General features: G+C 68.1%; 56 protein-coding genes (1 of these 56 running past the window's edge). 34 read left to right on the top strand and 22 right to left on the bottom strand.

The features are described from left to right. A protein-coding gene (locus H074_RS38890; protein ID WP_007034934.1) for a tetratricopeptide repeat protein crosses the window boundary here: on the top strand, positions 1-500 show its 3' portion. 265 nt of this gene lie to the left of the window's left edge; only the last 500 of its 765 coding nucleotides appear in the window; its start codon lies beyond the left edge, outside the window; it ends in the stop codon at positions 498-500. A gap of 457 nt (positions 501-957) precedes the next feature. Here H074_RS38890 and H074_RS35535 read toward each other — a convergent pair whose 3' ends face one another. Together H074_RS35535 and H074_RS35530 are read right to left on the bottom strand one after the other, a co-directional pair. Further along, positions 958-2,025, bottom strand: a complete 1,068-nt coding sequence (locus H074_RS35535; RefSeq protein WP_007034933.1) for a DmpA family aminopeptidase — start codon at positions 2,023-2,025, stop codon at positions 958-960. Beyond that, positions 2,022-2,633: a TetR/AcrR family transcriptional regulator gene (locus H074_RS35530; RefSeq protein WP_007034932.1), complete on the bottom strand. Its 612-nt coding sequence runs from the start codon at positions 2,631-2,633 to the stop codon at positions 2,022-2,024. The genes H074_RS35535 and H074_RS35530 overlap by 4 nt, the downstream gene beginning before the upstream one ends. A 142-nt stretch (positions 2,634-2,775) precedes the next feature. Here H074_RS35530 and H074_RS35525 point away from each other — a divergent pair, with 142 nt between their 5' ends. Continuing rightward, complete coding sequence (locus H074_RS35525; RefSeq protein WP_007034931.1) at positions 2,776-4,152, top strand: APC family permease; 1,377 nt, start codon at positions 2,776-2,778, stop codon at positions 4,150-4,152. Here the strand turns inward: H074_RS35525 and H074_RS35520 are convergent, their stop codons facing one another. Next, on the bottom strand, positions 4,153-4,719 hold the full coding sequence (locus tag H074_RS35520; RefSeq protein ID WP_007034930.1) for a helix-turn-helix domain-containing protein: 567 nt from the start codon (positions 4,717-4,719) through the stop codon (positions 4,153-4,155). 68 nt (positions 4,720-4,787) lie between these two features. Between H074_RS35520 and H074_RS35515 the strand changes: the two genes are divergently transcribed. The 5 genes from H074_RS35515 (at position 4,788) to H074_RS35495 (ending at position 7,904) form a co-directional block, all read left to right on the top strand. After that, positions 4,788-5,501 (top strand): AzlC family ABC transporter permease, encoded by a 714-nt coding sequence (locus tag H074_RS35515; protein ID WP_007034929.1) that lies wholly within the window; start codon positions 4,788-4,790, stop codon positions 5,499-5,501. Then, positions 5,501-5,821 carry an AzlD domain-containing protein gene (locus H074_RS35510; RefSeq protein WP_007034928.1) on the top strand — a complete coding sequence of 107 codons (321 nt, stop codon included), beginning with the start codon at positions 5,501-5,503 and terminating at the stop codon, positions 5,819-5,821. The genes H074_RS35515 and H074_RS35510 overlap by 1 nt, the downstream gene beginning before the upstream one ends. 54 nt (positions 5,822-5,875) lie before the next feature. Beyond that, positions 5,876-6,505 (top strand): pyridoxal 5'-phosphate synthase glutaminase subunit PdxT, encoded by a 630-nt coding sequence (pdxT, locus tag H074_RS35505; protein ID WP_007034927.1) that lies wholly within the window; start codon positions 5,876-5,878, stop codon positions 6,503-6,505. 51 nt (positions 6,506-6,556) lie between these two features. Then, complete coding sequence (locus H074_RS35500; RefSeq protein WP_007034926.1) at positions 6,557-7,306, top strand: YebC/PmpR family DNA-binding transcriptional regulator; 750 nt, start codon at positions 6,557-6,559, stop codon at positions 7,304-7,306. A gap of 67 nt (positions 7,307-7,373) precedes the next feature. Next, positions 7,374-7,904: a DUF4262 domain-containing protein gene (locus tag H074_RS35495; protein WP_039924213.1), complete on the top strand. Its 531-nt coding sequence runs from the start codon at positions 7,374-7,376 to the stop codon at positions 7,902-7,904. Between the two features lie 555 nt (positions 7,905-8,459). On the opposite strand, the gene H074_RS35490 is transcribed toward H074_RS35495, so the two are convergent. Further along, on the bottom strand, positions 8,460-8,906 hold the full coding sequence (locus H074_RS35490) for a cupin domain-containing protein (protein ID WP_007034924.1): 447 nt from the start codon (positions 8,904-8,906) through the stop codon (positions 8,460-8,462). Between the two features lie 75 nt (positions 8,907-8,981). On the opposite strand from H074_RS35490, the gene ruvC reads away from it, so the two are divergent. The 9 genes from ruvC to H074_RS35445 all read left to right on the top strand — a co-directional run bounded on the left by ruvC (position 8,982) and on the right by H074_RS35445 (position 18,916). After that, complete coding sequence (gene ruvC / locus H074_RS35485; protein WP_039924248.1) at positions 8,982-9,581, top strand: crossover junction endodeoxyribonuclease RuvC; 600 nt, start codon at positions 8,982-8,984, stop codon at positions 9,579-9,581. Beyond that, on the top strand, positions 9,578-10,177 hold the full coding sequence (ruvA, locus tag H074_RS35480) for a Holliday junction branch migration protein RuvA (protein ID WP_007034922.1): 600 nt from the start codon (positions 9,578-9,580) through the stop codon (positions 10,175-10,177). The genes ruvC and ruvA overlap by 4 nt, the downstream gene beginning before the upstream one ends. A gap of 8 nt (positions 10,178-10,185) precedes the next feature. After that, positions 10,186-11,268: a Holliday junction branch migration DNA helicase RuvB gene (ruvB, locus tag H074_RS35475; RefSeq protein WP_007034921.1), complete on the top strand. Its 1,083-nt coding sequence runs from the start codon at positions 10,186-10,188 to the stop codon at positions 11,266-11,268. 145 nt (positions 11,269-11,413) lie between these two features. Next, complete coding sequence (gene yajC / locus H074_RS35470; RefSeq protein ID WP_007034920.1) at positions 11,414-11,824, top strand: preprotein translocase subunit YajC; 411 nt, start codon at positions 11,414-11,416, stop codon at positions 11,822-11,824. 232 nt (positions 11,825-12,056) lie between these two features. Then, a complete protein-coding gene (gene secD / locus H074_RS35465; RefSeq protein WP_007034919.1) occupies positions 12,057-13,760 on the top strand; it encodes a protein translocase subunit SecD in 1,704 nt (567 codons plus the stop codon). After that, complete coding sequence (gene secF, locus H074_RS35460) at positions 13,757-14,959, top strand: protein translocase subunit SecF (protein WP_007034918.1); 1,203 nt, start codon at positions 13,757-13,759, stop codon at positions 14,957-14,959. Before secD ends, secF begins: the two co-directional genes overlap by 4 nt. A 104-nt stretch (positions 14,960-15,063) precedes the next feature. Beyond that, positions 15,064-15,582 (top strand): adenine phosphoribosyltransferase, encoded by a 519-nt coding sequence (locus H074_RS35455; protein ID WP_007034917.1) that lies wholly within the window; start codon positions 15,064-15,066, stop codon positions 15,580-15,582. A gap of 78 nt (positions 15,583-15,660) precedes the next feature. Next, positions 15,661-17,991, top strand: a complete 2,331-nt coding sequence (locus H074_RS35450) for a RelA/SpoT family protein (RefSeq protein ID WP_007034916.1) — start codon at positions 15,661-15,663, stop codon at positions 17,989-17,991. Between the two features lie 145 nt (positions 17,992-18,136). Then, positions 18,137-18,916 (top strand): enoyl-CoA hydratase/isomerase family protein, encoded by a 780-nt coding sequence (locus tag H074_RS35445; protein WP_007034915.1) that lies wholly within the window; start codon positions 18,137-18,139, stop codon positions 18,914-18,916. Between the two features lie 668 nt (positions 18,917-19,584). On the opposite strand, the gene H074_RS35440 is transcribed toward H074_RS35445, so the two are convergent. Both H074_RS35440 and H074_RS35435 read right to left on the bottom strand, forming a co-directional pair. Beyond that, positions 19,585-20,370, bottom strand: coding sequence for an aminotransferase class IV family protein (locus H074_RS35440; RefSeq protein ID WP_007034914.1), 786 nt, complete (start codon positions 20,368-20,370; stop codon positions 19,585-19,587). A 1-nt stretch (position 20,371) separates the two neighbouring features. Next, positions 20,372-21,229, bottom strand: coding sequence for a peptidylprolyl isomerase (locus tag H074_RS35435; protein WP_007034913.1), 858 nt, complete (start codon positions 21,227-21,229; stop codon positions 20,372-20,374). Between the two features lie 157 nt (positions 21,230-21,386). Here H074_RS35435 and H074_RS35430 point away from each other — a divergent pair, with 157 nt between their 5' ends. Then, positions 21,387-21,995 carry an MBL fold metallo-hydrolase gene (locus H074_RS35430; RefSeq protein ID WP_007034912.1) on the top strand — a complete coding sequence of 203 codons (609 nt, stop codon included), beginning with the start codon at positions 21,387-21,389 and terminating at the stop codon, positions 21,993-21,995. Continuing rightward, positions 21,995-22,651 carry a hypothetical protein gene (locus tag H074_RS35425; protein WP_007034911.1) on the top strand — a complete coding sequence of 219 codons (657 nt, stop codon included), beginning with the start codon at positions 21,995-21,997 and terminating at the stop codon, positions 22,649-22,651. Before H074_RS35430 ends, H074_RS35425 begins: the two co-directional genes overlap by 1 nt. Positions 22,652-22,694: 43 nt before the next feature. Here H074_RS35425 and H074_RS35420 read toward each other — a convergent pair whose 3' ends face one another. Next, the gene (locus H074_RS35420; RefSeq protein ID WP_039924212.1) at positions 22,695-24,128 is read right to left on the bottom strand and encodes a YibE/F family protein; all 1,434 of its coding nucleotides are present in this window, start codon (positions 24,126-24,128) and stop codon (positions 22,695-22,697) included. Positions 24,129-24,169: 41 nt separating this feature from the next. Beyond that, a complete protein-coding gene (locus tag H074_RS35415; protein WP_039924210.1) occupies positions 24,170-25,147 on the bottom strand; it encodes a GlxA family transcriptional regulator in 978 nt (325 codons plus the stop codon). Positions 25,148-25,245: 98 nt separating this feature from the next. On the opposite strand from H074_RS35415, the gene H074_RS35410 reads away from it, so the two are divergent. Both H074_RS35410 and H074_RS35405 read left to right on the top strand, forming a co-directional pair. After that, the gene (locus tag H074_RS35410) at positions 25,246-25,956 is read left to right on the top strand and encodes a DJ-1/PfpI family protein (protein ID WP_007034908.1); all 711 of its coding nucleotides are present in this window, start codon (positions 25,246-25,248) and stop codon (positions 25,954-25,956) included. Positions 25,957-26,043: 87 nt separating this feature from the next. Next, positions 26,044-29,010, top strand: coding sequence for an AfsR/SARP family transcriptional regulator (locus tag H074_RS35405; RefSeq protein WP_007034907.1), 2,967 nt, complete (start codon positions 26,044-26,046; stop codon positions 29,008-29,010). 175 nt (positions 29,011-29,185) lie between these two features. Here H074_RS35405 and H074_RS35400 read toward each other — a convergent pair whose 3' ends face one another. Next, on the bottom strand, positions 29,186-30,304 hold the full coding sequence (locus H074_RS35400; RefSeq protein WP_007034906.1) for an erythromycin esterase family protein: 1,119 nt from the start codon (positions 30,302-30,304) through the stop codon (positions 29,186-29,188). A gap of 760 nt (positions 30,305-31,064) precedes the next feature. Here H074_RS35400 and H074_RS35395 point away from each other — a divergent pair. From H074_RS35395 to H074_RS35385, 3 genes are all read left to right on the top strand, one after another. After that, a complete protein-coding gene (locus H074_RS35395; RefSeq protein ID WP_007034905.1) occupies positions 31,065-31,922 on the top strand; it encodes a helix-turn-helix domain-containing protein in 858 nt (285 codons plus the stop codon). Positions 31,923-31,992: 70 nt separating this feature from the next. After that, a complete protein-coding gene (locus tag H074_RS35390; protein ID WP_235096959.1) occupies positions 31,993-33,501 on the top strand; it encodes a CYTH and CHAD domain-containing protein in 1,509 nt (502 codons plus the stop codon). A 120-nt stretch (positions 33,502-33,621) separates the two neighbouring features. Continuing rightward, entirely contained in the window at positions 33,622-33,942 is a 321-nt protein-coding gene (locus H074_RS35385; protein ID WP_235096958.1) for an STAS domain-containing protein, read from the top strand. Here H074_RS35385 and H074_RS35380 read toward each other — a convergent pair. The 4 genes from H074_RS35380 to H074_RS35365 form a co-directional block, all read right to left on the bottom strand. Further along, positions 33,939-35,402, bottom strand: coding sequence for a DNA polymerase ligase N-terminal domain-containing protein (locus H074_RS35380; RefSeq protein ID WP_007034902.1), 1,464 nt, complete (start codon positions 35,400-35,402; stop codon positions 33,939-33,941). The two genes, H074_RS35385 and H074_RS35380, sit on opposite strands and share 4 nt — an antisense overlap. A 112-nt stretch (positions 35,403-35,514) precedes the next feature. Further along, positions 35,515-37,548, bottom strand: a complete 2,034-nt coding sequence (locus tag H074_RS35375) for an ABC transporter ATP-binding protein (protein ID WP_007034901.1) — start codon at positions 37,546-37,548, stop codon at positions 35,515-35,517. After that, entirely contained in the window at positions 37,548-39,281 is a 1,734-nt protein-coding gene (locus H074_RS35370) for an ABC transporter ATP-binding protein (RefSeq protein WP_007034900.1), read from the bottom strand. The genes H074_RS35375 and H074_RS35370 overlap by 1 nt, the downstream gene beginning before the upstream one ends. A 30-nt stretch (positions 39,282-39,311) precedes the next feature. Then, the gene (locus tag H074_RS35365) at positions 39,312-39,959 is read right to left on the bottom strand and encodes a TetR/AcrR family transcriptional regulator (protein WP_007034899.1); all 648 of its coding nucleotides are present in this window, start codon (positions 39,957-39,959) and stop codon (positions 39,312-39,314) included. Between the two features lie 272 nt (positions 39,960-40,231). Between H074_RS35365 and H074_RS35360 the strand changes: the two genes are divergently transcribed. The 7 genes from H074_RS35360 to H074_RS35330 all read left to right on the top strand — a co-directional run bounded on the left by H074_RS35360 (position 40,232) and on the right by H074_RS35330 (position 45,730). Continuing rightward, positions 40,232-41,464, top strand: a complete 1,233-nt coding sequence (locus H074_RS35360; RefSeq protein WP_007034898.1) for a sensor histidine kinase — start codon at positions 40,232-40,234, stop codon at positions 41,462-41,464. Then, on the top strand, positions 41,461-41,895 hold the full coding sequence (locus H074_RS35355; RefSeq protein ID WP_005159022.1) for a roadblock/LC7 domain-containing protein: 435 nt from the start codon (positions 41,461-41,463) through the stop codon (positions 41,893-41,895). Before H074_RS35360 ends, H074_RS35355 begins: the two co-directional genes overlap by 4 nt. A gap of 19 nt (positions 41,896-41,914) precedes the next feature. Next, positions 41,915-42,298 carry a DUF742 domain-containing protein gene (locus H074_RS35350; RefSeq protein WP_007034897.1) on the top strand — a complete coding sequence of 128 codons (384 nt, stop codon included), beginning with the start codon at positions 41,915-41,917 and terminating at the stop codon, positions 42,296-42,298. Then, positions 42,273-42,929: a GTP-binding protein gene (locus H074_RS35345; protein WP_007034896.1), complete on the top strand. Its 657-nt coding sequence runs from the start codon at positions 42,273-42,275 to the stop codon at positions 42,927-42,929. The genes H074_RS35350 and H074_RS35345 overlap by 26 nt, the downstream gene beginning before the upstream one ends. A 25-nt stretch (positions 42,930-42,954) precedes the next feature. Further along, on the top strand, positions 42,955-44,181 hold the full coding sequence (locus H074_RS35340) for a styrene monooxygenase/indole monooxygenase family protein (RefSeq protein WP_007034895.1): 1,227 nt from the start codon (positions 42,955-42,957) through the stop codon (positions 44,179-44,181). Positions 44,182-44,299: 118 nt separating this feature from the next. After that, on the top strand, positions 44,300-45,154 hold the full coding sequence (ku, locus tag H074_RS35335) for a non-homologous end joining protein Ku (protein ID WP_007034894.1): 855 nt from the start codon (positions 44,300-44,302) through the stop codon (positions 45,152-45,154). A 363-nt stretch (positions 45,155-45,517) separates the two neighbouring features. Beyond that, positions 45,518-45,730 (top strand): hypothetical protein, encoded by a 213-nt coding sequence (locus tag H074_RS35330; RefSeq protein WP_007034893.1) that lies wholly within the window; start codon positions 45,518-45,520, stop codon positions 45,728-45,730. Between the two features lie 157 nt (positions 45,731-45,887). Here the strand turns inward: H074_RS35330 and H074_RS35325 are convergent, their stop codons facing one another. The 6 genes from H074_RS35325 to H074_RS35305 form a co-directional block, all read right to left on the bottom strand. Continuing rightward, positions 45,888-46,109 carry a DUF2795 domain-containing protein gene (locus H074_RS35325; RefSeq protein WP_007034892.1) on the bottom strand — a complete coding sequence of 74 codons (222 nt, stop codon included), beginning with the start codon at positions 46,107-46,109 and terminating at the stop codon, positions 45,888-45,890. Positions 46,110-46,257: 148 nt separating this feature from the next. Next, positions 46,258-46,413 carry a DUF6131 family protein gene (locus H074_RS41215; protein ID WP_007034891.1) on the bottom strand — a complete coding sequence of 52 codons (156 nt, stop codon included), beginning with the start codon at positions 46,411-46,413 and terminating at the stop codon, positions 46,258-46,260. A 215-nt stretch (positions 46,414-46,628) separates the two neighbouring features. Continuing rightward, on the bottom strand, positions 46,629-48,104 hold the full coding sequence (gene ahcY / locus H074_RS35320; protein ID WP_007034890.1) for an adenosylhomocysteinase: 1,476 nt from the start codon (positions 48,102-48,104) through the stop codon (positions 46,629-46,631). Between the two features lie 248 nt (positions 48,105-48,352). Next, complete coding sequence (locus H074_RS35315) at positions 48,353-49,405, bottom strand: DNA polymerase IV (RefSeq protein ID WP_007034889.1); 1,053 nt, start codon at positions 49,403-49,405, stop codon at positions 48,353-48,355. Between the two features lie 5 nt (positions 49,406-49,410). Then, positions 49,411-49,836, bottom strand: a complete 426-nt coding sequence (locus H074_RS35310) for a YciI family protein (RefSeq protein ID WP_007034888.1) — start codon at positions 49,834-49,836, stop codon at positions 49,411-49,413. 62 nt (positions 49,837-49,898) lie between these two features. Then, the gene (locus tag H074_RS35305; RefSeq protein ID WP_007034887.1) at positions 49,899-50,165 is read right to left on the bottom strand and encodes a DUF3040 domain-containing protein; all 267 of its coding nucleotides are present in this window, start codon (positions 50,163-50,165) and stop codon (positions 49,899-49,901) included. A 255-nt stretch (positions 50,166-50,420) separates the two neighbouring features. Here H074_RS35305 and H074_RS35300 point away from each other — a divergent pair, with 255 nt between their 5' ends. Next, positions 50,421-51,479, top strand: a complete 1,059-nt coding sequence (locus H074_RS35300; protein ID WP_007034886.1) for a cobalamin-independent methionine synthase II family protein — start codon at positions 50,421-50,423, stop codon at positions 51,477-51,479. A gap of 23 nt (positions 51,480-51,502) precedes the next feature. On the opposite strand, the gene H074_RS35295 is transcribed toward H074_RS35300, so the two are convergent. The 3 genes from H074_RS35295 to H074_RS42420 are packed head-to-tail and all read right to left on the bottom strand — an operon-like array spanning position 51,503 to position 53,086. After that, positions 51,503-52,129 carry a LysE family translocator gene (locus H074_RS35295; protein ID WP_007034885.1) on the bottom strand — a complete coding sequence of 209 codons (627 nt, stop codon included), beginning with the start codon at positions 52,127-52,129 and terminating at the stop codon, positions 51,503-51,505. A gap of 9 nt (positions 52,130-52,138) precedes the next feature. Further along, the gene (locus H074_RS35290; protein ID WP_007034884.1) at positions 52,139-52,693 is read right to left on the bottom strand and encodes a GNAT family N-acetyltransferase; all 555 of its coding nucleotides are present in this window, start codon (positions 52,691-52,693) and stop codon (positions 52,139-52,141) included. Between the two features lie 33 nt (positions 52,694-52,726). Next, positions 52,727-53,086, bottom strand: coding sequence for an epoxide hydrolase N-terminal domain-containing protein (locus H074_RS42420; protein ID WP_420805412.1), 360 nt, complete (start codon positions 53,084-53,086; stop codon positions 52,727-52,729). Between the two features lie 101 nt (positions 53,087-53,187). On the opposite strand from H074_RS42420, the gene H074_RS35285 reads away from it, so the two are divergent. The 3 genes from H074_RS35285 to gcl are packed head-to-tail and all read left to right on the top strand — an operon-like array spanning position 53,188 to position 56,597. Further along, positions 53,188-54,015 (top strand): hydroxypyruvate isomerase family protein, encoded by an 828-nt coding sequence (locus H074_RS35285; protein WP_007034883.1) that lies wholly within the window; start codon positions 53,188-53,190, stop codon positions 54,013-54,015. After that, positions 54,012-54,899, top strand: a complete 888-nt coding sequence (locus H074_RS35280) for an NAD(P)-dependent oxidoreductase (protein ID WP_007034882.1) — start codon at positions 54,012-54,014, stop codon at positions 54,897-54,899. Before H074_RS35285 ends, H074_RS35280 begins: the two co-directional genes overlap by 4 nt. A gap of 3 nt (positions 54,900-54,902) precedes the next feature. Next, entirely contained in the window at positions 54,903-56,597 is a 1,695-nt protein-coding gene (gcl, locus tag H074_RS35275) for a glyoxylate carboligase (protein WP_083920549.1), read from the top strand. Positions 56,598-56,654: the final 57 nt, after the last annotated feature.

Raw genomic sequence — 56,654 nt, 5'->3', positions numbered from 1 at the left:
GGGCGGCGGGTGAGGCGCTCATCGAGTCTTGCCGGATCAGCGAACGGATCGGCGACCCGGCGGGGCGGGCCAGGGCACTGACCGGCCTCTGCGTCCTCGCCCGGGGGACCGGGCGGCCTGAGACATCGCGTGCGACCGCGAGGCGGGCGTTGGCCATCTTCCGCGAGATCGGCGACGTCCTCGGCATGGCGCACGCCCATACCTCGTGTGCCGTCGCGAGCGCGGAGCTCGGCCTGCTCGACGAGGCCGAGGCGGAACTGGACGAGGCCGGGCGGCTATGCGCCGAGCTGAACGACCCGCACCGCACGGCGCTCGTCCTGCGCAGGCGGGGGCAACTGCACTTGCGGCGCGACGACCGGCGGAGCGCGATGTCGTGCCTGTGCCGCGCGCTGGAACTGCTGGACTCGCTCTCCGACGAGATCTGCGCCGGACGGGTCCGGTTCGACCTCGCGCGGATCGGCACGAGGCGGGCACCCGCGAAGGTGCTGATCGGCACCTAGGACCAATGCCACGTAGCTTAAGTTGATCTACCTTTTGGCCTGCGGTTTCTTGTCGGCGACAGACCGAGGGGGTCGTGAGTGATCAGGGTCGTTCTAACGACCCTGATCACTCACGACAGCCGACGCCACACCAGCACCGCCGGGCGGCACTCAGGCAACCCGGGCCCCTTGCCGTTCCGCCCCGGCCAGGACAACGGCGACATGGATCTTGCTTCAGCGGAGGTCAGTAGTTCGTTCTGCTGATCACGGCTTCGCGGATGGGGGACTTGTGGGATACCGTGCCGCTCGCCTACGAGATCCTTTGCTTCGATGCCGCCGCCAACGGTGACGAGGTGTTCCGGTGCCCGGTGCTGGGCGGATTATCGGAACCGACCGGCAAACTCGACAGCTGCGCATCCTGGAAGAGGTCGGTGTCCCACGGCCGTCGTGTGCCACGGTCAAACGCCCCTATCGGCACCTAGACCCCGCGCCAGCGCTCCGTCGGCAACGCGGGAACCCGGTGGCCGCGGTGGCCGGTCATCTCCTCGTTCGCGAACAGCGCGTTGAGCACCGCCTCTTCGGTCGCCTGCACCACGGCCTCGAAGAACGGATCGAGTCTGCCCCACGGGATGAACCGCAGGCTTTCGTACTCGGCCTCCTCCGTCCGCGGGAACCGGCTGGTGAGCGTTCCCGGGTTCGCCGTGCTGAACGCGAGGAAGAGGTCACCGGAGAAATGCGAGCCGGCGGTGCCGGTGCGGGCGAGGCCGAGCGGGACACGGCGGGCGAGCGACGTGCACTGACCGGGCAGCAGGGGAGCGTCGGTGCCGACGATCACGATCACCGACCCCGCGCCCGGCGGCGCCGCCCATTCCTCCTCCATCGGGTTGTCGGCGCCGAGTTCCACGCCGACGTGCTCGCCCGCGATGGTGAGTTCGCGGCGTGAGCCGAAGTTGGCCTGTACCAACGCTCCCACGGTGTACTCGTCGTCTCCATAGGACACGACGCGGGAGGCCGTACCGGTGCCGCCCTTGAAGCCGTAACAGGTCATTCCGGTGCCGCCACCGACGGAGCCTTCGCTGACCGGACCTGTTCGCGCGGCGTCGATCGCGGCGATGGCGTGTCCACTGTGGATGGTCGGCGCGGTGCTGTCGTTCAGGTAGCCGTCCCAGGTCTCGGCGACCACCGGCAGCAGCCATTCCGCGGCCACGTCGGGCCGTTCGCGCACCACCCAGTCGATCGTGCCGCGGTGGCACGCTCCGACGGCGTGCGTGGAGGTGATCAGCATCGGCAGGGTCAGCGACCCGGTCTCGGCCAGCCACGCGGTTCCGGTCATCTCTCCGTTGCCGTTGAGGGCGTACGTCCCGGCCGCGCACGGAACGGCGAATTCCTCGCGCCCGCGCGGCAGGACGGCGGTGACGCCGGTGCGCACCGATTCGCCCTCGACGAGGGTCGTGAAACCGATCTCGACGCCGGGGACGTCGGTGAGCGCGTTGTGCTCGCCGGTCCGGCCGGGCAGCGGGACACCCAGGTCGCGGGCGCGGGTCATGGACGGTCCTCCAAGGGGTTCGAGGTGGCTGTGCGGGCGTAGGAGAGCAACATCGCTTCGGCGGTCGCGGTTTCCAGCGTCGGCACGGCCAGGGTGAGGTGCAGGCCGTAGCCGTCTTCCAACGTGACGAGGTTCCGCGCGATCGACACCGCGTCCGCGGTCAGGATGAACTCGCCGGTGGCCGAGCCGGCCTCGAGGATCCCGGTGTAGATCCGGACCTGCCGCTCGTAGAGCGTGATGTGCCGGGCGGCGTACACGGGATCGCGGCGGGCGATCGTGCCGAGTTCGTAGAGCAGCACGCAGAGTTCGTCGCCGGAGCCGGTGGGCAGGCCGCTGCGGATCATCGCCAGCAGCCGCCCGGACGGGGTCGTCTTCGCGCTCGCCGCCTGTTCCCTCGCCGAACAGAACCGCGCCACCGCCTCGCGCTGCACCTCTTGGAGCAGGTCGGTGAGGGTGGGGAAGTAATACAGGACCGAACCCGACGACAGCCCCGCGCCCTCGGCGACGTCCCTCAGCCGCAGGTTCAGCACGCCGCGTTCGAGGACGGCCTGTCTGGCCACCTCGATCAGTTCGGCCCGTCGCTCCGGTGCCTTGCTCGGTCTCGCCATGCCCTCATTCTTCGAATCATGTTCGGAAAACGCAAGAGCTGAGCGCGATCGGCCCTTGACGGCACAACGTGGAGGGCCTTTGATGCGTGCTCAACAGTTTTTCGAAGGAGTTTCAAGGAACCCACCTTGTAGGAGGTCGGCCGTGTCCACTCCCGCCCTGCGCCGCGGTCTGCGCACCCTCGGCACGCTGCTCATCACGCTCTCCGCGATCAGTCCGGCCTCGTCGGTCTTCATCATCGCGCCGGGGGTGATCTCCGGCGCCGGGACAGGCGCCTTCTACAGCTTCGTGGCCGCCGCGGTCGTCGGCGTGTTCATGGCCTTCGTCTACGCCGAACTGGCGTCGGCGTTCCCGCTGGCGGGCGGCGAGTACGCGATCGTCACCCGCACGCTCGGCCGCTTGCCCGGGTTCGCCGTGCTGGGCCTGATGATCATCACGCAGGTGCTCATCGTCGCGGTGATCGCGCTCGGCGTCGGCACGTATCTCGGCGTACTGCTGCCCGGCGTGCCCGGCTCGGTGATCGCCGCCGCGACCTGCGTGGTCGCGGCCGTCGTCGGGGTGTTCGACATCAAGCTCAACGCCTGGGTCACCGGGATCTTCCTGGCGATCGAGATCCTCGCGCTGATCGTGGTCAGCGCGCTCGGGCTGCTGAACCCGGCGCGGTCGTTCACCGATCTGCTGGCCCATCCGGTCGCCTCGGACGGCGGCCCGGCCACGGTTGGCGCCATCGCGATCGCCACCTCGGTCGCGATCTTCGCCTACAACGGCTACGGCTCGGCGGTGTACTTCGGCGAGGAGACGCAGGACGCCTCCCGCGGGATCGCCCGCGCGATCCTGTTCGCGCTCGGCATCACGGTGCTCGCCGAGCTGATCCCGGTGACGGCGGTCCTGCTCGGCGCGCCCGATCCGAACGCGCTGTTCGCCTCGGAGAACATGCTGTCCTACTTCATCGGCTCGCGCGGTGGCGGAACGCTCGACACCGTGCTCGGGCTGGCGGTCGCGCTCGCGATCATCAACGCGGTGCTGGCGATCGTGCTGATCAGCTCGCGGATGCTGTTCAGCAGCGGCCGCGACCGCGCGTGGCCGTCGCCGGTCAACCGCGCGCTGGCCGCGGTGCACCCGAAGTTCGGGACGCCGTGGGTCGCCACCGTCGGCACCGGCCTGGTGGCCGCGCTGCTCTGCTTCGTCGACCCGAAACTGCTGCTGGTGGTGACGAGCACGTCGATCGTGGCGGTCTACGCGGCGCTCTGTCTCGGCGCGATCGTCGGAAGGCGCACGGGGGCGACCGCGCACGCCGAGTACCGGATGCCCTGGTTCCCGGTCGCGCCGGTGCTGGCGCTGGCCGTCCTGGTGTTCGTGGTCTACCAGAACGTGCTCGACCCGGCTGTCGGACGGCCGAGCCTGATCGTCACGGCCTGCGTCGTCCTCTTGTCGATCGCGTACTACGTCCTGGTGCTGCGGCGGAAGGGTGGCTGGAAACTCGCCGACGTCGCCGAAGAGAAGGCGGAGGAGCCTGCCTGATCAGGTGTACTCGGCGATCTCGACGCCGTACGTGCCCGGTTCGAGCGCCTCGAAGATGTGCGGCACGTCGCCGGGGTAGCAGATGTAGTCGCCGGGCAGCAGTTCGACCGGCTCGTCCAGCGGTCCGACCTTGGCGCGGCCCGCGCTGAGGACGATGTGCTCGACGACGCCGCTCATATGCGGATCGGACAGGCGTGGCTTCCCGGGCTCGGCGCGGATCAGGTACAGATCCCGCCGGGCGCCGGGCGGGCAAGAGCTGAGCAACGTGCACGCGTAGTCGGCGTGTTCGGCGAACACCGTCGGCCCGCTGCCCGAGCGGATGACCCGCACGCGGGGGCGTTCGGGTTCGACCACCCGCGAGAACGGGACGTCGAGCGCGACGCACAACGCCCAGATCGTCTCGACGCTCGGATTCCCGGTCCCGGACTCCAGCTGCGAGAGCGTGGATTTCGCGATGCCGGCGCGTTTGGCCACCTCGGTGAGGGACAGCCCGGTGCGGGCGCGTTCCCGGCGCAGGGACGTGGCTATGACGTCCAGAGGGGCGCCGCCGGACGCGTTCGGGGACATGCGTTCGCTCCATCGGTCGTTGCGTTCGCCTTGACGAACACGGCTGCGTTCGTTCATTGTATGATGCTATGCGTTCGATATGGCGAACAACCACTCGTGTCCTGGGGCGCGATCTTCTCCGGGACATCGGGCTGGTCTGCCTCGCCGACACCATTGTCGGCATCTCCTACGGCGCCATCGCGGTGGGCTCCGGCTTCCCGATCTGGGCGCCGATGCTGCTTTCGGTCCTGGTCTTCGCCGGTGCGTCGCAGTTCATGTTCGTCGGCATCATCGCCGCGGGCGGCAGTCCGGTCGCGGCCGTCGCGGCGGGCCTGCTCGCCAACGCGCGGCATCTGCCGTTCGGCTTCGCGATCGGCGACGTCCTGGGCAAGCGGTGGTCGTCGAGGGTCGTCGGCAGCCACCTGATGATCGACGAATCGGTCGCCTTCGCGCTGGCCCAGCGCGACGAAGAGCGGCGCCGGGCGGCGTACTGGGTGTGCGGGATCGGGCTGTTCGTCTGCTGGAACGTCGGCGTCCTCGCCGGCGCGTACGCCGGAACCGCGATCAGCGACACCGACGCCTTCGGTCTCGACGCAGCCTTCCCGGCGGTCCTGCTCGCGCTGGTCCTGCCGTCGCTGCGCGACCGCGCCGCCCGGCTGCCGGTGCTCGTCGGCGTGGCCGTCGCGCTGGCCACGACCCCGTTCCTGCCCGCCGGGCTGCCGGTGCTGCTCGCGCTGGCCGGCGTGCTGGCCGGGGTGGCGGCCAAGGAACCCGCCGAACGCGAACCCGAGGGAGCGCGCTGATGGACCCGCTGGAACTGATCATCGCCGGCGGCGTGCTGGCCGCCGGGACCTTCGCCTTCCGGTTCGCCGGACCGGTGCTGAAGGCACGGTTCACCGTGTCGCCCAAGGCCGAGAAACTGATGGCGCGTTCGGCCGTCGTCCTGCTGGCCGCGCTGGTCGCGGTCGCCGCGCTCACCGAGGGACACGAGTTCGCCGGATACGCCCGGCCCGCCGGCGTCCTGGTCGGCGGTGTGCTCGCCTGGCGCAAGGCGCCGTTCGCGCTGGTCGTCGTGGCGGCCGCCGCGACCGCCGCCCTCCTGCGGCTGGCCGGGGTCCCCTGACCTGGCCGGTCCCCGGGACGCCTAAGCTGAGGGGAAGGTCTTTCGGGAGGTCGGGTGGCGATCGCGACGGGGGCACGGCCGGTGATCGGCGTGCTCGCACTGCAGGGCGACGTGCGGGAGCACGCCGCGATGGTGGAACGCGCCGGTGCGCGTGCGCTGCCGGTCCGCCGCGCGAGCGAACTGTCCGAAGTGGACGGCCTGGTGCTGCCGGGCGGCGAGTCGACCACCATGTCGAGGCTGCTGGAGACCTTCGAGCTGCTGGAGCCGCTGCGTGAGCGCATCGCGGGCGGGATGCCCGCGTTCGGCTCCTGCGCCGGGATGATCCTGCTCGCCCGCCAGGCCCTCGACGGGCGGTCTGACCAGCGGCAACTCGGCGGACTCGACGTCGTCGTCCGGCGCAACGCGTTCGGGCGGCAGGTGGACTCCTTCGAAGCCGACCTCGACTTCACCGGCGTCGAAGGCGGCCCGGTGCACGCTGTGTTCATCCGCGCCCCGTGGGTCGAAAAGGCGGGCGACGGGGTCGAGGTACTCGCCAGTGTCCCCGAAATGCCGGGCTCGGACGACTCGGCCGCTAGGATCGTCGCGGTCCGGCAGGGGGCGGTACTCGCCACGTCGTTCCACCCCGAACTCACCGGGGACGAACGCGTGCACAGGCTGTTCGTCGACCTCGTGCGGCAGGCTTAAGCAAAACCGACACTGTGCTCAGCGGCGGGCACAGGAGTAGATGGAGGAGAGATGAGCGGCCACTCCAAGTGGGCCACCACGAAGCACAAGAAGGCCAACCTGGACGCGAAGCGCGGCAAGCTCTTCGCCCGGTTGATCAAGAACATCGAGGTGGCGGCCCGGACCGGCGGTGGTGACCCGGACGGCAACCCGACGCTCTACGACGCCATCCAGAAGGCCAAGAAGAACTCGGTCCCGCAGGACAACATCGAGCGCGCCCGCAAGCGCGGCGCCGGTGAAGAGGCCGGTGGCGCCGACTGGCAGACCATCACCTACGAAGGCTACGGCCCGAACGGTGTGGCCGTGCTGATCGAATGCCTCACCGACAACAAGAACCGCGCCGCCATGGAGGTACGGACCGCCCTCACCCGGAACAACGGCTCGCTCGCCGATCCGGGCTCGGTCGCCTACATGTTCAACCGCAAGGGCGTCGTGATCATGCCCAAGGGCGACGCCGGCGAGGACGACGTCCTCATGGCCGTGCTCGACGCGGGCGCCGAAGAGGTCAACGATCTCGATGAGAACTTCGAGATCGTCGCCGAGGCCACCGACCTCGTCCCGGTCCGGAAAGCCTTGCAGGAAGCCGGTTTCGAGTACGAGTCCGCGGATCTCACGTTCCTCCCGTCGGTCAGCGTCCCGCTGGATGTCGAAGGAGCGAAGAAGGTCTTCAAGCTCATCGACGCGCTCGAGGATTGCGACGACGTGCAGAACGTGTACGCGAACTTCGACGTCTCCGACGAGGTCATGGCGGAGGTCGGCTGATCGATTTTCCCGCCATGCCGCGGAAAATCGGTCCCGGGACTAGGTACGGGCGCTCGCGTGGGGCACAATGTCGCGCGTGACGACCTCCGAAGCCGACGCCCTCACCACCGAAGAAACCGAACTCATCCAGTGGATCGAGGCACAGGCGAAGGCGAGAGGGAACGCGGTCATCGCCGTCGAAGGCGACGAGGAGGAAGCGGCCTTCTGCTTCACCGCGTGCGCCTGGGCTCTGCACAACGTCGCGGAAGCGGTCGTGATCGGACTGCCCGGGCACATGGGGCCGGTCCTGCTCGACGCCTACGTCGACCGCGCGGCCGCCGGCGAGATCTTCGAGGTCGGCAAGCGCTACGACGACTTCTTCGAGGGCGCGCCGGTGGTCTTCGAACGGGTCGCGAAAGGACACTATCCCGAGTACTTCGGGAGCGCGTTCCTGATCTACCCGGACGGGGATTTCCCGGCGCTGCAAATGATCGTCGCCACGCCGGACGGGCACTTCCCCTGGCATCCGGACGCGCCCGAGGGCTTCGCGCGGTATCAGCCGGTGCTGACCGAATCCGGTGATCCGGAGAGCTGGACACCGGGCGTCGACGGCCCCTGAGCCGCAGCTGAGCGTGCAATGAAAGGTCCTTTCCTTGCGAAATTCGCAAGGAAAGGACCTTTCATTGCGTTCGGGGCAGCTCGGGAACGTCACCATCGGCCTCAGCGGAAAACTCGGCCTTTACGCCCGTCCAAGTACGTGAAGGACGCATCTGCCGAATTCTGGACTCCGGTTGACCGCTGGTCCGGTCCGTGAAGGCCTCCTTACCTACCCTCAAGGTCATGCCAGGAACTTAAGGCCGGTGGGGCGGTCGCGTTTCAGACCTGTTCGCCCAGGTCGGGCGGTCCGACTCCAGTGGATACCGCCCGTTCAGGCGCTGATGGTTCGCCGACGAGGGTTGATGGGGTCCGTGAAGGCCTCCTTGAGGGACTCAGAGTCCCTCAAGGAGGCCTTCACGGACTTGAGAACACGGGCAAATGATGCCTAATCGGACAATTCGACGCAGTGGACGGTCGGCGAAACCTCAGGCTCTGCCGCTCAAGTTCCTGGCATTGACCCTCAAGGTAGTGAAGGGGTCCTTCCCGTCTTCGGTGCAAGGAGGCGCCCGGCCGCCACTCACTCCAGCCAGGGCGCCAGATCCTCCGCCGCTTCCGGCCACTCCGCGGCCAAAGCCGCGGCGGACCGGAACTCCACGCAGTCGTCCGTGTAAGGCGGCACCACCACCGTCCCGAGCAGGCTCCAGTCACCGGTGCTCACCGACGCCTGCCAGACTCCGGCGGGCACGGCCACCTGTGGACGCTGACCGGCCGTGACGTCCGGCCCCAGCACCGGCCGCGAGATCCGCCCGTCCGGGAACAGCAGCAGCATGCGAACCGGCGCGCCGGCGTGGTGGGCGTAGATCTCCAGCCGGTCCAGCCGGTGCGGCGCCGAGGTTTCCGGCGGAACGAGCAGGTAGTAGATCGCGGAAGCGGTCTCGTCGCGCCAGCTCTGCGCCCAGCGGCCGCCTTCCACCGGCAGCGGTCGCAGACCGAGACGAACGGTGAAGTCTTCAGGGCTCGGCATGTCTCCATCCTGCCGTGGTCGGCTCCGGGTAGCCTCAGCCTCGAACGGATGTTCGCCGAAAGCGGAGGGAAACGCGTGCGGGTACTCGGGGTCGACCCCGGTCTGACCAGGTGCGGGCTCGGAGTGGTCGACGGCGGCACGGGCCGCACCGTCCGCGCGGTGGCCGTCGACGTCGTGCGGACTCCGCCGGACGCCGATCTTTCCGTGCGCCTGCTGGAGATCTCCGACGCCGTCGAGCGCTGGCTGGATCGCTACAAGCCCGAAGCCGTCGCCGTGGAACGGGTCTTCGCGCAGCACAACGTGCGCACCGCGATGGGTACCGCGCAGGCCGGCGGCGTCGTCGCGCTCGCCGCGGCCCGGCGCGGGCTGCCGGTCGTGTTCCACACCCCGAGTGAGGTCAAGGCCGCCGTCACGGGCTCCGGCCGCGCGGACAAGGCGCAGGTCACCGGTATGGTCATGCGACTGCTCGGCCTCGAGGTCAAACCGCATCCGGCGGACGCCGCGGACGCACTCGCGCTCGCCATCTGCCACCTGTGGCGCGAACCGATGCGGGTCCGGCTCGCCGAGGCCGAGGCCAGGGCGGCCGAGATCGCCAAGAACCACAAGGCCAGGCTCGCCGCCGCGGCACAGCGCGCCAAAGAACACGAAGCCAAAACGCAGGGAGCGGCTCGATGATCTCCTCGGTACGTGGTGAAATCCTCTCCATCGGTCTCGACCACGTCGTGATCGAGGTCGGGGGAGTGGGCTTCGCCGTGCAGGCCACCCCCGCCACCCTCGCGACGCTCCGCCGCGGCGAGGAGGCGATGCTGCACACCGCGCTCGTGGTCCGTGAGGATTCCTTGACGCTGTTCGGTTTCGCTGACGCCGACGCCCGCGAACTGTTCGGCCTGCTGCAGACGGTCTCCGGGATCGGCCCGCGGCTCGCCCTCGCGACACTCGCCGTCCTCGATCCCGACAAGCTGCGGTCCGCGCTGGTCGAAGGCAACATCACCGTGCTCACCCAGGTACCCGGCATCGGCCGCAAAGGCGCCGAGCGGCTCACGCTCGAACTGCGCGACAAGGTCACCGCGCTCGCAGGCCCGACCGACGGTTCGCCGGCGGTCGTCGCGCCCGGCGCGCTGCGGAGCGAAGTCGTCGAAGCGCTCGCGGGTCTCGGCTTCCCGGCCAAACAGGCCGAACAGGCTGTCGACAAGGTGCTCGGCGAGGGCGAAGGCCACACGACGTCCTCCGTGCTGCGCGCCGCGTTGGCCACCCTCGGGCGTAAGCGGTAACCGGCCACATGGACTATGAGGCCGTGACGGAATTCGAGAGCGGCGAGGACACTGAGACGCTCTCGGCGCTGCCGCAGACGGGCGAACGCGAGGTCGAGACCACGCTGCGTCCACGCAAGCTGGACGAGTTCGTCGGCCAGCCACGGGTGCGTGAACAGCTCGAACTCGTCTTGGAAAGCGCGCGGCGCCGGGGTGTCCCGCCGGACCACGTCCTGCTCTCCGGCCCGCCGGGACTGGGCAAGACGAGTATGGCGATGATCGTCGCCGCCGAACTCAACGCCGCCATCCGCATCACCTCCGGGCCGGCGCTGGAACGCGCGGGCGATCTGGCCGCGATGCTGTCCAATCTGGCGCCCGGCGACGTCCTGTTCATCGACGAGATCCACCGCATCGCCCGCCCTGCCGAGGAAATGCTGTATCTCGCGATGGAGGACTTCCGCGTCGACGTCGTCGTCGGCAAGGGCCCCGGCGCCACCAGCATCCCGCTGGAGATCGCGCCGTTCACGCTGGTCGGGGCCACGACGCGGTCCGGTTCGCTGACCGGCCCGCTGCGCGACCGGTTCGGTTTCACCGGCCAGATGGAGTTCTACAGCGACAGCGAACTGGAACTCGTCGCCCGTCGCGCCGCCACGATCCTCGACATCGACATCGACCGGGACGGCTGCGCGGAGATCGCCCGCCGTTCCCGCGGCACACCCCGGATCGCGAACCGGCTCCTGCGCCGGGTGCGCGACTACGCCGAGGTCCGGGCCGACGGCAAGGCCACGCGCAAGGTCGTGCGAGCGGCGCTGGAGGTCTACGACGTCGACGAACTCGGTCTCGACAGGCTCGACCGCGCGGTCCTGACCGCATTGGTCCGCTCCTTCGGCGGCGGCCCGGTCGGGGTGTCCACGCTGGCCGTCGCGGTGGGGGAAGAACCGACCACCGTCGAAGAGGTGTGTGAGCCTTACCTGGTTCGCGCCGGTATGCTCGCCCGCACTCCTCGCGGCCGGGTCGCCACAGCGGCCGCGTGGGAACACCTCGGCCTGCCGGTCCCGGCCGGTGCCACGCGCGGTGAACAGGGTGGCCCGAACCTGTTCGACCAGGACTGACCGGACCGTTCACGCGGTTCGAGGCCCGTGGTGACGACGGGTGGTGGTGGAGTTTCCGCTGGCACCTGGCACACTCGGGGAGAGCACACCCCGCCAAACCGGACAAAACAGCGCACCGCGCGGCGTCCGCTCGAAATGGAGAATCATGAACCAGTTATTGCTGCCGCTGCTCCTGATGCTCGTTGTGGCGATTCCGCTCGTCATGGGCACCCGTAAGCAGAAGAAGGCGGCGGCAGCGCAGCAGGAGCTGCTCTCGAGCCTGGCTCCCGGTGACCGGGTGATGACCACCTCCGGTCTGTACGCGACTGTCGCCGACGCCACCGCCGACACCACGATCGACCTCGAAATCGCTCCCGGCGTCGTGACCACCTGGCTGCGCCAGGCCGTCCGCGAGAAGGTCGAGCCGGTCGTCGAGACGGACGTAGACGACACCGACACCACTGACGCCACCGACGAGGTCGTCGAGGCGCCGGTCGTCGAGTCGAAGGACGACGAGCGCGTCGAAGAGAAGTCGGGCGCGCAGATCGCTCCTCCGCTGGAGCACGGCAAGAAGTAGCGGTTGTAAGGCCTTCCCCGACACCAGACTTTCGTAGGTGCGGGGCCAACGCCGGGCTCACGCAGCACCGAGTAGTGTCTCGGTGCTGCGTGCGTGTCCGTCGTCATAGTCGTGCCCGTTCACCGGGCATCGTCATCGAGGCACGTTCGCGGTACCGCCGGACTCCCGTCCGGTGAGTGAACAGCCAAGTCCATTGGGGAACACCCAGTCCGTCCGAGGAGACCGAAGCACAGTGGCCGCACCGGCCGGGCATCTCCGCCCGGGACGCTATCTCGCCTTCTTCGCCCTGATCGTGGTGGCGTTGTACGCCCTGGTGTTCTTCACCGGTAGCGGCAAGCCGACGCCGAAGCTCGGCATCGATCTGCAAGGCGGCACGAGGGTCACCCTGTCCGCCCGAAATCCCGACGGCGGCGACCCTCCGCGAGAGTCCCTCGAACAGGCCCGCTCGATCATCGAGCGCCGGGTCAACGGTATCGGTGTCGGCGGCACCGAGGTCGTCCTCGACGGCAGCAACGTCGTCATCACCGTCCCCGGTGAGCAGGGCGACCAGGCCAAGACCCTGGGCAAGACCGCGAAGCTCGGCTTCCGCAAGGTCGTGACGTCGCAGCCGGTGACCCCGGCTCCGCAGCCGTCTGCCCCGCCCGCGTCGGCGCCGCCTTCTTCGGCCCCGCCGTCTTCGTCGGGAGCCCCGGGCGCGAGCGCCCCGCCGAGCAGCCCGGCCAACGGTGGCGGTGGCGCCGCCGGTGCGCCGCGGCAGCAGCCCGGCGACTCCGACGAGCAGACCAAGAAGGAGATCGAGGAGGCCCGGAGCCTCCGGCAGAACCCCGATCTGCTTTCGACGGACCAGGCGAAGCAGGCCGCGGCCGCCGAGAAGGCCTTCGCGGCCCTCAACTGCGCGCCCAACGCGGCGGACCCGCTGGTCGGCAACGACCTCACCGACAAGCCGCTGGTCGCCTGCGGTGACAAGAACACCATGAAGTACCTGCTGGAGCCGGAGTTCCTGCCCGGAACGGAGATCTCCGACGCCTCCTCGGGCTACGACACCCAGAACTCCCAGTGGGTCGTCAACCTGAACTTCAAGAGCGAGGGTTCCCGGATCTGGGGCGACTTCACCTCGAAGAACGTCCAAAAGCAGGCGGCGTTCGTCCTCGACACGCAGGTCGTCTCCGCGCCGACCATCCAGTCCGCGATCCTCGGCGGCCAGACCCAGATCACCGGCCGGTTCAGCCAGGCCGAGGCGAAGGACCTGGCGGACGTGCTGAAGTACGGCTCGCTCCCGCTGTCGTTCGAGTCCTCGGACGCGACGACGGTGTCCGCGACGCTGGGTCTCGCGTCGCTGCAGGCGGGCCTCATCGCCGGCGGCGTGGGCCTGCTGATCGTCTTCATCTACTGCTTGTTCTATTACCGGCTTCTCGGTGTGCTGACGATCCTGTCGCTCGTCTTCGCGTTCTCGCTGGTCTACGCGGTCTTGGTGCTGTTGGGGCGGTGGATCGGGTACACCCTCGACCTCGCCGGCGTGGCGGGCTTGATCATCGCGATCGGTATCACCGCGGACTCCTTCGTCATTTACTTCGAACGATTGAAGGACGAGATCCGGGAGGGCAGGACGTTCCGATCCGCGGTACCGCGCGGCTGGTCCCGTGCTCAGCGCACGATCCTGGCGTCGGACGCGGTCAGCTTCCTCGCCGCGGCCATCCTGTACTGGCTGGCCGTCGGTGACGTGAAGGGCTTCGCGTTCACACTCGGCATGTCCACGGTCCTCGACCTGGTCGTGGTCTACCTCGTCACGCATCCGCTGGTCGCGATGGTGTCCCGGTCGAAGTCGAAGTTCCTGTCCAATCCCAAGAACCTCGGCCTCGGCGCCGTGCAGCAGGTGGGTACGGAGCGCAAGGCGGCCCGCCCGGCCCCCGGCCGCCCGAACGTCAAGGAGGCGTGACCGTGGTCGAAGAGCAGAACACCACTGCGGAGAAGCGCGAAAGCGTGTTCCACCGGCTCTACGTGGGCACCGGCGTGTTCGACGTGGTCGGCAAGCGCAAGCGCTGGTACGTCTTCTTCAGCGCGCTGGTGCTGGTGTGCATCGCCTCGATGGGGATCAAGGGCTTCAACTTCGGCATCGACTTCGAAGGCGGCACCCAGATCCAGATGCCCGCCAACGGCAAAAGCGGGGAGATCTCCGAGGAACGCGCGAAGGAGGTCTTCGCGGACGCGCTGGGCAGGCCCGCCGACGAGGCGCAGAAGGTCGGCACCGGTGCCGCGTCGACCATTCAGCTCCGGTCGGACACCCTCGATGCGGCCGAGGTCGCCAAGATCAAGCAGGCGCTGTTCCAGGAGCTGGGGCCGATCGGATCCAGCGGGCAGCCGAGTGTCCAGGCCATCAGTGACAGTGCGGTGAGCGCGTCGTGGGGCGGGGAGATCTCCCGGCAGGCACTGATCGCGCTCGGGGTCTTCCTCCTGGCGGTCACGCTCTTCCTGGCGTTGTACTTCGATCCCCGTATGGCGGCCGCGGCCCTGATCACCCTGTTGAACGACATCATCGTGACCGCGGGTGTGTACTCGCTGATCGGCTTCGAGGTCACTCCGGCCACGGTGATCGGTCTGCTGACGATCCTCGGTTTCTCGCTGTACGACACGGTGGTGGTGTTCGACAAGGTCCGCGAGAACACGCGCGGCCTGCTCGGGCTGACCCGCCGCACGTACGGGGAAGCGGCGAACCTCGCGTTGAACCAGACGCTGATGCGGTCGTTCAACACGTCGTTGATCGCGGCCCTGCCGATCCTCGGCCTGCTGGTGATCGGGTACATCCTCCTGGGTTCCGGCACGCTGCAGGAACTCGCGCTCGTGCAGCTCACCGGTACCGTCGTCGGCGTACTGTCCTCGGTCGCGCTGGCCACCCCGCTGCTGGTGGACTTCAAGATGCGCGACCCGAAGTACCGTCAGCAGGCCGATCGGGTCGCTTCGCGGCGCGCGAACCAGGCCCGCAAGGCCGCCGAGCGTGACGAAGACTTCGACCCGACCGACGAGGACGCGCTGGACGCCGAACTCCGCAAGGAGAAGGCGTACGCCGCCGCTGCGAGCGTCCCGGCCCGGAACCAGAAGGCACACAAGGGTCGCCCGTCGGGCAAACGCAAGAGGTAACCCTTCGCCGCGAGCGTGTTACGAACGGGACTTTCATCGCCGAATCTGCGATGAAAGTCCCGTTCATTACGTTCGCGAGTGCACGAACCGAGAGCAGGAAGTACATGGAGCTGGACAAGGCACTCGACCTGATCGCGGACGTGCCGGACTTCCCGGAACCCGGCGTGCTGTTCCGGGACCTGAGTCCGCTGTTCGCCGACGCGGCGGGCTTCAAGGCCGTCACCGACGGGCTGGCCGCCACCGTCGATCCCGAGGCCGACCTGCTGGCAGGTGTGGAAGCACGCGGATTCCTGCTGGCCGCCGCCGTCGGTTACTCGCGCGGCCTCGGCGTCGCGTTGATCCGCAAGCCCGGCAAGCTGCCCCGGGTCGCGGGCCGGGTCGGGTACACCCTGGAGTACGGCACGGCGACCGTCGAACTGCCCGAAGGTGTCGTCGAGCCCGGCCAGCGTGTCGCGATCCTCGACGACGTGCTCGCCACCGGCGGCACCGTCGCGGCCACCTGCAAACTGCTCGAAGACGCGAAGGCGCAGGTCACCGGCGTTTCGGTGGTCATGGAACTCGGTGCGCTCGGTGGTCGTTCCGTGCTTGAAGGGCGTCGTGTGGAGGCCCTCCGGGTGTGTTGAGCGGGCGTACCAAGGAAGCCGTGAGGGGGAGCGGTTACCCTTGACGTCCGAAGGCCGCACGAAGCGCAGGAGGTGCGGGTGAGCCAAGAGCTCGATGCCGCGGTGTCCTCGAAGGACGGCACCGAGCAGAACGGTGCGGCGCGACAGGGGGCAGCGCCGACGCCGTCCGCGACGCGCCGCGTCCGCGCCCGACTTGCCCGCCGGATCACCGCGCAGCGCGCCGCGCCGGTCAAGCAGGTTCTCGAACCGCTCGCGGTCATCCACCGCGAACTGCATCCGAACGCGGACCTCGCGCAGCTCCAGCGCGCGTATGACGTCGCCGAAGAGCTGCACCGGGAACAGCGGCGCAAGTCCGGCGACCCGTACATCACGCACCCGCTCGCGGTCGCGACCATCCTCGCCGAACTCGGCATGGACACCACGACGCTGGTCGCGGCGCTGCTGCACGACACCGTCGAAGACACCGGCTACTCGCTGGAGAGCTTGAAGGCGGACTTCGGCGAGAAGGTCGGCGAGCTCGTCGACGGCGTCACCAAGCTGGACAAGGTCAAGCTCGGCACGGCCGCCGAGGCCGAGACCATCCGCAAGATGGTCATCGCGATGGCGCGCGACCCGCGCGTGCTGGTCATCAAGCTGGCCGACCGGCTGCACAACATGCGGACGATGCGCTTCCTGCCGCCGGAGAAGCAGGCCCGCAAGGCACGCGAGACCCTGGAGGTCCTCGCCCCGCTGGCGCACCGGCTCGGCATGGCGACGGTCAAGTGGGAGCTGGAGGACCTGGCTTTCGCCATCCTGCAGCCGAAGAAGTACGACGAGATCGTCCGCCTCGTCGCCGATCGCGCACCCTCGCGGGACACCTACCTGCGGTCCGTGATCACCGAGCTGACCGGCAACCTCGAAGGCTCGCGGATCACCGCCAAGGTCGAGGGTAGGCCGAAACACTACTACTCGATCCACCAGAAGATGATCGTCCGAGGCCGCGACCTCGACGACATCCACGACCTGGTGGGCGTGCGGATCCTGGTCGAGGACGTCCGTGACTGCTACGCCGCGATGGGTGTCGTCCACGCGCTGTGGCAGCCGGTCCCCGGCCGGTTCAAGGACTACATCGCGCAGCCCCGCTTCGGCGTCTACCAGTCGTTGCACACCACGGTGATCGGGCCGGACGGCAAACCGCTGGAAGTCCAGATCCGTACCTACGAGATGCACCGCACCGCCGAATACGGCATCGCCGCGCACTGGCGGTACAAGGAGACCAAGGGCACCCACAACGGGAACGCCATGGACGTCGACGAGATGGCGTGGATGCGCCAGCTCCTCGACTGGCAGCGTGAAGCCGCGGACCCGGGCGACTTCCTCGAGTCGCTGCGCTATGAACTCGCCTCGCGCGAGATCTTCGTGTTCACGCCAAAGGGCGACGTGATCACGCTGCCGGTCGATTCGACGCCGGTCGACTTCGCCTACGCCGTGCACACCGAGGTCGGGCACCGCTGCATCGGGGCCCGGGTCAACGGCAGGCTCGTCGCGCTCGAGCGCAAGCTGGAGAACGGCGAGGTCATCGAGATCTTCACCTCGAAGGCCGAGACGGCGGGGCCGAGCCGCGATTGGCTGCAGTTCGCCGGTTCGCCCAAGGCCCGCGCGAAGATCCGGCAGTGGTTCGCCAAGGAACGCCGTGACGAGGCGATCGAAGGCGGCAAAGAGGCCATCACCAAGGAGGTCCGCAAGGTCGGCCTCCCGATCCAGCGGCTGGTCTCCGCCGAGTCGATGGGCGCGGTCGCCACCGAACTACGGCACCCCGACATCAGTTCGCTGTACGCGGCCGTCGGCGAGGGCCACACCAGCGCGAAGCACGTCGTGCAGCGACTGGTCGCGCTCATCGGCGGGGTCGACGAGGCGGAGGAGGAGCTCGCCGAGCGCGCGACACCGTCCACGGTCACCCGCCGCCGCGGCTCGAACGACGTCGGTGTCGTCGTGAAGGGCGCCAGCGACATCTGGGCCAAGCTCGCCCGTTGCTGCACGCCGGTGCCGGGAGACGAAATCCTCGGTTTCGTCACGCGCGGCGGCGGTGTCAGCGTGCACCGGACCGACTGCACCAACGCCGACGACCTGCGGGCCCAGCCGGAACGGCTCGTCGAGGTCGAATGGGCGCCGTCGGCGTCTTCGATATTCCTCGTCGCGATCCAGGTCGAGGCGCTGGACCGGCACCGTCTGCTCTCGGACGTCACCAAGGTGCTCGCGGACGAGAAGGTCAACATCCTGTCCGCGTCGGTCACGACCTCGCGCGACCGGGTCGCGGTCAGCCGGTTCTCGTTCGAGATGGGCGACCCGAAGCACCTCGGACACGTGCTGAAGGTGGTCCGAGGCGTCGAAGGCGTCTACGACGTCTACCGGGTGACTTCGGCTTCCTGACCGTGGTGGGCTCGTGAGTGGTAAGGACGGTTCTAACCGTCCTTACCACTCACGAGGCTCGCCGCCGGGCGGGTCGCGTACGCATCCGACCATCTTGCCCACATCCGGCTGGTTCCGGTGGAGGCGCGCACTTAGGGTGCGGAACATGACTGACGGGTTCGAATTCACTCGCGACGGCGAGGTCGCGCGGCTGATGTTCACCAGGCCGGAGAAGATGAACGCGATCACCTACGGGATGTGGTCGGCGATCCCGGACGTGGTGGCTCGGGTGGAGGCGGATCCGGCGATCAAGGTCCTCGTGCTGACCGGCGCGGGCGCGCACTTCTCGGCGGGCGCGGACATCAGCGAGTTCCGGGACCTGCGGTCCACCGCCGACGCGGCCGAGACCTACGACAAGGCCGTCGACGGGGCCGTGGCGGCGCTGACGGCGTCGCGGAAGCCGACGGTCGCGATGATCCAGGGCAACTGCATCGGCGGCGGCTGCCAGATCTCGGTCGCCTGTGACTTCCGCTTCGCCGCGGAGGGCTCGCGCTTCGGCATCACACCGGCGAAGCTCGGGATCGTCTACCACTTCGACTCGACACGGCAGCTGGTCTCACTGGTCGGCGCCGCGAACGCGAAGTACTTCTTGCTCTCGGGTGAACTCGTCGACGCGCGGCGGGCGCGGGAGATCGGGCTGCTCAACGACGTCTTCCCTGCCGGCGAGCTGGAGGCGTCGACGGCGAAGTTCGTCGAGACGCTGGCCTCGCGTTCGCAGGCGTCGGTGCGCGGGATGAACCGGATCATCGAGAAGATCGTGGCGGGACAACAGGAGTCCGACGCCGAAGTGGATGAGATCCGGCTCGGTGCCCTGCACGGCGAGGACTACGCCGAGGGAGTGGCCGCGTTTCTGGCCCGGCGGCCGCCGAAGTTCACCTACCGCTGAGGTCGACGTTCTTCCGTCGAGCCGGAAGGTCTCGGGTACAGCGCCGGGCGGGAGGACGGTTCGAGCTATTGCGGGGTGAGGCGAACGTGTTGTGACCGAGTCTCCTGTTGTGATGGCCTTCTTCGCTGGTTTCAAGGTGGACAGAGAGTCCTTCGCCGCGCTGTTCTGGACTGGCCGACGAGGCTGACCGTGCACCGAGTGTCCACACGGGACACTTCTTGGCGGCGAAATATCCGATTGATGCCCATGTGCACAGTTCCGTACCGGGGTCGTGAGTGGTAAGTCGCGTTAGAGCGGACCGGTATTTACCTACCTGCGCCCGACCACCTCAGGGGCGGCGATCCGCTCTCGGACTTGATCAAGACCGCGCCACCGGCCGAGCGGGGAGGATTCCGGACGTTCAACGTCCGGAATCCTCCCCCGTCGCACACCCCTTCATTCAGCCCGAGGACACCCAGGTGAGCCCAGGTTCCAGTGGGTGGGCAAATATCGGTCCGTTAGAACGCTCTTTACCACTCACTACCCCCGCGCGAAGCCACGCAAAGTGCGCGACTCGGGCGCTTTGATCGGGATCAGTGTCTCTTATGGACAGTCAAGAACGCGCCAGGCCGCTGTGGCGAACCCGCTCCCGCCGCCAACCTCACCACGCCACATTTGCCCTGCCCCCGCTAGATTTCGTCCCAGGGATTGCTTTCGTATGCCTCGGTGAGGATCCGGCCCGTCTCCGGAGCGAACGGCAACACGACGTCGTCGACCGACGCCACGGGCCGGCCGACCGACTCCGAGTTGGTCAGGAACGTGGCGTCGAAGCCCGGCAGATCGCCCGGACGGACCTCGCGGGTCCCCTGCGGTACCCCGGTGCGTTCCAAGCCGCGTCGAACCAATTGCTGGGTGATCCCGTCGAGCACCGGCGCCTGCGGCCAGACCACCGTGCCGCCGTCGAGGAACCCGACGTTCCAGATCGACGCCTCGCTGACCCGGCCCTGGTAGTCGACGAACAGCGCGTCGTCGTACCCCGCCATCTTCGCCTCACGTGTGTGGTGGAGCAGACCGAACGTACCGACGTGCTTGACCTCCGGAAGCACCCGTTCGTAGCGCACGGACCGCAGCCGCAGCGGCGTCATCTCGTGTTCTTGGGGTGGTCCGACCCGGACGAGGACATCCGGCGCCGCGGGCGCGCCGGGATCGGACCAGTCCATCGCACGGGAGAAGATCAGCACCCGCACGGACAGCGCGGCCTCACCCCGGACGGCCTGCCGTACGTACCCTCGTACCGCCTCGGTGTCGAGTTCGCTGCCGAACATGCGCCGCGTGCTCGTCGCGAGCCGGCGAAGGTGGACGTCCAGACCCCGGACCTTGCCGTCGCGGACCTGCATCGCGGTGAAGTGGCCATAGCCGAACGCGCCCGCCAGGTCTTCCGACCGGGCGGGCGCGCCGTTGACTTCCAGCTTCACGTCAGGCGTTGACCGTGACGCCGGTGAACTTGACCTCGGTGTTGGGCGGGCCGGTGCCGTCGCCGTTGCCGGCCTGCGCGTTCGCGCCCGCCTTGGCGACCTTGTCGAGCACCTTCAGGCCCTCATCGGAGATGCTGCCGAAGACCGAGTACTCCGCGGGCAGTTCGGCCTCGCCGTAGACCATGAAGAACTGGCTTCCGCCGGAGTTCGGCTGCTGCGTCTTCGCCATCGCGAGGATGCCGCGGCCGTACTTGATCTCCTTGAACGCCTCGTCCGGCATCGTGTAACCCGGGCCGCCCATGCCGCTGGCCTCCGGGTCACCGCACTGCAGCATCTGCAGGCCGGTGGTGCCGAGCCGGTGGCACTTGGTGTCGTTGAAGTAGCCCTGCTGGGAGAGGCTGACGAAGCTCTGCACGGCGCACGGTGCGAGCGCCCGGTCCAGCGTCAGCGGGATGTCACCCGCGGTGCTCTTCAGCACGACGTTCACCGTGCCGTTCGAAGAGACGTCCTTGCCTTCCGGCTTGTTCACCTTCTTCGAAGCCTGCTTGGTGGTGTCGTCCTTGTAGTCGCAGGCCACCGGGTTCGCCAGCGGCGCCGGCCGCTTCGGCATCGGAGCGCGCTCCGTGGGGATGGTGACCTCGGGGGTCGGGGGAGCCGAGCTCGGGGAAGCGTCGGAGGCGGCGTCGTCACCACTGTTACTGCTGACGATCCACCACACCGCGCCCGCCACGATGGCGACGACACCGACGACCGCCACCGAGCCGACGATCTTGCGCCGTTTGGCCTTTTCGGCCCGTCGCACGATCTGTCGCTCGAGCTTGCGCTTCGCGGCTTCGCGGCGCTGCTGGTTGGTCGGCACCCGCCCTCCCGGTTTCCACTCGATGTCACACGTCTGAGGTAGCGGAAGTCTATGGGCACAGCCTGTGAGGCCCCCGTACAGGGGCCGCTAGGCTTACTTGATCGTGATCAGGGCCCATCCTGTCACCTGTTCGGCGGAAGATCCGAGGAGGCGTTTCGTGCTGGTTGTCGGTTTCCCGGCAGGCCCCCTCGAAGCCAACTGCTACCTGCTCGCCTCAGAGGCGGACGGGGAGTGCGTGATCGTCGATCCCGGGGAGGACGTCGTCGAACCGCTCGAGGCCGCGCTCTCCGCGCACGGCCTGACGCCGGTCGCGATGCTCGCCACCCACGGCCACCCCGATCACGTCGCTTCGGCGGGCGAGGTCGGCGCGCACCACGGAATACCTCTCTATCTGCACGAGGCGGACGGGCCACTCCTCGGCCGGGACGCCGGTGAACGGAAGGACGGGATCGTGCCACTCGTCGATGGCCCGCTCAGGCTGGCCGGGCTGGAGATCACGGTGTCCGGCACACCGGGGCACACCGCCGGTTCGGTGATCTTCGGGCTGACCTCCGCCGAGGGCGGCCGGATCGTGCTCACCGGGGACAGCCTGTTCGCCGGTTCGATCGGCCGGTCCTCCGGGGACGGTGACGAACTCGTTCGGTCGCTCGGTGCCAAGGTGATGACGATGCCCGACGACACCGTCGTGCTGCCGGGCCACGGCCCGGCCACCACGATCGGACAGGAGCGGACGGGAAACCCGTTCCTGGCCGGGACGGGCGCGTGATGGCCGAGCCGACCGGGACCCCGGAGACCCCCGAACGCCTCCCGCTGTTCCACGACGATCCCCAGCTCCGTCGACGACGCGGCTGCTCCAGCATCGCCGGCGTGGTGATCTTCGCGGCCGCGTTCGGCGGGATCGCCGGACTGATCGGCGGTGAGGTCGCCGGGCTCGTGGTCGCCGGCGTGATCGCGCTGCCGCTGCTCTACATCATGTTCTACAACCTGCGCCGCCGAGTCTGGCTCGAAGGCGACACGCTCATCGTGCGGACCTGGGGCATACGGCGGATCGACCTGACCGCGGCCGAGCGCATCGACCTGGTGATCAGTGACGTGCGCGGCACGCGGACGGTGAGCCTGCTGGTCAACGCGGGCAAGCGCCGCAAGGTCGCGAAGGTCGATCTGGCCGTCTACTCCGGCGCGGGCGGACGGGAACTGGGCATCCTGCAACTGCGCAAGCTGGCGAACGCGCTGCTGAACAACACCGAGGCGAACGGCCTGGTGTTCTCGGAACTGCTGGTGGCGCAGCTGAAATCGGAGGCGCGCGGGGACGCGGCGGCGGAGCGGCCGCTCTACCGCCTGGCTTCGGCGGCGCCCAGCGGGAAGTACATCCAGCGGTTCACGATGGAAGCGGTCAGCAGGTTCGTGGCGACGTTGGAGTGAAGGCGGCGGAGATCGCCGGGTCTCGTGAATGGTAAGGACGGTTCTAACCGTCTTTACCACTCACGAGGCTTTGGGGCTCCCGCGAGGCGATCAGCGCGGCCAGCACGGTGGTGACCGGGACCGCCGCGACGATGCCGACGCTTCCGGCCAGTGTCCGCACGATCTCCTGCGCGATGTCCTCCGCGCCGAGGATCGAGCCGAGCCTCACCCCGGAGAGCGACGTGTACAGCAGCACCGGCAGCGCCGCCCCCGCGTACGCCATCACGAGCGTGTTGACCGCCGAGCCGACGTGGTCGCGTCCGATCCGCAGGCCCGCGCCGTACAGCTCACGCCAGCCGAGCGCCGGGTTCGCCCGCCGAAGTTCCCATACCGCGCTCGTCTGCGTCACCGTGACGTCGTCCAGCACACCGAGCGCGCCGATCACGACACCCGCCAGCAGCAGCCCCCGCGCGTCGATCCCGTGCCCCAGCGAGCCGATCAGCTGAGAGGTGCTGTCGTCCAGCCCGGTCAGCGACGCGGCGGCCGAGAAGATCGCAGACAGGACGCCGATCAGGACCAGGCTCATCAAGGTGCCCAGCACCGCCACCGAGGTTCTCGCGGACAGCCCGTGCGTCAGGTACAGGGCGACGAACATGATCGCGCCCGCGCCCGCGATCGCCACCAGCAGCGGACTTTCCCCCGCGAGGATCGAAGGCAGCACGAAGAACGCCAGCACCAGGAAGCTCAGCCCGAGCGCGATCAGCGCGGCGAGCCCCTGCCAGCGGCCCAGCACGATCACCGCGAGCGCGAACAACCCGGCGAGCAGCAGCAACGGTGTGCCGCGCTGGAAGTCGACGATCTGGAACGACGCGGGGTTCGCGGCGTCGCCGCCGTTGTAGGACAGCACCACCTTGTCGCCCGCGGCGAACCGCGGCGTGCTCGGCTCGATGGGAAGCGTCAGCTTCAGCGGCTTCCCGGCTCCGGGGCCGTCGGTCATCGCGAGCTCGCTGGTGAGACACGGTTTCGCGTCCGGCGGCGGCTCGCCGACCTGCACCTGTCCTTCGGCGAGACACGGTCCGGTGATCGTCCCGGTGACCGTCGCGCTCACCGGGGTTCCCTGGGGGAACACGCTTTTCGCCGGATCCTTGTTCCACGGGTAGAGCAGGATCATCCCGGCGACGGTCGCGACGGCGAGCGGGATCAGCAGCCACATCAGCAGCAGCCGGACGCGGCGCGACGCGGGCGACGCGGGTCCGTGGCCGTGCGAGTGCCCATGGCCGACCGGTGTGGGCTCGGGGTCGGGCTTCGGTTCGGGCGCGCGACGTCTGCCCGATTCGGCCTGTCGCGGCCGTTGAGCCGGGGGACGGGGGCGTCGCGCACCTTCGGGCGGCGGCGTCCGGCGCGGCGAACGGGACGTTCCGGGCGAACGATCGGACGGAATTTCCGTTACCCGGCGAATCGGGCCGGTGTCGTCGTCGGAGATGTCGCGGCGGTTCACCCGCACATCCTCCACAGTCCGCGCCGCGTGCCGCACACGGCCTAGCCGAACGCCTGCCGAAGGTGGACCCGGCGATAGGCCGAAGGTGGGGTGTCGAAGTGATCCAGGAAGGCCTGGCGAAGGGTCTCGGTCGAGCCGAACCCGCATCGCCTCGCGATCGAAGTCAGCGGAAGCTCCGTGCCGCACAACAGTTTCGCCGCGTTCTCGGTCCTCGCCGCACGCACGTACCTGCTGGGCGTGGTGCTCAGGTGCGCGTCGAACAGCCTGGTCAGCTGCCTGGTGCTGATTCCGGCGCGCTCCGCGAGGACGGTGGTGCCGAGATCACCGGCGAGGTGTTCGGCGACGTACGCGGTGATGTCGCGGACCAACCGGTTCTCCGGCGGCGGGCCGGACAGGAACATGCTCACCTGAGCCTGGTTGCCCGGCCGCTGCAGATAGGTCACCAGCATGCGGGCGACCTCCCTGGCGACGCTCGGGCCGTGGTCCTCCTCGACGAAGGCGAGGGTGAGGTCGATCCCGCTGGTGACACCCGCCGCCGTGTAGACGTTGCCGTCGCGCACGTACAACGGCACCGGGTCCACGTTAACCTGCGGATAGTTCGTCGCGAGCCGGTTGGCGAACCGCCAGTGGGTGGTGGCGCGCCTGCCGTTGAGCAGCCCGCACGCGGCGAGCACGGTGGCGCCGGTGCACACCGAGGCGACGCGACGGCTCCGCTGAGCGAGCCTGCGGACGTGGGTGACGACCCTCGGGTCGGCGGCGGCGGTCTCGTGCCCGGTGCCGCCCGCGATGATCAGCGTGTCCAGCTCGCCGGTGACCTGGTCGAGCCGGTGCTGGGCCTGCAGCGTCAGGCCGGACTCGCAGCGGATGCCGCGGCCGTCGACGCTGGCGAGCATGATCTCGTACCCCGGTTTGCCGCCGAGTTTGGTCGCGGCGTCCAGGACGTCCGACGGGCCGGCGATGTCGAGCAACTCGGCGTTGCTGTAGCCGACGATCAACACTCGTCTGGGTGAACCCGGCATGATCGAACGCTACCAGTAGTGCCCGGCCGTCGGACGTTGTTCGCAGGAATCCGGACATCCATGCCACCGCGATCCCGTCACTGCGACACCTTTGTCCCATGACAGACGACACGAAGACGATCGCGTTCGTGGTGTACCCGGGGATGACCCCGCTCGACATGGTCGGGCCGCTGACCGTGCTGGACGGGATGGCGAGCACGGCGCAGGAATACCGGACGGTCGTGGTGGGCGAGACGAAGGACGCCGTCACCACCGACAACCCGCTGAGGCTCGTGCCGACCCACACTTACGACGAGGTCCCGTCGCCGTACGCGCTGCTCGTGCCCGGCGGCGCCGCGCCGACGCTGAAGGCGCTCGCCGACGAGAAACTGGTCGGATACCTGCGGAGCGCCGGAGCGAACGCGGAACTCGTGACCTCGGTGTGCACGGGTTCGCTCCTGCTGGGGGAGGCCGGACTGCTGAAGGGCCGCAAGGCCGCGACGCACTGGATGTTCCGCGAACTGCTGGGCGCGTTCGGGGCGGAACCGGTCGCCGAACGCTGGGTCGAGGACGGGAACGTGATCACGGCCGCCGGGGTGTCGGCGGGGATCGACCTCGCACTGCACCTGGTCGAACGGCTCGTCGGCGCCGAGATCGCGCGGACGATCCAGTTCGTCATCGAATACGACCCGGAGCCGCCGCAGGGCCCGCTCGACTGGTCGAAGCGTCCGTACGGGGACCTCAAGCCCTTGCTGGAGCACACGCTGAACGAGGCGCTCGCGGACGAGCCCGCGTTGAGGGACAGGCTGCTCGCGCACACCGGAAAGTAAGGGGGACGGCCATCCGGGTGAGAAATCGCCGACTCAGGGACAGCACCGGGTTACATTCGGGTCATCCGTCCAGGTGATAGGTGGTTCGTGGAGTTCAAGGTGCTCGGCCCGCTCGCGGCCTCGATCCCGCTGCCGTCGGCGGCTCAGCCCCGTCGGGTGCTCGCGGTGCTCTTGACCCGGCCGAACGAGTTCGTCCACCGGGACACCCTCGTGGACGAACTCTGGCCGCAAGGACCGCCGTCGAGTGCCGCGGCGGTCGTGCAGATGGCGGTTTCCAAGCTGCGCAAGGCCTTGTCGCCCGGTGTGCCGGTGGACGACGCCCGGCAGCGGCTGCGGTCCGGCCGGAGCGGCTACCGGCTCGTGGTGTCGGCGGGCGAACTGGACGTCACCGGTTTTTCCGAGCTGGCCGCCTCGGCCGGGAGGGCGACCGGTGACGAGCGCAGGGCGTTGCTCGAACGGGCGCTGGGATTGTGGCGTGGCCGGGCCTTCGCCGACGTTCCGGCCGGTCCTCTTGTCGAAGCGCACCGGCTGTGGCTCGAGGACCAGCGGTGTTCGGTACTGGGCAAGCTCGTGGAGCTGGAACTGGCCGCCGGTGACCACAAGGCGGTCGCCGATCGGCTGGGGCCCGAACTCGTCGCCCGGCCGGGCGACGAGCGTCTGGCCGGGTGGCTGGCCGAGGCGTTGCACGGACTCGGGCGGCGGGACGCGGCGCTGGCCGTCCTCGATCGGTGCCGTCGCGCGCTGTGGGAGCACGCCGGTGTCTCGCCGGGGGAGGACCTGCTCGCGGTCCACCGCCGGATCGCCGGAACGGGCTGGTCCGCGGGCGGCGCGCCTTGCCGCCTGCCGGCGGCGACGCCGGATTTCACCGGCAGGGCAAGCGAACTGGCGGAAGTGGGACGTGCGCTGCGAAGTCCCGCGCCGGTCGTCCTGCACGGGGCGGCGGGAGCGGGAAAGAGCACGCTGGCCGTCCAAGCCGCGTGGCGGGCGCGCAAGCGGTTTCCGGACGGTCAGCTCGTCGCCGACCTGCGCGACACCGACGACGTACTCGCCGGGTTCCTCCGCGCGCTCGGCCTCGCGGAATTGGAAATCCCCGCCGACCGGGCCGGGCTGATCTCGTTGTGGCAGAGCCACACCGCGGACCGGCGGCTGCTGGTGATCCTCGAGAACGGCCGGTCCGAGGCCGAGGTGCGGCCGTTGCTGCCGAACGGTCCCGGCTGCGCGACGATCGTCACGACGCGGCGGCGGCTTGCCGGGCTCGCCGGCGCCAGACCCGTCGAGGTCGGTGCGCTGTCCTACGCGGAATCGCGGGTGCTGCTCGGCGCCATGGCCGGAGAGGCCCGGTTGTCCGCCGAGCCTGACGCCGTCCGCCGGGTGCTGGTCTGCTGCGAAGGTCTCGCGCTGGCGGTGCGGGCGGCGGGGATGAAGCTCCTGCAGCGGCCGAGGCTGAGTATCGCCGAGTTCGCGACGCGCCTGGAGAACGAACGCCTGCGTCTCGACGAACTCGCCGCCGGTGACCTGGCCGTCCGCCCGGTCCTCGCCGAAGCCCTCGCCGAGCTGTCACCACGACAGCGGAATTCCCTGCGGTTGCTCGGTCTTCCCGGTGCCACCGAAGTCGCCGACTGGTTCGCGACGGCCATGCTGGGCTGTTCGTCCCGTGAGGCCGCCGAGCTGCTCGACGAACTGGTGGACGACCATCTGCTCCACGCCGAGCCGGATCGGTCCGGCTTCCTCCGGTACCGGTTCCCGAGCCTGATCAGGCTCACGCTCCGGGAACCGCCGGATCCCGGAGCACTGAGACGCGCGCTGACGGTCATGGCGGCGTTGGCCGAACACGCTTCCGCCGCGCTCGGCGCCGAGTACCCGCCGTCTCGGCGCGCGGACGTCCCGGCGGCGGTTTCGGACCGCGTCGCGGCTGATCCGATCGGCTGGCGCAGAGCGGAAACCGCGAACCTCGCGCTCGCCGTCCGGACCGCGAAGAACCACGGTTGGACCGAATTGACCGAGCGGCTGGCCGACGCCTACAGCGATCTCGTCGGCCCCCGGAAAGGCGGATCTCCGGCCTGGCTCGGCTTCGGCATCGTGCGCGATCGTCTCGATCTTCCCGCGGAGGCCGGGAAACTGCTGAAGCTGGGGCATTCTCACGCGGACGCGGGGGATCTCGCGCGGGCGCGAACCTGTTTCTCGCTGGCCGGGGACAGATTCCGCTCCTCGGGTGATCAGCCGGGCACCGGGGCCGCGCTCGTCGCGCTCGCCGACGTCGACGCGGACACCGGCCGGACCGGTGCGGCGGTTCACGCGCTTCGCGAGGCGCTGGAGCTGTTGCGGGACTGTGGTGACCTCGCCGGGCAGGCGATGGCGTCGGCCCAGTTCGGCTCGTTGTGGGACGACCTCGGTGACTTCCGCCGGGCGAAGGAGTGTTTCGACGCGAGCCTGCTGCTTTCGCTCCATTGCGAGGACAGGCAGCAGCATGACAGGTCCGCCAAACGGTACGCCGACGTCCTGCGACGGAACGGCCGGATGGACGAGGCCGGTGATCTGCTGACGAGCGCCTTGATCGGCACCCGCAGTTCGCGTGAACGCCACTGGGAGGCGCACGTCCTCCGCAGTCTCGGCGATCTCCACGCGAAAGCCGGCGAACCGGGGGAGAGCGAACGATGTCTTTCTCGGTCACTGGAGCTGTTCGAGGACGTCGGACACCGGCACGCCGCCGCCTACACGCATCGAAGCTTCGGCGAATCCCTCCGCCTCGCGGGTGAACACGGCCGGGCGGCCGAGCACCTGGGCCTGGCGATGAGTACGTTCCGCGAGCTGGGAGACCGCCGCGGCGGCGGATACGCCTTGCTCAGCTTCGGACGTCTGCGGGCGGACGAAGGCGTCGCGACCGAAGCCGCCGAAGGACTCCGGACCGCGGCACGACTGTTCCGGGAACTGGGATTCCCGGTGTGGGAACTGCGTGCGCTCAGGGACCTTTCCGCCGTCGACGGGAGCGGGCGCCCGCGGGACCGGGCTCGTGAAGCCTTGACGAAGATCCGCTTCGGAGTGACTCCGGCATAGCCCTGTCCAGGACCACCGGCCGCGGCGTTTGGCGAAGTTATGGCGTCGGTGTGTTGACTCCTGCTCAAGTGAGGTGACTTCGCGCCGCCCCGAATTCGCGGTACTGGGGGTGGCGGCGCGTGCTCGTGGCCGGGTGACGCCTTCCGAGGGCAGGAGGCGTCACCCGGTTCCGCGCCTAGCCGCGGACGTGCAGAATCGCGTCCGCGTCGTTCAGGATCCCCAGTTCGAGCGGGAAGTAGCCCTGCCGCGGAGTGGGATCGGTCCGGACGCTCGCGGACGGGACCTCGGAGGCGGGGAGCAGGCCCCAAGCCGTGGTGACGTGCTTTTGAAGGAACCCTTCGTAGGTGTCGGGCTCCGGTTCCTCAAGCGCGATGGCCTCGCTTCGGCCGAGGCTGGTCGCGACGAAGGTGTAGCGATCACCGAGCAGCGGCGCCACCAGCGCGCCGGCGGGAAACCAGGTGGTCTCCGTCCCGGCCACGTGCATCGTGCTCGCCTGGCGGCGCAGATGGAGGTTGTGGGCGAAGACCAGCGTCCTGCCACGACCGGCCTCGGCGGCGCGGATGTCCAGCAGATTCCGTGCCATGATGGCGTCCCTGGTCGCGACGAGTGGCGCATATCGCTCGTGCGGCTCCAGAGGCTCGGCGCATTGCCGGTGGTAGCGCAGCAGATCGATCCCCGCCATGAGATGGATCTCCGCCCGCGACCAGCCATCCGTGGCCGGTTCCGGCTTCCGGGAACGGAGCGCGGCGAGCAGTTCGGCCGCGATCGCGCGCAGCCGGTAGGCCTCGGCCGTGGCGCCGGGCGACGAAGCCGCGTCCAGGACGGCTTCCGTGCGGCTCCAGCGCTCGTCGTCGCCTGCCGTACCCGCGATGTCCACGTCGAGCCCCAGGAAATCGCGGGCGTACTCGAGGTAGGGCCGCGGGCTGGGTGCGGAGGTGTTCTCGGTCTGGGTGTCGAAACCGTGGAACGAGAGCCGCTCTTCGGGAGGCCGGTTGTCGTTGTACTCGCGCATCCACGCGATCAGCCGCCTGTTCGCCTCCACGACACCGAAGACGTGTGAGAAACCTTCGCTCATCGCGAGGTCGAGGGTTCCGGTGCCGTCTTGGACGAAGTCGTTCGCGACGAGCGCGGCCACGCGATCCGTTTCGAGGGCGATCGAGCGGAAGCCGCGATCGACCAGCTGGGCGAACAGTTCGTTGCGGACCTCCGCGAAGACCGGGGTCGCGTGCGTCGGCTCGCCCAGGGCGAGCAGGTCGCAGGAGGGGGTCACGAAGTCTCGGATGTCTTGACTCATGAGATTCAAGCGTATCGTTGATGTCTCGGTTGATACTTTGCTCGATTCGGCTCGGGATAAGTGCTGAAAAGCTTCAAACCGGGCGTCAGGTGTGGCGAGTCGTCTTCCCTTGAGTCGGCGGTCGAAGGTGCCGTGCCGGACGGACTTCGGGATCGGGTACTGGCGTCACAGCCGTCCCAGCGATCACGCGGGCGGGCAGCGAAGGGCTCCTTCACTACCTTCAGGGTCAATGGCAGGAACTTAAGGCCGGTGGAGCGGTCGCGTTTCAGGCATGTTCGCCCAGGTCGGGCGGTGATGGTTCGCCGACGAGGGTTGGTGGGTCCGTGAAGGCCTCCTTGAGGGACTCTGGGTCCCTCAAGGAGGCCTTCACGGATTCGAGAACACGGGCAAATGATGCGCAATCGGACAATTCGTCACGATGGGCGTCCTTTATGGACGGTCGGAGAAACTCGGGCGCTGCCGCTTAAGTTCCTGACCCTGACCTCCAGGGTCGGCAAGGAGGCCTTCGCGGATCACTCGCGGCGACGAGGCGGAGTGGCCCGGTGTCCACGGGTGCCGTACCGCAATGAATCCACTTCCGAATAACTCGCCCCCATTCCTTTTGTTCGCTATAAACTGTAAAGAACCCTTCGCGCGCGAAGGTGCTTCGCCTGCGAAGTAGCGCTTCGCGGAAATGCGCGAGTGCAAGTTATCAGCAGTTGAGGTGAATCACCGCGTGGCAATCCCCGCGCGGCCGGAGTTCGGCCCTAGTTTGTCCCGCATGGTTGAGAAGGATTCGACGGCGCGGACCCGGGAACTGGGCCACCGCATGAAGGCGTTCCGGCAGCGCAGGCACTTCAGCGGAGCCGACGTCAGCCGCCGTAACGGCTGGTTGCAGAGCAAGGTCACGAGGTGGGAACAAGGGCTGCGCGAGCTGTCCGTCGTGGACGCGGCGCTGTATCTGGCGACCTGCGGCGAGGCGGAGCCGGAACGTGACTTGCTGCTGGAGCTGACGCAGCCCGGCGGAGACCTGTACTGGGTGCGGCCGTACTTCGACGAACTCGTCGATCCGATGAAATCCCTGGCGATACAAGAGAATCTCGCGCACACGCTGGTGCGCTACGAGTCGTTGACCCTCCCTGGGCTGTTGCAGACCGAACCGTACGCACGCACCGCCTTCGAACTGATCGGCAACCGCGACCAGGCTCGACTGGATCAGGTCGTGAACGCCCGGATGGAGCGGCAGCGGCTGCTGCAGCGTGATCGCCCGCCGCGGTGCCGGTTCTACGTCCACGAGCGCGCGCTGCGTTCGGTCGTCGGCGGTCCCCGGATCATGCACGAGCAACTGCTCCATCTCGTCCTGTCGGCGAACCTGCCCTATTGCTCCATTCGTATCGTCCCCGAAAGCGACGGAGTGGGCAGGGTGATCGAGAATTCGTTCACCATCATGGAATTCGCGGAACATCCGGCGGTGGTGTACACGGATTCCTATGCGGCCGGGGTGTTCATCGACGATCGGGTCGCGGTCGAGGCCTATTATTCGCTTGTCGCGAGGTTGGAAAGCGATACCCTGACCGAGGAGGGATCACTCCGAATGCTCGCCGAATGGGCGGACCGGTACGACCGGATGGAGGAGTGATCCGTTCCGGGTTTCCCGCTGCCCCTTCCCGGGGTAATCCTTCCGGGTAGCCGAGGAGAAGGAGTTCGTGGTGACGAAGACGCAGGGTGGTGCCCCGGTCGCCGAGGCGGAGATCGAGCGCAAGTACGACCTGGCGGCCGACAGGCCCATCCCGCCGCTGGTCCCGGCCGGTCCCGTGACGAACCAGGCCGATCCGAGGGTCGACGTCCTCGACGCCACGTACTTCGACACCCTCGACTTCCGGCTCGCGCAGGCGGGCATCACGCTGCGGCGGAGGCTCGGCGGGAGCGACGAGGGCTGGCACCTCAAAATCCCGGTCGGCGAAGACAGGCGCGAGGAACTCCGCCTCCCGCCTGCGGGCAAGCCGGACAAGGTGCCCGGCGCGCTGGCGAAGCTGGTCCGAGCGCACACCCTCGGCGCCAAACTGGTCCAGGTCGCGCATCTGCGTACCGAGCGCACCTCGTACGCCTTGCTGGACGCCGAGGGCCGCGAGCTCGCGACGCTGACCGACGACGTCGTCACCGGCGAGGCAGGTGGGGACGAGGCACACCTCGATCGCTGGCGGGAGATCGAGATCGAACTCTCGCCCGGCGCCGATCCAGGGGTGCTCGACAGTCTGGACCAGGCGGTCGTGAAAGCGGGAGCGGAGCGGTCGAGGTGGCCGTCGAAGCTCCGGCGCCTGACCGACGAGCTGGTGCCCTCGGCCGGGGGAGGCTCGGGTTCGGTGCTCGCGGACTACATCGCCACGCAGCTGGACGCGCTGCGACGCAACGATATCGGGGTCCGCCGCGACGCCGAGGACGCGGTGCACCAGATGCGGGTCGCGGCCAGGAGGCTGCGTAGCGCGCTGCGGACGTTCCGGCGGTCCCTCGACGCGGATGTCGCGAACGGGCTCGCCGCCGAACTCCGCTGGCTCGGTGGCGAACTCGGGCCGGCGAGGGACACCGAAGTGATGGCCGCACGCCTGCACGACGAGGTCAAGGCACTTCCGGTCGAACTGGTGCTGGGCAACGTCGAGCAGCTGATGACCCGGCACTTCGCGCGCGAGGCCGAAGAGGCCAAAGCGCGGGCGATCCGCGCACTCGACAGCAAGCGGTACACGAATCTGTTGCGGGCACTGGAAAAGCTCGTCGGCAAACCGCGGAAGATCAAGGACGGCAAGGAGGAATTACGCAAGGCGGTCGCACGCTCGGACCGGAAGCTGCGCAAGGCCGTGGCCGCGGCGAGTGAACTGAAGCCTGGTGCGGAACAGGACGCAGCGTTGCACGAGGTACGCAAGAAGGCCAAGCGAGCCCGGTATGCCGCGGACACGGTCCGGCCGGTGACCGGCAAGAAGCTTCGAAAATGGCGAAAGAACGTCAGGGCGGTGCAAACCACGCTCGGCGCGCATCACGACATCGTGGTCACCAGGGAGGTCTTGCGGCTCCTCGGCCTCCGCGCCTACGCCGAGAACGAAAACGCTTTCACCTACGGCCTCCTGCACGGCCGTTCGGTCGCCTCCGCCGAGGCCGCGCACCGGCGCTTCGCCGGGCAATGGCAAGAGTTGGGTAAAGGTTCTCGCCCGAAATGGCTCAAATGAGGTAGCCCGGGTTGACCTCTCGCCCTCGCCGAGTACCGTCGAGGGGACTTGGTGGTCTGGAGAGAGGCGCCCCCAATGTTGCCTGGCCAGCGCGTACCCGGCGAATCGCCGCCACTGGCCGTGACCACCAACCGACGCAAGGACGGCGTCCTCATCCTTACCGCGGTGGGGGAGATCGACGCGGCCACCGTCGGACGGTTCCGCACCGAGCTCAGTGGTGCGTGTGTCAAGGGGAAGCATGTGATCCTCGACCTCTCCCGTGTCGGGTTCCTCAGTTGTGCCGGGCTACAGGTCCTCGAGGAAGCCAACGCGGCGTCACCCCGGTTCTCGGTGATCGTGAAGACCGCTTTGGTGTCACGGATTCTGGACGTCAGCGGGGTCGGAGCCGATCTCGACGTCCGATGGGACGTCGAGGACGTGCGGATACAGGACACGATCTAGTCCGGTCGGCCGTCGAGTTCGACCTCGTCGGCGGTGACGTCGGGCAGCAGGCCGCGCCAGCGCGGATTGCGCAGGCAGCCCGCGTCGGTCCAGCCGCCGAAGACGACCTCGCCGACGATGGTCGGCCTCGACCAGTGCGCGTCCCGTGCCTGTTTGTCCGGGACGGAATGGAACGGGGATGTCTTGCGCTCCAAGCGGAACAGCCGCTTGGACAGTTCCTCCAATTCGTCGCCGGCGAAACCGACCCCGACGTTTCCGATGTACCGCAGGCCATCCTCGTGCGGGACGCCGAGCAGCAGCGAACTGAACGTGCCCGCCCGGCTGCCCCCGCCAGGTCGCCAGCCGCCCAGCACCACTTGCTGCACCAGGGTTCCGGTGATGGAAAGCCATTCGCCGGTACGCCTTCCCGGGTGGTACGCGGAGTCTGCCCGTTTGGCGATGATGCCGGCGAGCCCGTGTTCGCGGGCCGCCCGCGCGACCGCGCCGCCGTCCCCGAGGTAGAACCGGGGGACCTGCCAATGCGGCCCGGCGAGGCCGAGTTCGTCGAGGAGTTCCCGTCGTTCGACGTAGGACGACTCGACGCAGGAACGGCCGTCCAGATGCAGGAGATCGTTCGCCAGGTAGAACGCCGGATAGCGTGCGGTGAGCCGTTTCGCGGAACTCTTCGTCGCCCGCGCGCGGTGCCCGAGCCCTTCCGGACTCGGTTTCCCGCCGTCGAAGACGACGATCTCCCCGTCGAGAAAGACTTCCGTGGCACCGAGTTGTTCGCCAAGGCCGCGGAATTCGGGGTACAGCCCGGTGACGTCGTCGCCCGAATCGTCGTAGGCGGTGATCCGTCCCCCGGACACGCGGATCAGGGCGCGGCGCCCGGACCAGTCGAATTCGTAGGCCCATTCGGAGTCTTCGCCGGTCGAGGGAAGGCGTCCCGGTTTGGTCAGCATCGGGGCGAGGAACGAGGGGAGGCCCGCGCGCCCCGGTTCGGCGGGGTCGAGCCGTTTGAGCAGCCAGCCGCGATCGTTCCCGTCCTTCTTCACATTGAGGAACAGGTATTTCCCACGTGCCCGCTTCCCGTGGAAGACGACCTCGACCTTGTGGTCGTTGAAGTGCAGCGTTTCGTATCGTCCGGTGTCCCAGATCTTCATGGTGCCGCCGCCGTATTCGCCCGCGGGTATCTCGCCTTCGAAGGTGAGGTATTCCATCGGGTGGTCTTCGGTGTGCACGGCGAGGCGTTCGAGGTCCGGCGACATCGGCAGGCCCTTCGGCACCGCCCAGGAGACCAGTACCCCGTCCCGTTCGAGGCGGATGTCCCAGTGCAGGCTGCTCGCATGGTGTTCCTGGATGACGAAGAGATCGTCGGCCCCGGTCTTCCCGTCGCGCTCCGGAAGGGGTTCGGGTGTCCGCCCCGGTCTGCGCTTACGGCGGTATTCGCCGAGTTTCTCCGCCATGGTCGGCCAGCGCACCCCTCTCCGGATCCGGTCACGCAAGCCTAGCGCCGTTCACGCCCCTACCGTACGACGAAGGCCCCTTTTCCCACGGTAAAAGTAGGGAAAGGGGCCTTCGCACCGATACGGTTCAGTCGGTTTCGGCCAGCGCCTCCGCGAACTGGGCGGCGTAGAGCCGCGAGTACGCACCCCCGGTGAGCAGCAGCGTTTCGTGGTCGCCCTGTTCGACGATCGACCCGTTCTCCATCACCAGGATGACGTCCGCGTCGCGGATGGTGGAGAGCCGGTGCGCGATGACGAAACTCGTCCGCCCTTCGCGCAGTGAATTCATCGCCCGCTGGATCAGCACCTCGGTCCGCGTGTCGACGGAACTGGTGGCCTCGTCGAGGATGAGGATCGCGGGCTTCGCCAGGAACGCCCGTGCGACGGTGATCAGCTGTTTCTCACCGGCGCTCACCGTGCCGCCCTCGTCGTCGATCACCGTGTCGTAGCCGTCCGGAAGGGTGCGGACGAACCGGTCGACGTGGGTCGCCTTGGCCGCCGCCACGATCTCCTCGTGCGTCGCGCCCGCGGAACCGTAGGCGATGTTCTCCGCGATGGTGCCACCGAACAGCCACGCGTCCTGCAGCACCATGCCGGTCTTGGACCGCAGATCCTCGCGGTCCATCCCGGCGATGTCGACTCCGTCGAGGGTGATCCTGCCGCCGTCGAGTTCGTAGAACCGCATGAGCAGGTTGACCAGCGTGGTCTTCCCCGCGCCGGTCGGGCCGACGATGGCGACGGTGTGCCCCGGTTCGACGGTGAGTGACAGATCCTCGATGAGCGGCGTGTCCTCGGCGTACCGGAACGACACGTGCTCGAACTCGACTTGACCCCGCACGTTCCCGACCCGTGCGGGTTCGGCGGGCTCGGGCTCCTGCTCGTCCGCGTCGAGCAACGCGAAGACGCGCTCCGCGGACGCGATCCCTGACTGCAGCAGGTTCGCCATGCTGGCGATCTGCGTCACCGGCTGGCTGAACTGTCGCGAGTACTGGATGAACGCCTGGACATCGCCGAGTGACAGCGTCCCGGACGCCACCCGAAGCGCGCCGATCACGGCCACCAGCACGTAGCTCAGGTTGCCGATGAACATCATCGCGGGCTGGATGGTGCCCGAGATGAACTGCGCCTTGAAGCTGGCGCCGTAGAGCGTGTCGTTGTGCTCGCGGAAGACCTCCTCGGCCTCCTCGCGGCGGCCGAACACCTTGACCAGCGAGTGCCCGGTGTACATCTCCTCGATATGCGCGTTGAGCCGTCCGGTGGTGGACCACTGCTTGATGAACTGGGGCTGCGCCTTCTTGCCGATCTTGGCCGCGACGATCACCGGAGCCGGCACCGAAAGCAGCGCGACCAGCGCCAGCACCGGCGAGATGAGGAACATCATCACGAGCACGCCGATGACCATCAGCAGCGACGACACGATCTGAGCGAGGGTCTGCTGCAGCGACAGCGCGAGGTTGTCGATGTCGTTGGTCGCGCGGCTCAGCACCTCACCGCGCGGCTGGCGGTCGAAGTAGCTCAGCGGGAGCTTGGCGAACTTCGCCTCGATCTGTTCCCGCAGTTCGAACACCGCCCGTTGGACCAGGTTCGTGGTCAGCCGCGCTTGCAGGAGCGCGAAGAACGACGCCACGATGTAGAGCAGCAGCACCCACATCAGGACCTGGCCGACGGCGTCGATGTCGATGCGCTGGCCCGGTACGAAGTCGATCCCCGAGTACAGGTCGGCGACTGTGTTGTTGCCTTCCGCCCGCAGCCCGGCGATGACCGCTTCCTTGCTGACCCCCGGTGGCATGTCCTTCGCGACGACGCCCGCGAAGATGAGGTCCGTCGCCATGCCGAGGATCTTCGGGCCGATGACGCTCAGCGTGACGCTGGCGATGCCGAAGACCAGGATCCCGTACAGCAAGGCGCGCTGCGGTTTCAGCAGGCCCAACAGCCGTTTGAAGGATCCCTTGAAGTCGAGGGCCTTTTCGGCGGGCTGGCCGCCCATGAAGGCACCGGGACCGCGGCCGAAACCGCCTCCGCCGGGTCCGGGGCCGCGGGCCGCGCTCGCACGCTCACCCAGCGGTTTGGCCGGAGGGCTCGAAGTGTCCGAAGTGGACTCTGTGGATTCGGGCGCGCTCATCAGGCGGCCTCCTGCTCGGTCAGCTGGGACAGCACGATTTCCCGGTAGGTTTCATTGCCGTCCATGAGTTCGGTATGGGTGCCGCTGCCGACGACACGGCCTTCGTCGAGGACGACGATGCGATCGGCGTGGCGGATCGTGCTGACCCGCTGCGCGACGATGATCACGGTCGCCTCGGCGGTCTCGGCCACGAGCGCCCGCCGCAGCGCGGCGTCGGTCGCGTAGTCGAGCGCGGAGAAAGAGTCGTCGAAGAGGTAGATCTCGGGGCGTCGCACCAGCATCCGCGCGATCGCGAGCCGCTGCCGCTGCCCACCCGAGACATTGGTCCCGCCCTGGGCGATGGGGGAGTTCAGCCCCTCGGGCATCCGTTCGACGAAGTCCTTGCCCTGTGCCACTTCCAGCGCGTGCCACAGTTCCTCGTCGGTGGCGTCGGCCTTGCCGTAGCGAAGGTTGCTCGCGACCGTCCCGGCGAACAGGTACGGTTTCTGCGGCACCAGCCCGACGGCGTCGGACAGCACGGTCGGATCCAGTTCCCGGACGTCGACGCCGTCGACGCGCACCGAGCCGTCGGTGGCGTCCATCAGCCGGGGGATCAGGTTGAGCAGCGTGGTCTTCCCGCTGCCCGTGCTGCCGATGATCGCGGTCGTCTCGCCTGGCCTGGCCAGCAGCGAGATCTCCTGCAGCACCGGTTTCTCCGCGCCGGGGTAACGGAATTCCACATCGGACAGTTCGAGCCGTCCGCGTACCTCACCTGGGCTGACCGGGTTCGCGGGAAGGACGACGCTGGTGTGCGTGTCGAGTACCTCGGTGATGCGCTCGGCGCTGACCTCGGCACGGGGCACCATCATGAACATGAAGGTGGCCATCATGACCGCCATCAGGATCTGCATCAGGTAGGACAGGAACGCGGTCAGCGCGCCGATCTGCATGCTGCCGTCGTCGATGCGCAAGCCGCCGAACCACAGCACGGCGACGCTGGAGGCGTTCATCACGAGCATGACGATGGGGAACATCAGCGCCATGAGCCTGCCGACGATGAGGGAGACGTCCAGCAGTTCGGTGTTCGCCTTGGTGAACCGGCGGCGCTCGTGGGTGTCCTTGACGAAGGCGCGGATCACGCGGATACCCATGATCTGCTCGCGCAGGATCTGGTTGATCTTGTCGATACGCTCCTGCATCAGCCGGAACGCCGGCCGCATCTTCGCGATGATGATCCCGACCGAAACGCCGAGGATCGGCACCACGACCACGAGCAGCCAGGAGAGGGTGACGTCCTGGTTCAGCGCCATGACGATGCCGCCGAAGCACATGATCGGCGCGGACACCATCAGGGTGAACGCCATCAACGTCAGCATCTGCACCTGCTGGACGTCGTTGGTGGTGCGGGTGATCAGCGACGGCGTCCCGAACTGGCCGACTTCGCGAGCGGAGAAATCCTGGACCCGGTGGAAGATCGCGCCGCGGACGTCGCGGCCGACCGCCATCGCGGTGCGGGCGCCGAAGTAGACGGCGCCGATCGAGCAGGCGATCTGGACCAGCGACACGAGCAGCATGACGCCGCCGACGCCGAGGATGTAGTCGATGTCGCCCTTGACCACGCCGTGGTCGATGATGTCGGCGTTCAGCGTGGGCAAGTAAAGCCCGGCGAGGGTCTGGACGAACTGCAGCAGGACGATCAGCCACAGTTCTCGCCGGTACGGGCGCAGGTGAATGCGCAACAGCTTCGTCAGCACAACGGTTTCTCCCCAGTGGTGGGTAGGGTGTTACTGCTTCTTCGGTTTCTTCACCGGTTCGGGTCCGGTGAGGGACGGGATGCCCGCGGCGGCCTCGCGCAGAAGGACGGAGACCGTCTCGAGGAACGGCTCGGTACCCTCGTTCATCAGCCAGTTGAAGAAAGCCGTCTTCACGGCGGACTCCACGATGGCCGCCATCAGCCGCGCGTTCAATGCATTTTCGGGGCCGGCTCCCGCTCGTTCCAGGATCCCCTCCGCCAGCACCCGTTCGACGGTGGCGTGCGCCTTGAGGAATTCGCCGTGCACCGACGGGTGCAGGATCATCGACCGGGCGATCTTCACCGTGTCGCGGTTCGGCTCTCCGTCACGGCCGTAGGTCTCCAGTGTCGCCGCGCTGACGGCTTCCCACAGCGGCTCCTCCGGGGGCCTGTCACGCAGGGCTTCCAGCACCTGTTCCTGCCGTTCGACGATGAACGAGCAGATCGCCTCCTCCTTACTGGAGAAGTAGTTGTTGAACGTGCGCGGGGAGACGCCGACGGCGTTGGCGATGTCCTCGACGCGGACCTGTTCGACGCCTTTCTCCGCGGCGAGTTTGAGCGCTGCCTCGCTCATGGCGCGACGGGCCGCGCGCTTCTTGCGTTCGCGCAGTCCCAGCGGCGCGGTCGGGTCGAGGGCCATGCCGATCAGCTTAGGCAAAAGTTGCGTGCCACGCAAATTTATGCGCAGTCCGCACTTTTCGGACATCCCGGTGGTGTAGAACACTCAAGATGCAGCCGAATGGTCTAACGCGCGTCGCTCACCAGGCGTAACGCGTTCGTGACCAGGTCACTGCAGGCGGTTGATCAGAAACCGACTGTGGACACGGATAGTGACTTCTGCTTGCATGATCGCCGTTGTGCTGGGGAGTGCGACACGGGTCCGGGTATGCGAAGAGAAAGAAGTGGAAGCACATGGTGACGCGGGCTCGAGGCTTGCTTGACCGCTCACGGGTTCTTCTGGACCGTTCCAGGGTCGCCGCGGCGCAGTTCCTCGCCGCGCCACCCCGGCACGCTCCGTCGGCGGCACCGGCCGAACCGGAGGTGGAGCAGAGGCCCGCCGTGGACGCGCCGGACGCCGGCGCGCTCGCCGGCGTCTGCTCCAACGTCGCGCTGCGCGACCTCAATCTGCTCGACCAGCTGCTAGCGCAGCTGGAGACGATGGAGGCGGGGGAGGAGAACTCCGACCGCCTCGCCGAGCTCTACCGGCTCGACCACCTCGCGACCCGGTTGCGGCGCAACGCCGAGAACCTGCGCGTGCTCGCCGGCCGGGACGCCGACGACACCGCTGCCGGGATCTCGTCCGTGCTCGACGTGATGCGGGCCGCGATGTCGTCGATCGACCACTACTCGCGGATCACGATCGGCCGCGTCGTTTCGCTCGGTGTCGTCGGCTTCGCCGCCGAAGACGTCAGCCGGATCCTCGCGGAACTGTTCGACAACGCGGCGAACCAGTCGTCGCCGAGCTCGCCGGTCAGCGTCAGCGCGCACCTCACCGAACAGGGGAGCGTGCTGATCCGCATCGAGGACGAGGGCATCGGCATGCCGCCCGACCGCCTCACGGCACTGAACGAGCGGCTCGCCGCCGGTCCGGTACTCGACGACGATTCGGTGCGGCACATGGGACTCGCCGTTGTCGGCAGGCTCGCCGACCGGCACGAGATCACCGTCAAGCTCGACCGCCGAACCCCGCACGGCACGGTCGCCACGGTGCTGCTGCCGGTCCCGGTGGTCTCGGAACTGGCCGAGAAGCAGTGGTCCGGTTCGCAGACCGTCGTGCTGCCGCAGGCCAGGATCACCAACGGAGCGTCCGTGGGCAACCCTGTCGCGACGCCGTCCGGGCTGCCGAGGCGCCGCCCGGCTCCTTCCCCGGCTCCTTCCCCGGAACCGGAACGGAAACCCGATCCGCGTCCGCGCACGGCCTTCCAGCCGCCCGCCGACGGCGGTACCACGGCCAGCGGCCTTCCGCGCCGGGTTTCCCGCAGTATCAGGACTTTGCCAGACGAACCGGCCCCGCCCACCACCCCGCCCGCCGACGCGGCGGACGGACACGAGGCGCTGTTGGCCGACCTCGATGCCTTCACCGACGGCGAGCGTGCCGCCCTCGACGACCGGCACGAGCGTGAGACCGGAGGAAACACCCAGTGACCGCCCAGGACGCGACCACGGATTTCACGTGGCTGCTCGACGACTTCGTGCGCAAGGTGCACGGAGCCAGCCATGCGCTGATCATGTCCGTCGACGGTTTCCCTTTGACCGCCTCGGAATCGGTGTCCAGTGACGACGCCGAGCAGCTCGCGGCCATCGCCAGCGGCCTGCTCAGCCTCGCGGGTAACAGCGCCGCGCTGTTCGGCAAGGGCAACTGCGAACAGATCATCATCCGGCTCACCCGCGGGTACTTCCTGTTCATGGGGATCGGTGCCGAGGCGGGGCTCGCGGTGCTCACCGAACCGGACTGCGACATGAAGGTCGTCGCCTACGAGATGACCCAGTTCATCACCAACGCCGGTCACGCCCTCACCCCCGAGGTGCGAGCGGGACTCCGGCAGGTCTTGACCGCCCGACGGCCGCAGGCCTGAGAATCCGGAGAAGGAAGGGATGACCGTGTCCAGCGACCGATCTCCGGACCGGCCCGTCAAGATGCGCAGCCGCCGAATCCGGCCGTACGCGCTGACCGGTGGCCGTACCAAGAGCAGCCAGCTGCTGCTGGTGGAGACCCTGATCTCTGTCCCGCGTTACGACCCGTCGCTGGCCGAGGCGCTGATGCCCGAATCGCGCTCGCTGTACGAGCGCGCCCGCGAACGCTCGTCGATCGCCGAGCTTTCGGTGGGACTGGATCTGCCCTTGGGCGTGGTCCGGGTGCTCATCGGCGACCTCGCCACCCAGGGTGCCGTCTTCGTGCACCCGACGGCCCACGCCTACAACCACGATACGAACGTGCTCGAGAGGATCCTCGATGGACTCAAGCGCCTCCCGGTCTGACGCCGATCTTTTGGCGATTTCCGCCAAGATCGTGGTCGCCGGTGGATTCGGCGTGGGCAAGACGACGTTCGTCGGCTCCGTCTCCGAGGTCCCGCCGCTGAGCAACGAGGCCTGGATGACCGAGGCCGGCGCCGAGGTCGACGAGCTGGTGCCGCCCGGAACCAAATCCACCACCACGGTCGCGATGGACTTCGGCCGGATCACCCTGCGTGAAGACCTGCTCCTGTACCTGTTCGGCACCCCCGGACAGGCTCGGTTCTGGTTCCTCTGGGACGACCTCTCGCGCGGAGCGCTCGGCGCCGTCGTGCTGGTCGACACCAGCCGGATCGACCAGTCGTTCGCCGCGATCAACTACTTCGAGAACGACTCCGAGCTGCCGTTCATCGTCGCGGTCAACCAGTTCGAGGGGATGCCGGTGCACGACCTCGAAGAGGTCCGCGACGCACTGGCGTTGTCGCCGGACATCCCGCTGGTCACCTGCGACGCCCGCGACCCGAAGTCGGCGGTCGCGACGCTGCGGGAACTGGTGTCGCACACGCTGTCCCTCGCGGTGGTCTCCGGGCCTGGCCGCCGCCCCGAAGCACGTTTTTCCGCTGAGGGGCCATCAACTCCGTACGCTTCACTCAGCTGAACCGTTTCCAGGAGGAACGTCGAGGATGCGCAAGGTTCTGATCGTCGGTGCCGGGCAGTCGGGGTTGCAACTGGCCTTGAGCCTGCTGGACCACGACTACGACGTCACGGTGATGTCGGCGCGGACGCCGGACGAGATCCGGTCCGGCAAGGTGATGTCGACCCAGTGCATGTTCCACTCCGCTCTGCAGCACGAGCGTGACCACAAGCTGAACCTGTGGGAGGACGAGACCGTCCGGGTCGAGGGACTCGGCGTGTCCATCGCCGGCCCGGACTCCAGCCGCGTGCTGGACTGGTTCTCGCCGCTGGAGCACTACGCGCAGTCGGTCGACCAGCGGGTGAAGATGGCGGCGTGGCTGGAACTGGTGGAGGACCGCGGCGGCAAGGTCGTCATCCACGGCGTCACCACCTCGGATCTCGCGCCGCTGGCGAAGCTCTACGACCTCGTCGTCATCGCGGCGGGCAAGGGTGAGCTGGTCCAGCTCTTCGACCGGATCCCGGAGCGCTCGCCGTACACCGAGCCCCAGCGCGCGCTCTCGCTGGCCTACGTGCACGGCATGGAGCCCCGGCCCGAGCACCCGGACAAGGCGGCGGTGCGGTTCAACATCATCCCGGGCGTGGGGGAGCTGTTCATGATCCCCGCGTACACGCTGAGCGGGAACTGCGACATCCTGTTCTTCGAGGGCATCCCCGGCGGCCCGCTCGACTGCTGGAGTGACCGGCCGTCGCCGCAGCAGCATCTCGACCGGATCCTGTCGCTGATGAAGCAGTTCCTCCCGTGGGAGTACGAGCGTTCGCGGAATGTCGTGCTGACCGACGACAAGGCGACCCTGGCCGGCGGGTACACCCCGGTCGTGCGGAACGCGGTCGGCAAGCTGCCGTCCGGGACCGCGGTGCTCGGCATGGCCGACGTCGTGGTGGCCAACGACCCGATCACCGGTCAGGGCTCCAACAACGCGAGCCACTGCGCGGCGTCCTATCTGGACTCGATCCTCGAACGCGGGGACAAGCCGTTCGACGAGGAGTGGATGACGGCGTCGTTCGACAGGTACTGGGAGTACGCCCAGCACGTGACGACCTGGACCAACGCGATGCTGCAGCCGCCGCCTCCGCACGTGCTCCAGATCATCGGCGCGGCGGGGGAGAAGCCCGCCGTGGCGAGGCGGTTCGCGAACGGGTTCTCCGATCCGACCGACTTCCAGCACTGGTTCTTCGATCCCGCGAAAGCGGAGAAGTTCCTGGCCGAAGCCTGATTCGAGAACCGTGACGGTCCCGCGATCGGGTTCGCGGGACTGTCGCGGTGAGCCGTTTCGGGCTACGGTGGTCACCGTGCGTGAGTACTGCGGGTGACGTCGGCGGAGGTGCGGCTCGATGCGTTCGATGTGGAAGGGCTCGGTGTCCTTCGGGCTGGTGAGCATTCCGATCCAGCTCTACGCGGCCACCGAGAACAAGAACGTCTCGCTGCGCCAGGTGCATGAGGCCGACGGTGGCCGCATCCAGTACAAGCGGTTCTGCACGATCGACGGCGAGGAAGTGCCCTACGCCGAGATCGCCAAGGGCTACGAACTGCCCGACGGCGAGATGGTCGTGCTCACCGACGAGGACATGTCCGAACTGCCGCTGGCGTCGTCGCGGGCGATCGACGTGCTCGAGTTCGTCCCGCTGGAGTCCATCGACCCGATCCACTTCGACAAGACCTACTATCTCGAACCGCAGAAGAACGCCGTCAAGCCGTACGTGGTCCTGCGTGACGCGCTGCAGAAGGCGAGTCACGTGGCGATCGCGAAGGTCGCCATCCGGCAGCGGGAGACGCTCGCGATCCTGCGGGTGCACAGCGACGTCCTGATGATGACGACGATGCTGTGGCCCGACGAGGTCCGTGTCCCGGACTTCGGGTTCCTTCACGAGGATCCGCCGCAGGTGCGGCCGCAGGAGCTCACGATGGCGGGCTCGCTGATCGATTCGCTCTCGGAACCGATGTTCGAGCATGAGAAGTACACCGATTCCTACCGCGAGGCGCTGGAGGCCATGATCGAGGCCAAGGCCGCGGGGAATCAGACGACGAAACCGAAGGCCGTCGGCGCGAAGGCCGACGTCGTCGACCTCATGGAAGCCTTGCAGGCCAGCGTGAGCGAGGCGAAGAAGAGCCGGAAGCCTTCGACGGCCAAGAAGGCGACCGCGGCGAAGAAACCCGCGTCCGGCAAGCGAACCCCGAAGAGTGCCTGACTCTCCTTTGCGGACGGTTATTGAGGGGTAGGGCAAAGCCTCGGACGATGAGCGGGTCTCGAGCGCCTCGCCCGGGACGCTCATCGTCTCGAACGTGGCGCTCGGGACTCACGCCCATGGCCGCCGATACGGCACGCCACGGTTGCCCAGCCCCTCAATAACCGTCCTCACCACTCACGACCCCACGGGTGACCGGGGTCGTGGACAAGACAGGTTTGTCCTTCGTTCCACTGTGTCCGGTGTCGCTCCGCCGGGTGCCGCGACACACCGCGCGTATGCCAGGATCTGTCGTCCCTCGGTGGTAGTAAGGCACTAGAGGAGAACTTTTCCGAAGCGATCTTCGACCTGATCGCGGGAGGCGGCATGAACTTGGAGTGCGCGTTCTGCGCCGGCGGACTCGACCACTGCCACGGAACCCTGGTGGTCCACCTCGACGGGGGTTTCACCGAATGCAGTGAAGATGGCTGCGTCGACCTCGACTTCGCCCGGCACACGCTGACGATCGACTGTTTCGACGTCGACGGCGGCTGCTCGTGCGCGGAGGTGTCGGCTCAGCTGCTGCTGCGGGCTTCTTGACCGGCGGCCAATACACCAGTCCGGCCGGATTCGGGAGATCGTGACCGATTGCCACTCGAAGGTGTATGCGTTCGTGTACATCGCGGCCGGGAATGTGTTAACTATGACGGGGTCCTCCGGCTCTCCCTCCCCCTCGGAGCCGGGGGGCCCCTTCATGTCACGGTGCTTCCTTCGCGGTGTCGTGGATCGAAGCGCCTTCGCAGGCGCACACCGCGTCCCAGACGCCGTCTCCATCCGAGTAGTCACGCTCGGGAAGGGCGCCCAGCGGACCGAGAACCTCGTCGCCCGCTCCGGCCGCCGCGGCGGCCCGCAAGAGTTCGTCGCGTCCACACGGGTAGCTCGCCTCCGTCAAGTACGGGCGAGGGTCCGTCCCTGCCATCGGCTCTCCCTCCTTCTCCTCGTCCGAGGCGGATACCCGGCGAGCGGAAGGCGGAAACGGCCCGGGCGCCCGGCGTGAGGGGAACGCCGGGCGCCCGGGCTGTTTCAGCGCCGGTACCGGGGGCTCGGTACCGGTTTCGATCCGGTGCTCAGTACCAGTGGGCGCGACCGCCGATGGCCTTCCCGGTGTTCCCGAGAACGGCCAGGATGATGCCGATGACCGCCAACGCGATCCCGATCGAGTACAAGACGGGGATGCTGGCGATGACACCGACGACAATCAGGATGACGCCGAGAATGATCACGGGAACACCTTCTCCTTCGTAGTCGCCCGGTCCGAGTGCTACCGGGGTGTGGCTACGTAAGGGATTCCCGCCTTGATCGGCGGGAAACAGGTCCATCCGGCGGAAGTTTCCGACGCATTCGGCCTAGCGGGCAGGCAAACCCGCCGGACCGCATTGGGTCTCGTGAGTGGTCAGGACGGTCAGAACCGCCCTGACCACTCACGAGGCGGCAGACCTCAGTACCGGTAGTGGTCCAGCTTGTACGGACCCTCGACGTCCACGCCGATGTACTCGGCCTGGCGCTTGGTCAGCTTCGTCAGGCGGACGCCCAACGCGTCGAGGTGCAGGCGGGCCACCTTTTCGTCGAGGTGCTTGGGCAGCACGTGGACGTCGGTGGTGTACTCGCCCTGCTTCGTGAACAGCTCGATCTGCGCGATCGTCTGGTTGGTGAAGGAGTTCGACATCACGAAGCTCGGGTGACCGGTCGCGTTGCCGAGGTTCATCAGCCTGCCCTCGGACAGCACGATGATCGAGTGTGCCTCGCGGTCCGCCGTCGCGGGGAAGACCCACTCGTGCACCTGCGGCTTGACCTCGATCTTCTGGATGCCCGGGATCTTCGCGAGACCGGCCATGTCGATCTCGTTGTCGAAGTGCCCGACGTTCGCGACGATCGCGTTGTGCTTCATCTTGGCCATCTGGTCGGCCATGATGATGTCGAAGTTGCCGGTGGTGGTGATGAAGATGTCGCCGCGCTCGACGACATCGTCGAGTTCCACGACGTCGAGGCCCTCCATCGCCGCCTGCAGCGCGCAGATCGGGTCGATCTCGGTGACGACCACGCGGGCGCCCTGGCCGCGCAGCGATTCGACCGCGCCCTTGCCGACGTCGCCGTAGCCGCAGACGACCGCGACCTTGCCCGCGATCATCACGTCGGTGCCGCGGTTGAGACCGTCGATGAGCGAGTGGCGGATGCCGTACTTGTTGTCGAACTTCGACTTCGTCACCGAGTCGTTCACGTTCATCGCCGGGAACAGCAGCTCGCCTTCCTTGGCGAGCTTGTAGAGCCGCTTGACGCCGTTGGTGGTCTCCTCGGTGACCCCGCGGACCTCCTTGGCGATGCGGGTGAACCTGCCGGTGTCGCGGCCGAGGCTCTCGCGCAGGGTCTCCAGCACGAGGCCGTACTCCTCGCCGTCTTCCTCGGTCGCCTGCGGAACGGCCCCCGCGCCCTCGAACTCGACACCCTTGTGGATCAGCAGGGTCGCGTCGCCGCCGTCGTCCAGGACCATGTTCGGGACCCGGCCGTCACCGAAGTCGAAGAGCTGGTCGGTGCACCACCAGTATTCGGCGAGCGTCTCGCCCTTCCACGCGAAGACCGAAGAACCCGAGGGGTTCTCGACGGTGCCGTTCGGGCCGACGACGACGGCCGCGGCCGCCTCGTCCTGTGTGGAGAAGATGTTGCAGGACACCCAGCGCACCTCGGCGCCCAGTGCGACGAGCGTCTCGATCAGCACGGCGGTCTGGACGGTCATGTGCAGTGAACCCGCGACCCGCGCGCCCTTCAGCGGCTGCGAGTCGGCGTATTCGCGGCGCAGCGCCATCAAGCCGGGCATCTCGACCTCGGCGAGGCGCAGCTGCTTGCGGCCGGCCTCGGCCAAGGAGAGGTCGGCGACGGCGAATTCGATCCCGTTGACCTTGGACAGGGTGGGGCTCACTGGTTCTCCGATCATCAAGTAGGGCAGGGCAAAGCGGTCCTTCTCCGGTGGTGGGAAGGACGGAGTCGGTACGGGGTTCAGCGCGTGGCCTCGACGACGAAGGCCGGAAAAGGGTTCTGACGCAAGAAAGGCACCTCCACAGTGGGAGGCGCCCTTAAGTCTGTCGTAGCGGGCCGAGCGTGGCGGAAGAAATTCCGTCGCAGCGCCTCTCGACCCGGAACCAGAATGGCAAAACGCCGCGAGCGCTGTCAAGGCGACGTGGATCGCGCCGAGGGTGCGAGGAATTCGGCGCGGACGCCCAGCAGCCGGACCGGTCTGCCGAGTTCGAACATGCCGAGCACGGCCAGCGCCGCCTTCTCGATTTCGGCGGGGTCCGAGGTCGGTGCGGGCAGGGTCACGCTGTGTGTATGAGTCTGGAACGGTGCGAACCGGACCTTGACCGCGACCCGCGCGACGGGCCTGCCTTCCTCGTCGACGTCCTGCGAGACCCGTTTCGCCAGCGCGACGACCTCCGCGGCCATGGCCTCGGGATCGGTGAGGTTCTGCTGGAAGGTCGTCTCGCGGCCGCGGGATCGTGCGACGTAGGGCGTCGCGGTGACCTCGGCGTCGCCGAGTCCTCCGGCGAGGATCCGGTACCACGGGCCGAGCTTCGGGCCGAATCGCGCCGCGAGGTCCGCCGGATCGGCGCCCGCCAGTTCCAGGACGGTGCGATATCCGGCCTCGGCGAGCTTCTTCGTGGTCTTGGCGCCGATGCCCCAAAGCGCGTCCGTCGGCTTCTCGGCCATGATCTCCCACCAGTTGTCCTGGACGAGACGGAAGATCCCCGCCGGTTTGGCGAATCCGGTGGCGAGTTTGGCGCGCAGCTTGTTGTCCCCGATGCCGACCGAGCAGGACAGCCCGGTCTCTTCGGCTACCTCCCGCCGGAGGCCGGCGGCGAGTGCTTCGGGATCGTCGGTGGTGACGCCGAGGAACGCTTCGTCCCAGCCGAGCACCTCGACGACCACCGGGAAGTCCCGCAGGGTCGCCATCACCCGATCGGAGACTTCTTGGTACGCGGGTGCGTCCGTCGCCAGGAAGGTCGCGTCAGGACAGCGTTTCGCGGCGGTTCGCAACGGCATCCCGGACCGGATGCCGAATTCCCGCGCTTCGTACGACGCCGTCGCCACCACGGCGCGTTCGGACGGATCGCCCGTGCCGCCGACGACCACGGGCTTGCCACGCAGCTCAGGCCGCCGGGCGACCTCGACCGCCGCGATGAACTGGTCGAGGTCGACATGGAGCACCCACTCCCGGACGGCCATCCGGCCTAGGACCGTTCGGCGATCTCGTCGCGCATCCGCTGCTCGTTCTCCTGCAGTTCCGGCGTGAAGTTCTCGCCGAAATCCTCGGCTTCGAGGATCTTGCGGATCTCGAGCACGGTGTCGCCGTGCGGGGGAGTGGGACAGCGCTTCGCCCAATCGATCGCTTCGGCGCGCGAAGGCACATCAACGATCCAGAAGCCGCCGACGAGTTCCTTGGTTTCGGCGAACGGGCCGTCGGTGACGGTGGACCCGGCCGCGTTGAGCCTGACCCGTGCGCCCTTCGAACTCTCCTGCAGACCCTCGCCGCCCACCAGAATCCCGGCGTCGAGCATGTCCTGGTTGAACTTCGCCATCGCGGTCAAAGCCTCCATCGGCGGCATCCTCCCGGCTTCGGAATCCTCGTCCGCCTTGATGATGATCATGAACCGCATGCGTCTTCCTCCCAGTGAACCGGACGTATCGGCCGGACTCTACCGGCGCGCGGGGAAGATGATCAGTCGCGCCCGAACCGGGACAGATGCACGATCACCGCCATGGTCACGGTGATCATCCCGGTCAGCAACAGGGCCGGACTGCTCGCGACCATGCCCAGCAGCATCAACAGTCCCGCGGTGATGTCAAGACTCAAGACGACGGCCAGCCGGAGCAGGGGCGGCCGGGCGGGCCTGCCGGAGCTGAGCCGGGCGGCCAGCGCCGGCTCGGTGAGCTCGAACCAGCGCTCGATCTTTTGCAGTTCTTGCCGATCGTGATGGCTCAGCATCGGTTTCTCCTTGGGTACGCCCCGGCCGTCGACATCCACGGGATACCCAGGAGCAGTGCCGGAGAAGCATCGAATTTCGCCGTATGTCGTATAACGATCTATACGCCGTGGCGAAGAAAGATCCATATGTGTCGAATGGTTGCGCCATTAGGGGTTTCGGCACGATGAAAGATCGTCAAAGAGTGGAGGGCTCGGTAGTTTCCACGCTTGTGGCCAGGGTGGCCGCGGATTGCTCCATCTGGGAGGACGCGAGCGATGACCATACCCACCGAACCGATCGGCAGTATTCCCCGTCCTGGCTACCTCGTCGAAGCGCTCGGTGAGCACGCGGCCGGGCGGCTCGACGCCGACGGGCTCGGCGAGTTGCAGGAAAAGGCCCTTGTGGACACCATCAGACGTCTGGAGGAGACCGGCTCGCCGGTCATCACCGACGGGGAACAGGGCAAGCCGAGCTTTGCCACGTATCCTTTGGCGGGACTCACTTCGCTGGCGGCGGACGGTGTCGTCATCCCTTTCGCGGACGGGCACACCCGGCAACTCCCCAGGCTCACCGCCGGACCGTTCCGCTATCAGACCTACTCCGACACCTATCTGCGTGCGGCCAAGAAGCACGCGACCAAGCCGGTGAAGCAGGCGGTGATCGCGGCTTCGGCGATCAGTCTCGTCTATCCCGGTGAAGAATTGGCCGGATATGACAAAGAACAGTTCATCGCCGACCTGGTGAACGAGGCCGAGTCCGATATCCGCCGCAGTCTCGACGCGGGTGCCGACAGTGTTCAGATCGACTTCACGGAAGGCAGGTTGTCGCTGAAGCTCGATCCGTCCGGCGGGCTGTTGCAGTCTTTTGTGGACTTGAACAACGCCGTACTGGACCGGTTCTCCGAGGAGGAACGGAAGAAGATCGGTGTGCACACCTGTCCCGGTGGAGACCAGGATTCCGTGCACAGCCTCGACGTCGATTATGCCGGGCTGCTGCCGGCACTGTTCCAGCTGAAGGTGGGCAACGTCTACGTCCAGCTGGCCAGCGAGGCGGATCCCGAGCGGGCGTTGCGGGTGATCGCCGAGCATTCTCGCCCGGAACAGCGGATCTTCGTCGGCGTGACCGATCCGATCGACCCGCGCGTCGAAACCGCCGAAGAGGTACGGGACAGGGTTCTTCAGGCGGCTCGGTACCTCCCGCCGGACCGGCTGGGCACCTGTGACGACTGCGGCTTCTCGCCGTTCGCCGACGACACCTCGACGTCCCGGGACACCGCGTTCGCCAAGATCGCCGCCCGCGTGGAAGGTACGCGTCTCGCCGCCGAATCGCTCTGACGTCGTGTGATGGGCGCCCTCGGTCAGTTCTGGACCGCGACCCGGATGCCGAGTCCGACCAGGAAGGTGCCCATCACCGCGTCCATCGTGCGACGCACCCGGCCGGAGCCGAAGAACCTCCGCAGCGAACCGACCAGCGTCGCCAGGACGAAGGTCCAGACGACGGCCACCGTGGTGGCCAGCACCGCCAGCTGCAGGGTCTGCGCGGTCGAGGCCGAATGCGGGAGGAATTGGGGGACCAGCGCGAGAAAGAACATCGCGACCTTCGGGTTGAACAGGTTGGTGAGCAGTCCCTGCCGGAATGCCTCCTTGGGCACGACGACCGGCGCCACCTTGTCCTTGAGTTCGCTGTAGTCACCGCGGCGCACCGCCAGCCACGCCTTGACGCCGAGGAAGATCAGGTATGCGGCGCCGATCAGTTTCACCACGGTGAAGGCGATCGCCGACGCGGCGAGGATCGCCGCCACCCCGAGCGCGACCGCGACCACCCAGACGAAGACGCCGAGCGCGATGCCGAGTCCGGCGGCGATGCCGGCCCTGCGCCCGCCGAGGATCGCGCTGCGGGTCACCACCAGGAAATCCGGGCCCGGTGCCATCGCGCCGAGCAGGCAGATCAGGACGAACGAGAGTGCGGTAGCCCCGGAGATCATGCTTCGATGCTATCCGACATCGTCGATGCCCCTGGCCATCACAGCGCCCGGTACGTCGACACCGTCGGGCGTCGTCACCGTCACCCGTTCGACTTCGGTGAAGCCGAACGACAGGTACAGCGGGACACCGGGAAGGGTCGCGGTCAGTGTCAGTGAAGTGAAACCTTCGGCCTTCGCCGCGAGACGACAGGACTCGAGGATCGCGCGCCCGAGCCCGCGCCGCGTCCAGTCGCCGCGGACGAACATGGCGCGCACCCGCGCGGGCTCGGTGGCGGGATCGAGCGGACGGTCGTCGTCCGACGCGCCGCCGGAGCCCGCGTGTGTCTTGTTGCGCCTGCTCCAACCCCCGCACGCGACGATCTCGCCGTTCGCCTCGTGCACGAAGTAGGTGCCGTCTTCGATCAACCGGAGATCGAGGCGCGCGATGTGCTCCGCCGCGCTCGCGGTCTGCCGTTCGTCGTAGAACCGGGGGAACAACTCCAGCACAGAGGCCCGCATCAGCGCCGCGATGGCGGGCGCGTCGGCGAGGGTGGCCGTCCGCTGCGGCGGCGTAAACGTCGTCATGTCGCGGAAGATAACCAATGACGGCGATCCCGCCTATCGGATGATCCCGTGGTGATCACCGACGACGGACGTGAGCTGTGGACCTCGGCGACCGGCCGGGGCGAACCGATCCTGTGCTGCCATGGCGGCCCCGGCCTGACGTCGACGCCGTCCGTGAGCCCCGAGCGCCACGTTCGAGACGGTGAGCGTCCCGGGCGAGGCGCTCGAGACCCGCTCATCGTCGCCCGCGTCACCGCCGTGGAGGTAGCGGATGCCGAGCCCGTCGATCTCGGTCCGGCATTGAGGGAACGCGTTGAGCCGGGACTCGGCGGCCCGCCAGTCGTAGGCCTCCGCCCAGTAGGAGCAAGGGCGTGCTGTCCATGGCGGCCGACGCTGACGAGGGGGGCCGACAATTCCCGGTTCCCGGTATACCGCCCGTTGACCGAGGGCAGATCAGCGAGCTATTCTCGATATGCGAAAGAAAAATTCCGCAGAGCGAAATTGCTGAGGTTTCGATGGTCGATCTTCCCGGTTCGCGTCATGCGCTGCCCTATGTGCTGAACCTGTCGCTGGTCTTCACCGAGTTGCCGCTGCTCGACCGTGCGGAGGCGGCGCGCGCGGCGGGTTTCACCGCGGTCGAGTACTGGTGGCCGTTCGAGACGCCGATGCCGGACACCGCCGAGGTCGAGGCCTTCGTGGCGTCGGTCGAGCGGGCGGGTGTCGCGGTGACCGGACTGAACTTCTTTCCCGGCGACATGGCGGGTGGCGATCGCGGCCTGGTCAGCTGGCCCGGCCGCGAGGACGAGTTCGCCGCCGCGATCGCCGCCGCGATCGACCTCGGCGAGCGGCTCGGCTGCCGCCGGTTCAACGCGCTCTACGGCAACCGGATCGACGGCGCGGACCCGGCCGGGCAGGACAAGCTCGGCCTGTCGAATCTGGCGCTCGCGTCGGACGCGGCCGCGCGGATCGACGCGGAGATCGTCCTGGAGCCGTTGTCGGGGGCGGAGAAGTACCCGCTCAAGACCGCGGACGACGTACTGAAGGTGCTCGACGAACTCGGGCGGGACAACGTGAAGCTGCTGGCCGACCTGTACCACCTGGCGGTCAACGGTGACGACCTCGACACGGTCACGACCGTCCACACCGGACGGATCGGCCATGTGCAGATAGCCGATGCCCCAGGGCGCCACCAGCCGGGGACCGGAACGCTGGACATCGAGGGATACCTGGAAAAGCTGCAGACGGCGGGCTACCGCGGGCAGGTCGGCGTGGAGTACAAGCCCGACGGGCCGAGCGCGGATTCGCTGTCGTGGCTACCTTTCGAACGAAGGGGACTGGCATGACCAAGCTGGGATTCATCGGCCTGGGGATCATGGGCGGGCCGATGGCGGGACATCTCGTCGCCGCCGGTCACGAGGTGAGCGGATTCGACACGAACGCGGACGCGCTCGCGCGGCTGGAAGCCGCGGGCGGCCGGGCCGCGAACGGGGTGACGGACGCCGTGTCGGGCGCGGAGGTCGTCATCACCATGCTGCCGGACCACCCGCAGGTCGAGGCCGTCGTCCTGGCGGCGGGCGGGGCGCTGGAATCGGCGAAACCGGGCACCTTGCTGATCGACATGAGCACGATCCGGCCGGAGACCTCGGTCGCGGTGGCCGAGCGGGCCGGTGAACGGGAGATCCGCGTGCTGGACGCGCCCGTCTCCGGCGGTCAGGCCGGGGCGGAACAGGCTTCACTGTCCATTATGGTCGGCGGCGAGGACGAAGACTTCGCCGCCGCGCTCCCGATCCTGGAGTCGGTCGGCAAGACGATCGTCCACGTCGGACCGCACGGCGCCGGCCAGGTCGTCAAGGCCGCGAACCAGCTGGTGGTCGGCGGGACGTACGGACTGATCGCCGAAGCCATCGTGCTGCTCGAAGCCTCGGGCGTGGACGCCGGTGTCGGGCTGGACGTCCTCGCGGGCGGGCTGGCGGGCAGCCGGATCCTCGAGCTCAAGCGGAAGTCCATGGTGGCGAGGGAGTTCGCGCCGGGCTTCCGGATCGACCTGCACCACAAGGACATGGGCATCGCCCTCGCCGCCGCCAGGCAGGCGGACGTCGCGTTGCCGCTCACCGGGCTGGTTGCCCAACTCGTCGCCGCCGGACGGGCGATGGGACACGGCTCGCTCGATCACTCCGCCCTGCTGAAGGTCGTCGAAACGCTGTCCGGCGCGGAAAGCAAGGAGTGAGGAATGCCCAGAATCCCCGCCATGCAGGCCGTCGTCGACGTCCTGGTCAGTGAGGGCGTCGACACCGCGTTCGGCTGCCCCGGCGCCGCGATCCTCCCGCTGTACCACGCGATGCGGGACAGCGGGATCGAGCATCTGATCGTGCGCCACGAAGAGGGCGCGACCCATATGGCCGACGGCTGGGCGAGGACCACCGGCAACGTCGGTGTCGCGATCGGTACTTCCGGGCCCGCCGGGACGAACATGATCACCGGCCTCTACACCGCGCAGGCCGACTCGATCCCGATCCTGTGCGTCACCGGTCAGGCCGACTCACGGAAGCTGCACACCGAAGCGTTCCAGGCCGTCGACATCGTCGAGATCGCCAAGCCGGTGACGAAGTGGGCCGTGCAGGTCAAGGAGGCGGCCCAGCTGCCCTGGGTTTTCCGGGAGGCGTTCCGGATCGCGCGGTCCGGCCGCCCGGGCCCGGTGCTGATCGATCTGCCGATCGACGTCCAGCGGCAGGAGATCGAATGGGACTCCAGTATCGACTCGCCGCTGCCGGTCACCACGGCGACGCCGTCACCGGCGAGGGTCGAGCGTGCGCTGGATCTGCTGCTGGCCGCCGAACGGCCGCTGTTCCTCGCGGGCGGTGGTGTCGTGCTCGGCGACGCGAGCGACCGGCTGCGGACCGCGGCCGAACTGCTCGGTGTCCCGGTCGGCGTGACGTTGATGGGCAAGGGGACCTTCCCCGAGGACCACGAACTGTTCGCCGGCATGGCGGGCATCCAGACCTCGCAGCGATGGGCGAACGCGGCCTTCCTCGAAGCGGACCTGGTGGTGGCCCTCGGTGCGCGGTTCGGCGACCGGCACACCGGTGAACTCGACGTCTACCGCGGGAACCGGAAGTTCGTCCACGTCGACATCGAGCCGACGCAACTGGGCAAGGTGTTCGGGCCGGACCTCGGCATCGTGTCGGACACGGGTGCCTTCCTGGACGCGTTGATCGAGGCGGCGTCGAAGCGTTCCCCGACGCGGGATCGCGCGTGGCCGCGGCGGATCGGGGAACTCAGGAAGAGCCTGCCGCGACGCGAGGACTTCGAGGACACCCCCATCAAGGCGCCCCGGGTGTTCAAGGAGATCAACGAGTTCTACGGCGAGGACACCTACTTCGTCACCGCGATCGGCCTCTACCAGATCTGGTCCGGGCAGTTCCAGCGCGCGCACAAGCCGCGGCACTACCAGGTGTGCGGCCAGGCGGGCCCGCTCGGCTGGGAGATCCCGGCGGCGATCGGGGTCAAGAAGGCGAAACCGGAGGCCGAGGTCGTCGGCGTCGTCGGGGACTACTCGTTCCAGTTCCTGGTGGAGGAACTGGCGGTGGCCGCGCAGTACGACGTCGGATTCGTGCTGATCATGCTGAACAACGAGTACCTCGGGCTCATCCGGCAGGCCGAGACCGGCTACGGGATGAACGTCGAGGTCGACATCCACTACGACAAGATCGGTACGGACAATGTGAAGGTCATGGAGGCCTACGGCTGCTCCGGCACCCGCGTCACCGAGCCGGGCGAGATCCGGGCTTCGCTGGAGTGGGCGCGCGAGGAGGCCGGGCGGACGTCGCGGCCGGTGCTGGTGGAGATCATGATCGAACGCGAAGGGAACGCCGCGATGGGCAAGGCGCTCGACAGCGTCGTCGAGTTCGAGCCGATCGCGGGCTGACGACGGGCGCAAGAACTCGTGAGTGGTAAGGACGGGTAACTAGTCAGGTCCCCCGGG

Origin of the sequence: Amycolatopsis decaplanina DSM 44594 (assembly GCF_000342005.1) — a bacterium.
Classification (GTDB): Bacteria; Actinomycetota; Actinomycetes; order Mycobacteriales; family Pseudonocardiaceae; genus Amycolatopsis; species Amycolatopsis decaplanina.
The sequence above is the reverse complement of the archived record's forward strand: the minus strand, read 5'-3'. Positions and strand labels throughout refer to the sequence as shown.

Coding starts and splice junctions, on each gene's coding strand:
- H074_RS35500 (WP_007034926.1), top strand. CDS start 6,557: ATGAGCGGCCACTCCAAGTGGGCCACCACGAAGCACAAGAAGGCCAAC.
- H074_RS35490 (WP_007034924.1), bottom strand. CDS start 8,906: ATGCCGAGCCCTGAAGACTTCACCGTTCGTCTCGGTCTGCGACCGCTG.
- H074_RS35520 (WP_007034930.1), bottom strand. CDS start 4,719: ATGTCCCCGAACGCGTCCGGCGGCGCCCCTCTGGACGTCATAGCCACG.
- H074_RS35290 (WP_007034884.1), bottom strand. CDS start 52,693: ATGACGACGTTTACGCCGCCGCAGCGGACGGCCACCCTCGCCGACGCG.
- H074_RS35445 (WP_007034915.1), top strand. CDS start 18,137: ATGACTGACGGGTTCGAATTCACTCGCGACGGCGAGGTCGCGCGGCTG.
- H074_RS35535 (WP_007034933.1), bottom strand. CDS start 2,025: ATGACCCGCGCCCGCGACCTGGGTGTCCCGCTGCCCGGCCGGACCGGC.
- H074_RS35340 (WP_007034895.1), top strand. CDS start 42,955: ATGCGCAAGGTTCTGATCGTCGGTGCCGGGCAGTCGGGGTTGCAACTG.
- H074_RS35295 (WP_007034885.1), bottom strand. CDS start 52,129: ATGATCTCCGGGGCTACCGCACTCTCGTTCGTCCTGATCTGCCTGCTC.
- H074_RS35375 (WP_007034901.1), bottom strand. CDS start 37,548: ATGAGCGCGCCCGAATCCACAGAGTCCACTTCGGACACTTCGAGCCCT.
- H074_RS35350 (WP_007034897.1), top strand. CDS start 41,915: ATGACCGTGTCCAGCGACCGATCTCCGGACCGGCCCGTCAAGATGCGC.
- H074_RS35360 (WP_007034898.1), top strand. CDS start 40,232: ATGGTGACGCGGGCTCGAGGCTTGCTTGACCGCTCACGGGTTCTTCTG.
- H074_RS35410 (WP_007034908.1), top strand. CDS start 25,246: ATGACAGACGACACGAAGACGATCGCGTTCGTGGTGTACCCGGGGATG.
- ruvA (WP_007034922.1), top strand. CDS start 9,578: ATGATCTCCTCGGTACGTGGTGAAATCCTCTCCATCGGTCTCGACCAC.
- H074_RS35530 (WP_007034932.1), bottom strand. CDS start 2,633: ATGGCGAGACCGAGCAAGGCACCGGAGCGACGGGCCGAACTGATCGAG.
- H074_RS35305 (WP_007034887.1), bottom strand. CDS start 50,165: ATGCTGAGCCATCACGATCGGCAAGAACTGCAAAAGATCGAGCGCTGG.
- H074_RS35455 (WP_007034917.1), top strand. CDS start 15,064: ATGGAGCTGGACAAGGCACTCGACCTGATCGCGGACGTGCCGGACTTC.
- ku (WP_007034894.1), top strand. CDS start 44,300: ATGCGTTCGATGTGGAAGGGCTCGGTGTCCTTCGGGCTGGTGAGCATT.
- H074_RS35365 (WP_007034899.1), bottom strand. CDS start 39,959: ATGGCCCTCGACCCGACCGCGCCGCTGGGACTGCGCGAACGCAAGAAG.
- H074_RS35425 (WP_007034911.1), top strand. CDS start 21,995: ATGGCCGAGCCGACCGGGACCCCGGAGACCCCCGAACGCCTCCCGCTG.
- H074_RS35300 (WP_007034886.1), top strand. CDS start 50,421: ATGACCATACCCACCGAACCGATCGGCAGTATTCCCCGTCCTGGCTAC.
- H074_RS35310 (WP_007034888.1), bottom strand. CDS start 49,836: ATGCGGTTCATGATCATCATCAAGGCGGACGAGGATTCCGAAGCCGGG.
- H074_RS35330 (WP_007034893.1), top strand. CDS start 45,518: ATGAACTTGGAGTGCGCGTTCTGCGCCGGCGGACTCGACCACTGCCAC.
- H074_RS35495 (WP_039924213.1), top strand. CDS start 7,374: ATGTCGCGCGTGACGACCTCCGAAGCCGACGCCCTCACCACCGAAGAA.
- H074_RS35285 (WP_007034883.1), top strand. CDS start 53,188: ATGGTCGATCTTCCCGGTTCGCGTCATGCGCTGCCCTATGTGCTGAAC.
- H074_RS35280 (WP_007034882.1), top strand. CDS start 54,012: ATGACCAAGCTGGGATTCATCGGCCTGGGGATCATGGGCGGGCCGATG.
- H074_RS35345 (WP_007034896.1), top strand. CDS start 42,273: ATGGACTCAAGCGCCTCCCGGTCTGACGCCGATCTTTTGGCGATTTCC.
- ruvB (WP_007034921.1), top strand. CDS start 10,186: ATGGACTATGAGGCCGTGACGGAATTCGAGAGCGGCGAGGACACTGAG.
- H074_RS35515 (WP_007034929.1), top strand. CDS start 4,788: ATGCGTTCGATATGGCGAACAACCACTCGTGTCCTGGGGCGCGATCTT.
- H074_RS35510 (WP_007034928.1), top strand. CDS start 5,501: ATGGACCCGCTGGAACTGATCATCGCCGGCGGCGTGCTGGCCGCCGGG.
- H074_RS35415 (WP_039924210.1), bottom strand. CDS start 25,147: ATGCCGGGTTCACCCAGACGAGTGTTGATCGTCGGCTACAGCAACGCC.
- H074_RS35325 (WP_007034892.1), bottom strand. CDS start 46,109: ATGGCAGGGACGGACCCTCGCCCGTACTTGACGGAGGCGAGCTACCCG.
- H074_RS35400 (WP_007034906.1), bottom strand. CDS start 30,304: ATGAGTCAAGACATCCGAGACTTCGTGACCCCCTCCTGCGACCTGCTC.
- H074_RS35395 (WP_007034905.1), top strand. CDS start 31,065: ATGGTTGAGAAGGATTCGACGGCGCGGACCCGGGAACTGGGCCACCGC.
- yajC (WP_007034920.1), top strand. CDS start 11,414: ATGAACCAGTTATTGCTGCCGCTGCTCCTGATGCTCGTTGTGGCGATT.
- H074_RS35315 (WP_007034889.1), bottom strand. CDS start 49,405: ATGGCCGTCCGGGAGTGGGTGCTCCATGTCGACCTCGACCAGTTCATC.
- gcl (WP_083920549.1), top strand. CDS start 54,903: ATGCCCAGAATCCCCGCCATGCAGGCCGTCGTCGACGTCCTGGTCAGT.